This window comes from Xanthomonas sp. fls2-241-TYG-148 (genome assembly GCF_030208815.1).
GTDB classification, from domain to species: Bacteria; Pseudomonadota; Gammaproteobacteria; order Xanthomonadales; family Xanthomonadaceae; genus Xanthomonas; species Xanthomonas campestris.
On the sequence record NZ_JARVTE010000020.1, the window covers coordinates 57,672 to 108,419 of the forward strand.

General features: G+C 66.1%; 43 protein-coding genes, 2 other RNA genes and 1 pseudogene (1 of these 46 cut by a window edge). 20 read left to right on the top strand and 26 right to left on the bottom strand.

Going from position 1 to position 50,748, the window contains the following annotated elements:
* Positions 1-848 carry the 5' portion of an MFS transporter gene (locus QRM60_RS18640; RefSeq protein ID WP_042598212.1) on the bottom strand. The gene continues 361 nt to the left of window position 1, outside the view, so 848 of the gene's 1,209 nt are visible here — the first part of the coding sequence; its start codon is at positions 846-848; its stop codon lies beyond the left edge, outside the window.
* 98 nt (positions 849-946) lie between these two features.
* Between QRM60_RS18640 and QRM60_RS18645 the strand changes: the two genes are divergently transcribed.
* Positions 947-1,867, top strand: a complete 921-nt coding sequence (locus QRM60_RS18645) for a LysR family transcriptional regulator (RefSeq protein ID WP_115577355.1) — start codon at positions 947-949, stop codon at positions 1,865-1,867.
* 155 nt (positions 1,868-2,022) lie between these two features.
* Here QRM60_RS18645 and QRM60_RS18650 read toward each other — a convergent pair whose 3' ends face one another.
* Positions 2,023-2,232 (bottom strand): hypothetical protein, encoded by a 210-nt coding sequence (locus QRM60_RS18650; RefSeq protein WP_012437859.1) that lies wholly within the window; start codon positions 2,230-2,232, stop codon positions 2,023-2,025.
* Positions 2,233-2,460: 228 nt separating this feature from the next.
* On the opposite strand from QRM60_RS18650, the gene QRM60_RS18655 reads away from it, so the two are divergent.
* Positions 2,461-3,372 carry an AraC family transcriptional regulator gene (locus QRM60_RS18655; protein ID WP_012437858.1) on the top strand — a complete coding sequence of 304 codons (912 nt, stop codon included), beginning with the start codon at positions 2,461-2,463 and terminating at the stop codon, positions 3,370-3,372.
* Positions 3,373-3,583: 211 nt separating this feature from the next.
* Here QRM60_RS18655 and QRM60_RS18660 read toward each other — a convergent pair whose 3' ends face one another.
* Positions 3,584-4,057, bottom strand: a complete 474-nt coding sequence (locus QRM60_RS18660; protein WP_285446818.1) for a cupin domain-containing protein — start codon at positions 4,055-4,057, stop codon at positions 3,584-3,586.
* 181 nt (positions 4,058-4,238) lie between these two features.
* On the opposite strand from QRM60_RS18660, the pseudogene QRM60_RS18665 reads away from it, so the two are divergent.
* A pseudogene (locus tag QRM60_RS18665) lies at positions 4,239-5,137 on the top strand (LysR family transcriptional regulator).
* A 327-nt stretch (positions 5,138-5,464) separates the two neighbouring features.
* On the opposite strand, the gene QRM60_RS18670 reads toward QRM60_RS18665, so the two are convergent.
* The 5 genes from QRM60_RS18670 to QRM60_RS18690 all read right to left on the bottom strand — a co-directional run bounded on the left by QRM60_RS18670 (position 5,465) and on the right by QRM60_RS18690 (position 13,276).
* On the bottom strand, positions 5,465-6,448 hold the full coding sequence (locus QRM60_RS18670; RefSeq protein ID WP_285446819.1) for an aldo/keto reductase: 984 nt from the start codon (positions 6,446-6,448) through the stop codon (positions 5,465-5,467).
* Positions 6,449-6,719: 271 nt separating this feature from the next.
* A complete protein-coding gene (locus tag QRM60_RS18675) occupies positions 6,720-7,409 on the bottom strand; it encodes a TetR/AcrR family transcriptional regulator (RefSeq protein ID WP_042598588.1) in 690 nt (229 codons plus the stop codon).
* A gap of 25 nt (positions 7,410-7,434) precedes the next feature.
* Positions 7,435-8,925: an efflux transporter outer membrane subunit gene (locus tag QRM60_RS18680; protein WP_115556415.1), complete on the bottom strand. Its 1,491-nt coding sequence runs from the start codon at positions 8,923-8,925 to the stop codon at positions 7,435-7,437.
* A 1-nt stretch (position 8,926) separates the two neighbouring features.
* Positions 8,927-12,061 (bottom strand): efflux RND transporter permease subunit, encoded by a 3,135-nt coding sequence (locus QRM60_RS18685; RefSeq protein WP_014508367.1) that lies wholly within the window; start codon positions 12,059-12,061, stop codon positions 8,927-8,929.
* Positions 12,062-12,076: 15 nt separating this feature from the next.
* Positions 12,077-13,276, bottom strand: a complete 1,200-nt coding sequence (locus tag QRM60_RS18690) for an efflux RND transporter periplasmic adaptor subunit (protein WP_011037813.1) — start codon at positions 13,274-13,276, stop codon at positions 12,077-12,079.
* Positions 13,277-13,406: 130 nt separating this feature from the next.
* On the opposite strand from QRM60_RS18690, the gene QRM60_RS18695 reads away from it, so the two are divergent.
* Complete coding sequence (locus QRM60_RS18695; RefSeq protein WP_040940971.1) at positions 13,407-14,024, top strand: TetR/AcrR family transcriptional regulator; 618 nt, start codon at positions 13,407-13,409, stop codon at positions 14,022-14,024.
* Positions 14,025-14,820: 796 nt separating this feature from the next.
* Here the strand turns inward: QRM60_RS18695 and QRM60_RS18700 are convergent.
* From QRM60_RS18700 to creD, 8 genes are all read right to left on the bottom strand, one after another.
* Complete coding sequence (locus QRM60_RS18700) at positions 14,821-15,339, bottom strand: transcriptional repressor (protein ID WP_103700053.1); 519 nt, start codon at positions 15,337-15,339, stop codon at positions 14,821-14,823.
* 13 nt (positions 15,340-15,352) lie between these two features.
* A complete protein-coding gene (gene gltX, locus QRM60_RS18705; protein WP_285446820.1) occupies positions 15,353-16,756 on the bottom strand; it encodes a glutamate--tRNA ligase in 1,404 nt (467 codons plus the stop codon).
* A gap of 69 nt (positions 16,757-16,825) precedes the next feature.
* Positions 16,826-17,917, bottom strand: a complete 1,092-nt coding sequence (locus QRM60_RS18710; protein WP_014508369.1) for a DUF3616 domain-containing protein — start codon at positions 17,915-17,917, stop codon at positions 16,826-16,828.
* A 136-nt stretch (positions 17,918-18,053) separates the two neighbouring features.
* Positions 18,054-18,938, bottom strand: a complete 885-nt coding sequence (locus tag QRM60_RS18715; protein WP_285446821.1) for a carbon-nitrogen hydrolase family protein — start codon at positions 18,936-18,938, stop codon at positions 18,054-18,056.
* A 57-nt stretch (positions 18,939-18,995) separates the two neighbouring features.
* Positions 18,996-19,592, bottom strand: a complete 597-nt coding sequence (locus QRM60_RS18720) for a GNAT family N-acetyltransferase (RefSeq protein ID WP_285446822.1) — start codon at positions 19,590-19,592, stop codon at positions 18,996-18,998.
* 34 nt (positions 19,593-19,626) lie between these two features.
* Positions 19,627-19,959 carry a hypothetical protein gene (locus QRM60_RS18725; protein ID WP_285446823.1) on the bottom strand — a complete coding sequence of 111 codons (333 nt, stop codon included), beginning with the start codon at positions 19,957-19,959 and terminating at the stop codon, positions 19,627-19,629.
* A gap of 85 nt (positions 19,960-20,044) precedes the next feature.
* Positions 20,045-20,455 carry a hypothetical protein gene (locus tag QRM60_RS18730; RefSeq protein WP_285446824.1) on the bottom strand — a complete coding sequence of 137 codons (411 nt, stop codon included), beginning with the start codon at positions 20,453-20,455 and terminating at the stop codon, positions 20,045-20,047.
* A gap of 7 nt (positions 20,456-20,462) precedes the next feature.
* A complete protein-coding gene (creD, locus tag QRM60_RS18735) occupies positions 20,463-21,782 on the bottom strand; it encodes a cell envelope integrity protein CreD (RefSeq protein WP_011037822.1) in 1,320 nt (439 codons plus the stop codon).
* 438 nt (positions 21,783-22,220) lie between these two features.
* Between creD and QRM60_RS18740 the strand changes: the two genes are divergently transcribed.
* Positions 22,221-23,033, top strand: a complete 813-nt coding sequence (locus QRM60_RS18740) for a C1 family peptidase (protein ID WP_285446825.1) — start codon at positions 22,221-22,223, stop codon at positions 23,031-23,033.
* 127 nt (positions 23,034-23,160) lie between these two features.
* On the opposite strand, the gene creC is transcribed toward QRM60_RS18740, so the two are convergent.
* From creC to creB, 3 genes are read right to left on the bottom strand one after another with little or no spacing between them, the layout of a single operon-like run.
* Positions 23,161-24,609, bottom strand: a complete 1,449-nt coding sequence (gene creC, locus QRM60_RS18745) for a two-component system sensor histidine kinase CreC (RefSeq protein WP_285446826.1) — start codon at positions 24,607-24,609, stop codon at positions 23,161-23,163.
* A 1-nt stretch (position 24,610) separates the two neighbouring features.
* Positions 24,611-24,964, bottom strand: a complete 354-nt coding sequence (locus QRM60_RS18750) for a hypothetical protein (RefSeq protein ID WP_285446827.1) — start codon at positions 24,962-24,964, stop codon at positions 24,611-24,613.
* 2 nt (positions 24,965-24,966) lie between these two features.
* A complete protein-coding gene (gene creB, locus QRM60_RS18755) occupies positions 24,967-25,674 on the bottom strand; it encodes a two-component system response regulator CreB (protein WP_193589182.1) in 708 nt (235 codons plus the stop codon).
* A 214-nt stretch (positions 25,675-25,888) separates the two neighbouring features.
* Between creB and rlmJ the strand changes: the two genes are divergently transcribed.
* Together rlmJ and QRM60_RS18765 are read left to right on the top strand one after the other, a co-directional pair.
* Positions 25,889-26,797, top strand: coding sequence for a 23S rRNA (adenine(2030)-N(6))-methyltransferase RlmJ (rlmJ, locus tag QRM60_RS18760; protein WP_285446828.1), 909 nt, complete (start codon positions 25,889-25,891; stop codon positions 26,795-26,797).
* 166 nt (positions 26,798-26,963) lie between these two features.
* Positions 26,964-27,506: a GNAT family N-acetyltransferase gene (locus tag QRM60_RS18765; RefSeq protein ID WP_011037827.1), complete on the top strand. Its 543-nt coding sequence runs from the start codon at positions 26,964-26,966 to the stop codon at positions 27,504-27,506.
* Between the two features lie 182 nt (positions 27,507-27,688).
* On the opposite strand, the gene QRM60_RS18770 is transcribed toward QRM60_RS18765, so the two are convergent.
* A non-coding RNA gene (locus QRM60_RS18770) (sX9 sRNA) lies at positions 27,689-27,763 on the bottom strand.
* 436 nt (positions 27,764-28,199) lie between these two features.
* On the opposite strand from QRM60_RS18770, the gene mfd reads away from it, so the two are divergent.
* Entirely contained in the window at positions 28,200-31,667 is a 3,468-nt protein-coding gene (gene mfd / locus QRM60_RS18775) for a transcription-repair coupling factor (protein ID WP_040940965.1), read from the top strand.
* A 61-nt stretch (positions 31,668-31,728) separates the two neighbouring features.
* Positions 31,729-31,803, top strand: a non-coding RNA gene (locus tag QRM60_RS18780) — sX9 sRNA.
* Between the two features lie 116 nt (positions 31,804-31,919).
* Here QRM60_RS18780 and QRM60_RS18785 read toward each other — a convergent pair.
* Together QRM60_RS18785 and QRM60_RS18790 are read right to left on the bottom strand one after the other, a co-directional pair.
* Positions 31,920-32,357, bottom strand: a complete 438-nt coding sequence (locus QRM60_RS18785) for a DUF6691 family protein (RefSeq protein ID WP_115573284.1) — start codon at positions 32,355-32,357, stop codon at positions 31,920-31,922.
* Entirely contained in the window at positions 32,354-32,779 is a 426-nt protein-coding gene (locus tag QRM60_RS18790; protein ID WP_202863373.1) for a YeeE/YedE family protein, read from the bottom strand. Before QRM60_RS18790 ends, QRM60_RS18785 begins: the two co-directional genes overlap by 4 nt.
* A 393-nt stretch (positions 32,780-33,172) precedes the next feature.
* Between QRM60_RS18790 and QRM60_RS18795 the strand changes: the two genes are divergently transcribed.
* The 8 genes from QRM60_RS18795 to QRM60_RS18830 all read left to right on the top strand — a co-directional run bounded on the left by QRM60_RS18795 (position 33,173) and on the right by QRM60_RS18830 (position 42,355).
* The gene (locus tag QRM60_RS18795; RefSeq protein WP_042598175.1) at positions 33,173-33,469 is read left to right on the top strand and encodes a metalloregulator ArsR/SmtB family transcription factor; all 297 of its coding nucleotides are present in this window, start codon (positions 33,173-33,175) and stop codon (positions 33,467-33,469) included.
* A 547-nt stretch (positions 33,470-34,016) separates the two neighbouring features.
* Entirely contained in the window at positions 34,017-34,346 is a 330-nt protein-coding gene (locus QRM60_RS18800) for an STAS domain-containing protein (protein ID WP_011037829.1), read from the top strand.
* An 18-nt stretch (positions 34,347-34,364) separates the two neighbouring features.
* Positions 34,365-36,377, top strand: a complete 2,013-nt coding sequence (locus QRM60_RS18805; protein ID WP_285446829.1) for a chemotaxis protein CheA — start codon at positions 34,365-34,367, stop codon at positions 36,375-36,377.
* Positions 36,378-36,448: 71 nt separating this feature from the next.
* Positions 36,449-38,584: a methyl-accepting chemotaxis protein gene (locus QRM60_RS18810; RefSeq protein ID WP_285446830.1), complete on the top strand. Its 2,136-nt coding sequence runs from the start codon at positions 36,449-36,451 to the stop codon at positions 38,582-38,584.
* 10 nt (positions 38,585-38,594) lie between these two features.
* On the top strand, positions 38,595-39,110 hold the full coding sequence (locus QRM60_RS18815; RefSeq protein ID WP_075285510.1) for a chemotaxis protein CheW: 516 nt from the start codon (positions 38,595-38,597) through the stop codon (positions 39,108-39,110).
* 26 nt (positions 39,111-39,136) lie between these two features.
* A complete protein-coding gene (locus QRM60_RS18820; protein ID WP_285446831.1) occupies positions 39,137-40,420 on the top strand; it encodes an EAL domain-containing protein in 1,284 nt (427 codons plus the stop codon).
* A gap of 4 nt (positions 40,421-40,424) precedes the next feature.
* A complete protein-coding gene (locus QRM60_RS18825) occupies positions 40,425-41,231 on the top strand; it encodes a protein-glutamate O-methyltransferase CheR (protein WP_285446832.1) in 807 nt (268 codons plus the stop codon).
* On the top strand, positions 41,228-42,355 hold the full coding sequence (locus QRM60_RS18830) for a chemotaxis response regulator protein-glutamate methylesterase (RefSeq protein WP_012437834.1): 1,128 nt from the start codon (positions 41,228-41,230) through the stop codon (positions 42,353-42,355). Before QRM60_RS18825 ends, QRM60_RS18830 begins: the two co-directional genes overlap by 4 nt.
* 303 nt (positions 42,356-42,658) lie before the next feature.
* On the opposite strand, the gene QRM60_RS18835 is transcribed toward QRM60_RS18830, so the two are convergent.
* The 4 genes from QRM60_RS18835 to gpmA all read right to left on the bottom strand — a co-directional run bounded on the left by QRM60_RS18835 (position 42,659) and on the right by gpmA (position 47,852).
* Entirely contained in the window at positions 42,659-44,221 is a 1,563-nt protein-coding gene (locus tag QRM60_RS18835; RefSeq protein ID WP_115540677.1) for a phospholipase D family protein, read from the bottom strand.
* A gap of 153 nt (positions 44,222-44,374) precedes the next feature.
* Positions 44,375-46,474 (bottom strand): M13-type metalloendopeptidase, encoded by a 2,100-nt coding sequence (locus tag QRM60_RS18840; RefSeq protein WP_285446833.1) that lies wholly within the window; start codon positions 46,472-46,474, stop codon positions 44,375-44,377.
* Between the two features lie 163 nt (positions 46,475-46,637).
* Positions 46,638-46,955 carry a hypothetical protein gene (locus QRM60_RS18845; protein ID WP_285446835.1) on the bottom strand — a complete coding sequence of 106 codons (318 nt, stop codon included), beginning with the start codon at positions 46,953-46,955 and terminating at the stop codon, positions 46,638-46,640.
* Positions 46,956-47,102: 147 nt separating this feature from the next.
* A complete protein-coding gene (gpmA, locus tag QRM60_RS18850) occupies positions 47,103-47,852 on the bottom strand; it encodes a 2,3-diphosphoglycerate-dependent phosphoglycerate mutase (RefSeq protein WP_285446834.1) in 750 nt (249 codons plus the stop codon).
* 103 nt (positions 47,853-47,955) lie between these two features.
* Here gpmA and nfi point away from each other — a divergent pair, with 103 nt between their 5' ends.
* From nfi to QRM60_RS18865, 3 genes are all read left to right on the top strand, one after another.
* Positions 47,956-48,666: a deoxyribonuclease V gene (nfi, locus tag QRM60_RS18855; RefSeq protein WP_115557436.1), complete on the top strand. Its 711-nt coding sequence runs from the start codon at positions 47,956-47,958 to the stop codon at positions 48,664-48,666.
* Between the two features lie 365 nt (positions 48,667-49,031).
* Positions 49,032-49,922, top strand: a complete 891-nt coding sequence (locus QRM60_RS18860) for a pirin family protein (RefSeq protein WP_103700078.1) — start codon at positions 49,032-49,034, stop codon at positions 49,920-49,922.
* Positions 49,923-50,171: 249 nt separating this feature from the next.
* Entirely contained in the window at positions 50,172-50,633 is a 462-nt protein-coding gene (locus QRM60_RS18865) for a hypothetical protein (RefSeq protein WP_011037845.1), read from the top strand.
* Positions 50,634-50,748: the final 115 nt, after the last annotated feature.

Consider the following 50,748-nt stretch of genomic DNA (forward strand, 5'->3'; position numbering starts at 1 on the left):
AGTGCAGCCAACGTGCCCAACAAGGTCGCGGTCGGCCGGCGATCGGCCAGGCGCCCGCCCAGCAAGTTGCCCACGATCATGCCCACGCCAAACACCAGCAGCACCGGCGACACCGCCGCTTGCGCAAAGCCGGTCACCTGCACCAGCAGCGGCTGGATATAGGTGAACACCGCGAACACGCCGGCATAGCCAACCACCGTCATCGCCAGGGCCAGCAACACCTGGCCGCGCGCAAGCACGCGCACCTCCTGGCGCCAAGGCACCGGCGGCGCAGCCCCGGCCGCAGCAGGCACCCACAGCGCCACCGCGGCGGTAGCCAGCACGCCAATCACCGCTACCGCCCAGAAGGTGGCGCGCCAGCCCAGCTGCAGGCCCAGCCACGCACCGGCCGGCACGCCGAGCAGCGTCGCCACGGTCAGGCCGGCGAACATCAACGAGATGGCCGAGGCACGGCGTTCGGGCGCGACCAACGAGGTCGCCACCACCGCGCCAACACCGAAGAAGGTGCCGTGCGCCAGCGAGGTCAGCACCCGCGCGATCATCAGGCTGGTGTAGTCCGGCGCCAGCGCACAGGCAATATTGCCCAGTGTGAACACCAGCATCAGCGCCACCAGCACGGCCTTGCGCGGCCAGCGGGCACTGGCCAGCGTGAGTACCGGCGCGCCCACGAACACGCCCAGCGCGTAGCCGCTGATCAACAGGCCCGCCGCGGTCAGCGACACGCCCAGGTCGGCAGCCACTTGCTGCAGCAAGCCCATGATCACGAATTCGGTGGTGCCGATGCCGAACGCACCGATGGTCAGGGCCAACAGTGCGGGCGGCAGGCGGGACGTAGCAGGAGCAGACATGGCAGGAACCCGAAGAAACAGCGCACAGCCTGCGCCGGGTGATCCTCTGCAAAAACCCCTGTTATGCTGATTCACTTTCAATGCAACGTTGATAATGCATGGACCGTCTTGGCGACATCGCCCTGTTCCTGCGCGTGCTCGACCTGGGCTCGATCACCGCGGCCGCGCACAGCCTGGACCTCTCGGTGGCGGTGGCCAGCCAGCGCCTGAAGCGGCTGGAACGCGACCTTGGCGTGCGCCTGCTGCACCGAACCACCCGCCGTATGCATCCCACCGCGGAGGGCCAGCAACTGGCCGCACGCGGCCGCGTGTTGGTCGACGACCTGGACGCCCTGGCCGACGACCTGCGCGAGAGCGCACAGGATGTGGGCGGCACCTTGCGGGTCACGCTGTCGGCCTCGTTCGGGCAGCAGTACATCTCGCCGCTGCTGCCGGAATTCCAGGCGCGGCATCCGCGCCTGCGCATCAGCGCGCATCTCAGCGACGATCTGGTCGATCTGGTCAAGCAAGGCTTCGACCTGGCAATCAGAATCGGTCCGCTCGAAGATTCCGGGTTGGTGGCCAGGCGCATCGCTCCCAACCGCCGCACCCTCAGCGCCTCGCCCGCCTACCTGCAGCGCTACGGCACGCCACGCACGCCCGAAGAGCTGGCCCAGCATGCCGGCGTGCTGCTGATGGGCCGCGATGGGCGCCAGGATGTCTGGACCCTGCAAACCCCGGAAGGTGGCCAGGTGCGGGTGCGCATGCAGAGCCGTTTCGAAAGCAATTTTGGCGAACTGATGCGCGATGCGGTGATCGCCGGGCAAGGCATCGCAGTGCATTCGTACTGGCACATTGCCGAGGACCTGCGCGCCGGCCGCCTGGTCGAAGTGATGCCCGACTATCCGCCGCCCACCTCGCAGATCAGCGCGGTGATGCCGGCGCGGCAATTGCAGCCGCCCCGCGTGCGTGCGTTTGTGGACTTTCTGCTTGAACACTTCGGCGAGACCCCGCCATGGGAACTGCCAGCGGGCGCGTAAGGGCGCGTTGATCTGCCTGGAAGACACCTGCCGCGTTCGGCACCTGTGCCCCTGTTGGGCCTGCGTTCGGGCACATCACATCGGGTGGGCCATGCAGGGATGCCGCCACTGCGAGCACATCGGCAGTGCTTGCATCAATGCGCATAGACGCGCTGTCAGCGCGCGTTGCCCGCACGGTACAGGCGCTTGCGCAACCCGCGCCGCTGCACCTCGCTAAGCAAATGCCCATGCGTGTGCAACAGGCCAAGGATCTGCTGGTGCGCCAGCTGGGTGCGCCGTGCGAGCTCGGCCGTTGCCGCCAGCTCGATCGCTTTCCAGTCGGCAGGGGTTGCGGGATCTGCGGGGAGTGAACGCTTTGCGGCCATGAGGGGACGGGCACCAGGGATGCGCCGCATGATACGGGCTGCGCGTGAGCGCGCGATCAGCGCTGTGCGCCGCGTGCACTGCCGCTTGGCTGCGGTTGCGGTTGCCAGGTCCGGCAGACCGCACTACGCAGGGTAGCAATGCCCACCGCTGCTGCGCGCCTAACACCCGCTCTTGTACGATCGCGCCACCGCGGCGCGGCCGCACAGCACCCCGCACGAGGGTTCCACATGGCCTCTTCCATCGCCCATCTGATCGACGTGCTGCAACGTCATGCGCCGACCGATGGCACCTTCAGCACGGCCGTGCCCGGGCTGCGGCTGATGCGCTGCTCCGCGCCCACCTACTCCATCCCCACGGTGTACACGCCCACCCTGTGCCTGGTCGCGCAGGGGCACAAGCAGGCCATGCTCGGCACCACCGCGTATCACTATCATCCGGCGATGTATCTGGTGGCCTCTGTGGACCTGCCGATCATCGGCTCGGTGATCGAAGCGAGCCCGGCCCAGCCGTATCTGTGTTTTTGCCTGGATCTGGACGTGGCCGTGCTCAGCGACCTTGCGATCCGTTACCCGGCCCTGGCCGAGCAGGCTGGCGACGCGCCAGCGTCCGGACTGTTGCTCAATCGCAGCACGCCGGAGTTGCACGACGCCGCCTTGCGGCTGGCGCGCCTGCTCGACCAGCCCCGCGACATCGACGCGCTGGCGCCGCTGGTACTGCGCGAACTGCTGTACCGGCTGATGGCCGAGCCGGGCAATGCCATCGTGCGCCAGATGGCCATAGCCGACAGCCGCCTCAACCAGATTTCCAGGGCCATTGCCTGGCTGCGTGCGCACTACGCGGAGCGCTTCAGCATCGAGCAGATCGCAGATCTATCGGCGATGAGCCGCTCCACCTTCCACACCCATTTCAAGGCAGTCACCTCGATGACGCCGCTGGAATTTCGCTCGCACTTGCGCGTGCAGGAAGCACGCCGGCTGATGGTGGCCGAGGCGCTCAGTGCCGCCGACGCCGGCTTCCGCGTCGGCTACGAAAGCGCATCGCAGTTCAGCCGCGACTACGCCCGCATCCTCGGCACGCCACCCGCACGCGATGCACAACAATTGCGTGCCAGCCGGCAGGACGCGATCGAAGTGGCGTGACGGCGTGGGCCGCCTCGACAGCGGCCTGCAGGCGTGGTGCACGCGCGCAGTGATCACTCACCAACACGGCGTGACGCAACACTCTGGTGTGTGCGGCTGCCAGCTGAGCGCGCGCGCAGCGATCTGTCACTGACCAACGTAGCGTTACGCGGCAATCCGGTGCGTGCGGATGCCACCTGCGTGCACCCACACCAGCCGCCAAGACACCGGCTCAGTTGCCTTGATACTGCGCGTCGCTGACCTGCTCCAGCCAGGTCACCGGCGAGCCATCCACCGCCTCGGCGATGGCGATATGGCTCATCGCCACCGTCGCGTTGGCGCCATGCCAGTGCTTGACGCCCGGCGGAATCCACACGATGTCGCCCGGGCGGATCTCCTGCGCCGGCTTGCCCCACTCCTGCACGCGCCCGGCACCGGCGGTGACGATGAGCGTCTGGCCTAGCGGATGGGTGTGCCAGGCAGTGCGCGCGCCCGGCTCGAAGGTCACCGTGGCGCCGCCCACGCGCGCGGGCGCATCGGTCTGGAATGGCGCATCGATGCGCACGGTGCCGGTGAAATAGCTGGCCGGGCCGGTGGCAGAAGCGGCGCTGCCGGCTTTGGTGACCTTGATTGGCGCGTGCTCGTCGGCACCGGGGCCGGCGGCGGCCATCATCGTCAAGGACATGGCGGTGGCAAACAGGCTCATTGACGTGCTCCTCGCTACAAAGTGCAGCCACTGTAGCGCGCAGGTGCGGCGCAACTGTCCGCCTGGGGCCGCATGCTCCTAGAAACACAGCACATCAATCCGTCTTGATTGAAGCCGGGATGCGCCATCGCGCATGATGCAGCGGCATGGATTTCATGTCTGATGTGTGGTGTAGGCAAGCATGGCTCGGGAAAACCTCAATGACCTGCAGGTGTTCGTCACCGTGGCGCGCGAAGGCAGCTTCACCCGCGCCGCAGCGCAGCTGGGAGTCTCGCAATCGGCGCTGAGCCACACCGTGCGTGCGCTGGAAACCCGGCTGGGGATTCGCCTGCTCACCCGCACCACGCGCAGCGTCTCGATGACCGAGGCGGGCATGCGTTTGTTTGACACGGTGGCGCCACGGCTGGAGGAGATCGACCAGGAGCTGTCGGCACTGACTGCGTTCCGCGACAAACCTGCCGGCACTATCCGCATCACCACCGCCGGTCACGCCGCCGATGCCTATCTGTGGCCGGCATTGTCGAAGGTGCTGCCCGACTACCCCGACCTCAAGGTGGAAATCACCGTCGATTACGGCCTGGCCGACATCGTGGCCGAGCGCTACGACATCGGCATCCGGCTCGGCGACCAGGTGGCCAAGGACATGATCGCGGTGCCGATCAGCCCGCGCCAGCGCATGGCGGTGGTGGCGGCGCCCAGCTACTTCGTGCATCACACCATTCCCGCAGTGCCGGCCGAGCTGGCGCAGCATAACTGCATCGGCTTGCGCCTGCCCACGCATGGCGGCCTGCTGCAGTGGGATTTCGAAAAGACGGACGCGAGCAGAAAGTGCGCGTGGATGGGCAATGGACCTTCAACGGCAGCAGCGCCATGTTGCGCGCGGCACTGGCCGGCGCGGGCCTGGCGTTTCTGCCGGAAACCATGGTGCTGGACCACATCGCCGCCGGCCGCCTGCGCCGCGTGCTGGACGACTGGTGCGACCCGTTCGATGGCTATTACGCCTATTACCCAAGCCGGCGCCAGTCTTCCGCCGCGCTCAAGGTGGTGATCGACGCGCTGCGCCATGACTTGGTGCGGTAGCCCATCGTAGGAGCGCGCTTGCGCGCGGTGGGGCTTTATCGGTAACGCCACATCGCGCGCGAGCGCGCTCCTACGGGACCTGCAGTACTGCCGCTATGTCGCGTTGCGTTGGGAAGCATGTGTCCGTCCATCGACTACAACTGTTCGCGGCAGTGACCTGCTGTGTTCCCCATGTGGAAACGAGACAGCACCGTCCCTGACTTCACCAAGCTTGGTAGGAGCACGCTTGCGCGCGATGAAGCGCTATCGGTAACACTACATCGCGCGAAAGCGCGCTCCTACGACACACCTCTTGCAGATACCGTCACTGCGGCTATACCGCCGTGCTCACTTCCCCACCAGCTTCTGCCGCTCAGGGCTGTAGCGCTCACCGACAATCTCCACCGCATCGAGTGCCTGTTGAATACGGGCCAGCTCGTCGCTGCTCAAGACGAGCGCAGCACCGCCGATGTTTTCGTCCAGGCGATGCCGCTTGGTGGTGCCAGGAATCGGCACGATCCAGGGCTTGCGCGACAATAGCCAAGCCAGCGCCACCTGTGCCGGCGTCGCGCCCTTGTCGTCCGCAATGGCCTGCAGGCGTTGCACCAGCGCCTGATTGGCACGGCGCGCCTCCGCGGCAAAGCGCGGCACGCTGTTACGGAAGTCGCTCTGGTCGAATTGCGTGTCGGCCTGGATTGCGCCCGTCAGAAATCCCTTGCCGAGCGGACTGAACGGCACGAAGCCAATCCCCAGTTCTTCCAGCGTGGGCAGCACGCTGGCTTCCGGTTCGCGCCACCACAGCGAGTATTCGCTTTGCACCGCGGCCACCGGTTGCACCGCATGCGCGCGGCGGATGGTGTCCGCGCCGGCTTCGGACAGACCGAAATGGCCCACCTTGCCTTCGGCGATCAAATCCTTGACCGTGCCGGCCACTTCCTCGATCGGCACCGCGGGATCCACGCGATGCTGATAGAACAGATCGATACGCTCGCGCTTCAACCGCAGCAGGCTGGCCTCGGCCACTGCGCGGATACGCGCGGGCCGGCTGTCCAGGCCGGCATCGGCATGTCCATCGCGAAAACCGAACTTGGTGGCGACCACCACCTGCGCGCCGTACGGCGCAAGCGCCTCACCCAGCAGTTCCTCATTGGCGAACGGCCCGTACGCCTCGGCGGTGTCGAAAAAGGTCACTCCCTGCTCCACCGCGGCATGCAGCAGTGCCACCGCCTGTTTGCGCTCGGCGGCCGGCCCGTAGCCGTAGCTCAATCCCATGCAGCCCAGGCCAAGTGCGGAGACCCGCAGCCCGCTGCGCCCTAGTGTGCGTGTATGCATCGTGTGCTCCTGCGGCAGCGCCGCGTCGATGATGGCGCCCCACCTGGCATGGCAGCGCCGAGCGCACACGTTAGCCGCCAAGGCCGGGTGGATTGCAGTGCGCGGCGCGCACACGGTCATGAGTGCGCGTCATCAATGCCGGCCCGCGTGGCGTTCGCTTATGCCCTGCGGCAGCACCGCGTTGCTCGCCAGCGCCCACGCGGATTAGACGGCACCAAGCGCAGACGTCAGCCGGCAATACCGCGCGGAGTGCAGCGCACGGCGCGCATGCTCATGAATGTGCGTCGTCACTCTCCGCGCGCGATGCCGGCGCGCGCGGCGTTCGCCTGCCGGTCGCTGCAGGCGCCGCTGGCACCGGGCGATACGCGCGCAAGAACGCTGCCACCGCGCCATCGATGTAGCGCTGCGCTGCAGCTACATCCGGCGGCCTGCCGGGCGCTGGCACCTCGGTCGGCACCGCCGTGATCAGCCCGAAGAACTGCACCGAGGCGTCGGGCAGGTTGTCGATCGCCAAGGTGCCCTGCGCTACTTCGCGTGCCAGCAGCGCACGCATCGTGCTGTCGTAGCGTTCGAAGCACAGCGTCCACATTTCTTCGCGGATCTGGCTGGGCAGCGACGGCGGCCGCACCAGGCCGTAGGCGGCATCCTGCCGCGCCGCATTGGTCCAGACCTGCAGCAGCACACTGGCAACCGCCGCCAGGCGTTGCGCCACCGGCCCGGGCAGCGTCAGCAGACCATCCCAGCGATTGGACGCCGCATGCGCCATCGCTTCCAACGTGGTGCGGAACAGCACCTCCTTGGACGCGAAGTACGCATACACCGTCGCCTTGGACACGCCCGCGTCTTCAGCGATGCGGTCCATGCTGGTGCGCTCGAAGCCCTGCTGTGTAAACAACTGCTGCGCGGCGGCCAGGATCGCGCCGCGCTTGGCATGCGGCACGCGCCGGCCCGGCGCCGGCAAGGCCGGGCCTTGCGCCGGGGCCGTGTCAGCCACGGGGAGGCGCCGTGTCGGCGGCGGCCACGTCCGGCCCATCGGCCTGCAGCCAGCCGCCACCCATCGCCTTGTAGAACGTCACCAGGTTGGTGATGCGCGACAACTGCGTGGTGATCAAGGTCTGCTGCGCGCCATACAGCGAGCGCTGCGCATCCAGCGCCTGCAGATAGCTGTCGATCCCGCGTTCGAAGCGCGCCTGCGACAACCGGTAACTGTCTGCGGTGGCATCCACCAGGGCCTGCTGTGCCTGCAGCTGGCGGCCCAGGGTGTCGCGCTGCGCGAGCGCATCGGACACCTCGCGGAACGCCGTCTGGATCGACTTTTCGTAGCGGGCCACTTCGATGTCGCGGTTAGCCTTGGCCATGTCCAGATTGGCGCGGTTACGCCCAGCATTGAACAGCGGCAAGGTGAGCTGCGGCACGAAACTCCAGGCCCGCGTGCCGGATTCGAACAATCCGGACAAGCTGCTGCTGGACGAGCCCAGCGTGGCGGTGAGGCTGATGCTGGGAAAGAACGCCGCGCGCGCCGCGCCGATGTTGGCATTGGCCGCGCGCAGGTTGCGCTCGGCCTCCAGGATGTCCGGGCGACGCTGCAACAGCTGCGACGGCACGCCCGCCGGCACGGCGGCCAGCACATTGCCTTCCACGCTTGCGCCATCGGGCAACGCGCGTGGCAACAGACTCTCCGGCAATTGGGTGCCAACCAGCAGCACCAACGCGTTGCGGTCTTGCGCCACCTGCGCGGTGTAACGCTCCACATCCACACGCGCGCTTTCCACGGTGGTCTGTGCCTGCCGCAAGGTGAGCTGCGAGGCCACGCCCAGCTCGAAACTGCGCTGCTGCAAGCGGTAGCTGTCGCTCTGGCTGGTCAGCGTGGACTGCGCCAGCTGCAGCAGCTCCTGGTCAGCGGCCAGGGTGAGATAGGCGCTGGCCACATCGGCGACCAGACTGATGTGCGTGCTGCGGCGGGCTTCGGCAGTGGAGAGAAATTGCTGCAGCGCCTGTTCCTTGAGGCTGCGCACGCGCCCGAACAGATCCAGCTCGTACGCGCTCACGCCCACATTGGCGCTGTAGGTGCGGAACACCGGCGGCTGCCCGGGCACCGCCAGTTCGCTCGGCGTGCGCGCGTTGTTGGCAGTGCCGGTGGCATCCACGCCGGGCACCAGCGCTGCGCGCTCCACCCGGTATTGCGCGCGTGCCACTTCGATATTGAGCGCGGCCACGCGCAGGTCGCGGTTATTGTCCAGCGCCAGCTGGATCACCTGTTGCAGCGCCGGGTCGGTGAACACCTCCCGCCAGCCGATATCGGCGATGACGGGAGTTTCTGCGCTCGCTGCCGCTTCGCTGGCCGCGGTCGCCGCAGTTGCACCGGCGAACTGCGCCGGCACCGGTGCGTCGGGCCGCGCATAACGCGGCATCAGCGTGCAGCCAGACAACACGCTGGTCACCGCGAGTGCGGCAAGCGTCATTCGGATCGGTGTCATGTCAGTGCCCTGCATGTTGCGGAACGGAGGCATCAGGCTGCGCGCGGCGTTCGAACAGCCCACGCACCAGTACGAAGAACAACGGCACGAAGAAGATGGCCAGCACCGTGCCGGAGATCATGCCGCCGATCACCGCAGTGCCCAGCGCGTGCTGCGCGCCGGCGCCCGCACCACTGGTCAGCACCAGCGGCACCACACCCAGGATGAAGGCCAGCGATGTCATCAGAATCGGCCGCAAGCGCATGCGCGCCGCTTCCAACGCCGCCACCACCAGGCTCTTGCCGCCTTCGTGCAATTCCTTGGCGAACTCCACGATCAGGATCGCGTTCTTCGAGGCCAGGCCAATGGTGGTGAGCAGGCCCACCTGGAAGTACACATCGTTCATTTTCCAGGTCAGCACGGCGGCCACCAGCGTGCCGAACACGCCCAACGGCACCACCAGAATCACCGAGAACGGGATCGACCAGCTCTCATACAACGCGGCCAGACACAGGAACACGATCAGGATCGACAACCCGTACAACAACCCGGTCTGCCCGGTCGAGGCTTTTTCCTGCCGCGACAACCCGGTCCACTCAAAGCCAATGCCGGCCGGCAACTTGGCCGCGGCCGCTTCCACGATCTGCATCGCCTGGCCGCTGGACGCCGCACCTGGCAGCGCCATGCCCAGAATCTCCACCGACGGCAGGCTGTTGTAGCGCTCCAGACGTGGCGAGCCCTGTGTCCAGCGTGCGGTGGCGAAGGCGTTGAACGGCACCATCGTGCCGGCGCTGTTACGCACGAACCAGCGGTCGATGTCCTGCGGGTTCATGCGGTACGGCGCATCGGCCTGCAGCATCACTTTCTTGACCCGGCCCTTGTCGATGAAGTCGTTGACATAGGTACTGCCCCACGCGCTGGAGAAGGTGTTGTTGATGTCGGCGATCGACACCCCCATCGCTTCGGCCTTGTGCGGGTCGATCTCCAGCTTGAACTCGGGCGTGTCTTCCTGCCCGTTGGGGCGCACCGCCACCAGCCGCTTGTCCTGCGAAAGCTCGGCCAGCAGTTGGTTGCGTGCCTGCATCAGCGCGGCATGCCCCAGGTTGGCGCGGTCCTGCAGCATCAGATCGAAGCCGGTGGCGTTGCCCAGCTCCGACACGGCCGGCGGCGCCACCGCAAACACCTGCGCATCGCGCAAGGTGGCGAAGAACGCGCCTGCCTTGGCCGCCACATCGGTCACGCTCTGGCCCTTGCCGGTGCGCTCGTCCCATGGACGCAGCTTGACGAAGGCAAAGCCCACGTTCTGCCCGGTACCGGCGAAGCTGAAACCGGAAACCGCAAAGATGCCGGCCACCGAGTCCTTCTGGTCGACCAGGAAGTGATGTTCCACCTGCTTGAGCACCGCACCAGTACGTGCGTCGGTGGCACCGGGCGGCAACTGCACCAGCACGAACAAGGTGCCCTGGTCTTCGTCCGGCAAGAAGCCCACCGGCGTTTTCATGAAGCCCACCACCACCAGCGCCACGATCACCACATACGCAATCATGTAGCGCCAGCCCTTGCCGAGCATGTGCCGCACCACGCCCTGGTAACGGCCATTGCTGCGGTCGAACACCCGGTTGAACCAGCCGAAGAACCCGGTGGTGGCCATGCCATGGCCGGGCTTGAGCAAGGTGGCGCACAGCGCCGGCGTCAGCACCATCGCCACCAGCACCGACAAGGTCATCGCAGAGACAATCGTGATCGAGAACTGCCGGTAGATCACACCGGTGGAGCCGCCAAAAAACGCCATCGGCACGAACACTGCGGCCAGCACCAAGGCCACGCCCACCAGTGCGCCGGTGATCTGGTCCATCGACTTGCGCGTGGCCTCCTTGGGCGAGAGCTGCTCTTCGGCCATCACCCGCTCGACGTTTTCCACCACCACGATGGCGTCATCCACCAGCAAGCCGATCGCCAGCACCATCGCGAACATGGTCAGCGTATTGATGGTGAAGCCGAACACCGCCAGCACGCCAAAGGTACCCAGCAGTACTACCGGCACGGCGATGGTGGGAATCAGCGTGGCGCGGAAGTTCTGCAGGAACAGGTACATCACCAAAAACACCAGCACCACCGCTTCGACCAGCGTATGCACCACCTGCTCGATGGAGATACGCACGAACGGTGTGGTGTCGTAGGGCTTTTGCACCTTCATGCCGGGCGGGAAGAACTTCTCCTGCTCTTCCAGGCTCTTGTCGATGGCGCGCACGGTATCGAGCGCGTTTGCTCCGGTGGCCAGCTTGATCGCCAGGCCCGCGGCCGGCTTGCCGTTGTAGCGGCCCACCGTGTTGTAGCTCTCGCTGCCCAGCTCGATGCGCGCCACATCGCGCAGACGCACCTGCGAACCGTCGGTGCGGGTACGCAGCAAAATGTTCTCGAACTCTTCGGCTGTCTTGAGCCGCGTCTGCGCGGTGATGGTGGCATTGAGCTGCTGGTTGGCCACCGCCGGCAACGCACCAAGCTGGCCGGCCGACACCTGCGCGTTCTGCGCCTGGATCGCGGCGCGTACATCCACCGGGGTGAGGTTGAAGTTGTTGAGCTTGTCCGGATCCAGCCAGATGCGCATCGAATACTGCGAACCGAACAACGTGGTGTCGCCCACGCCCTGCACGCGGCTGATGGTTTCCTGCACGTTGGCGGCAACGTAATCGGACAGATCCGAATCGCTCATGCTGCCGTCTTCGGAGGTGAAGGCCAGCACGTTGAGGAAGTTGGTGGCCGACTTGGTGACCGTGACGCCCTGCTGCTGCACTTCTTGCGGCAACAACGCGGTGGCCAGCGACAACTTATTCTGCACCTGCACCTGCGCGGTGTCGGGGTCGGTGCCGTTTTCGAAGGTCAGCGTAATGGTCACCGCACCGCTGGATTCGCTGGTGGAGGCCATGTAGCTGAGGTTGTCCAGGCCCTTCATCTTCTGCTCGATGACCTGGGTGACGGTGTCTTCCAGGGTCTGCGCAGATGCGCCGGGATAGTTGGCGGTGATCGCCACGGCGGGCGGCGCGATGCTGGGGTATTGCGCGATGGGCAAGGTGGCGATGGACAGGATGCCGGCCAGCATCACGATGATGGCCAGCACCCAGGCGAAGATCGGGCGGTCGATGAAGAAGCGTGCCATGAGCTGGAGTCCGCCTTAGTTGGCCGCACGCGGTGCGGCTGGGGCGGAGGGGCTGCCGGCAACGGATGCCGACGTCGGTTGCCACGGCACGGTCTTGACCTGGACACCGTCGCGGGCGCGCGACAGGCCATCCACCACCAGTTGGTCACCGGTCTTCAGGCCACTGCGTACCAGCCATTGGTCACCCACCGCACGGTCGGTCTCCAGCACGCGCAGCTGCAATTTGTTGTCGGCACCGACCACGAAGGCGGTCGGCTTGCCGGCGCCATTGCGCGTCACCGCCTGTTGCGGCACCAGCACGCCCTGCGCCTTGACGCCTTCCTGCAGCACCGCGCGCACGTACATGCCCGGCAGCAGATCGGCATCCGGGTTGGGGAACACCGCACGCAGGCTGATCGAGCCGGTGTTCTGGTCCACGGTCACATCGGAGAACGCAAGCCGGCCCTGCAGCGGATAGGTGCTGCCGTCTTCCAGCACCAGGCTCACCTGCGCGGCACCGTCGCCGGCACGCGCCAGATCGCCACGGGCCATCGCCTTCTTCAGCCGCAGCACGGCGGCGCTGGGCTGGGTCACGTCCACATAGATCGGGTCCAGCTGCTGGATGGTGGTCAATGCCGTGGCCTGGTTGGCGGTGACCAGCGCGCCGGGCGTCACGCTGGAGCGGCCGATCCGGCCGGAGATCGGCGCGTCCATGCGGGCGAACGCCAGATTGATGCGCGCGGTCTCCACGCTGGCCTTGCCGGCCGCCACATCCGCTTCGGCCTGGCCGAGCGTGGCGGCGGTGTCGTCGCCTTCCTGCTGACTGATCGCCTTGATCTGCACCAGCTCCTTGTAGCGGTCGGCCTTGAGCCGTGCGGTGCGCAGGTTGGCCTGGGCCTTGGCCAGGGTGGCCTGGGCGCTGGCGTAGCTGGCGCGGTAGGTGGCCGGGTCGATCTGGTACAGGGTCTGCCCTGCCTTCACGTCGCCGCCTTCGGTGAACTGCCGCGTCTGCACGATGCCGCCCACCTGGGGCCGCACTTCGGCGATCAGGTACGGCACGGTGCGGCCGGGCAACTGGGTGGTCAGGGTGACCGGCTGCGGCCGGACGGTGATGACGCCCACCACCGGCGTGCCCTGCTGCGGGGGCGGCCCGCCCGGCGGGCTACCGCAGGCGCTGATCAGGACGGAGGCGGCAACGGCGAGGAGCGGCAGGCGAAGCGAGGGGACAGGACGCACGGGGAAGGTCTCCGGGAAAACCGCGATGGATAAATCTAAACGGTACGGTTCGGTATCCTAATAAGCTCATCCGTGGGCGTCAAGCATTTCTGCCCAGTTGGTATACTTAAGCGCCCCTAGGAGCACCGCGATGCGGGTCAGAACCGAAGAAAAGCGCGACACCATCGTTCAGGCGGCCAGCGAGGTCTTCCTCGAGCTGGGCTTCGAAGGCGCGTCGATGTCGCAGATCGCCGCCCGTGTCGGCGGCTCAAAGCGCACGCTCTACGGCTATTTCGGCTCGAAGGAAGAGCTGTTTGTGGCGGTGGCCAAGGACATGTCCGACCGCTATTTCGATCCGCTACTGGATGCACTTTCGCGGAGCAGCGGCCCCATTGCCGACGCCCTGCAGCGCTTCGGAGAGGACGTCCTCACCTTCCTGTGCGCACCGCCCAATATCACCAGTTGGCAGACCATCATCGGGGTATCCGGCAGATCAGACGTCGGCGCGCTGTTTTTCAGCGCAGGTCAAGAAGAAGGCCTGAAGCGCTTCGCCGAATACCTGCAGACACAGGTGGACTGCGGCCAGCTCCGTTGCGACGACACCATGCTTGCCGCCCAACAGTTCGCCGCCCTAGTCGAAGCCGAAACCCTGATGCCCTGCCTGTTCGGCGCACTCAAGAACCCATCGCCGGAGTATCTGCGCGACGCTACCCGGCGCGCGGTGGACCTGTTTCTGGTGGGGTATGCGTGTAAGCCGGCGGCGGCTTGAGTGTGGTTGCGGATGCGGGGAGGTGGTGTGGTGACTGACGTGCTGCGCTGATGAGCGACTTCGCAGGTTTTGGAACGCCCGACCACTGAAGTGCGCTGGGCGGAATTACCTAGTCGAGCGCATTGACGACGGGTGGGGTCCGAGTTAGAGGTGCGCACTCTTAGGTGCGTCATGCGCGCGCGTGAACGACCCGGCGTGCGGGCAACAGCGCAAACAGTTTTGACCAAACCGCGCGTGCTGGCGGTGTCTCACATGAGCTGAAAAAGGCGGAGCCGCACGCGACGATCAATGCAATGCCATGTGTGCGGCTGGCAGAGCGTCGCTGCATTGCTGACGCACTACCGGATGCGGTCGTTCGGGAACCAACGGCTGTGCGCTGCGACATTGGGACGCTACGTAGCAAGCTTGTCGCGGCCAAGGCCGCTCCTACGAGGAGCTCGCATTTCCTGCGGAAACTTCGTGTCGGCAATGATGCGGACAGAGTGAACGCGCGTTCTGCGTACGAGCACCGAAATAACATCGGGAACGCCCCATCGCGGCCTAGGCCGCTCCTACGGTGAATCGGGATTGTTTAGCGTCTTGCGCGGGCGACTGGAGCCACTAGCAGCGGCTCGATTCACGCGATCAATCCGCCGTGCTGCATTTGCGATGCACAACCGCCGACGTAAATCGGGAAAGTCCATCGCGGCCGAGGCCGCTACTACCGTGAATCGCGCTTGATTACCGTCTGCGCGGGGCGATTGACCCGAGCCGCTCGCGTGCCTGGCACCGCTAGCAGCGGCTCGATTCACACCAATCAACCCGCTACCGCGCACTTGGCGCACAGGCCGTGCACTTCCAGTGTCTGTGCCTGCGGTTGGAAGCCCAGCGCCTTGGCGCGTGCTTCCAGTTGCGAGACCACATCGCGGTCTTCCAGTTCCACCGCGCTATGGCAGCGGTCGCAGATCAGGAACGGCACCGAGTGCTGGGCGCTGTTGGGGTGATGGCAGGCGACAAAGGCATTGACCGATTCGAGCTTGTGCACGAAGCCATTGGCCATCAAAAAATCCAGCGCGCGGTACACCGTTGGCGGGGCGTCGGCGCCCACGCCCTTGCCTTCGCGCACCCAGTCCAGCAGCTCGTAGGCCTTGACCGGTTTGCCGGCATCGGCGATCAGCCGCAGTACGTTGGCGCGGATCGGGGTGAGCCGCAGGCCGCGTTCGCTGCAGGCGCGCTCCACCGCGCGTACGAAGCTGTTGGCATCGTCCACGTGGTGGTGCGGGGCCGTGCAGGCATGTTCCTGGTCGTGCGTTTGGGTGTGCGTGTGCTTGGTCATACAGGCTCCGGCGTCAGGCCGCTCCAATCTTGATGAGTGCCGCATCGATGCGTTTCAAGGCACCCTCGCGGCCGGCCAGGTACACCGTCTGCGAAATGTCCGGGCTGACCTGGGTGCCGGTGATGGCCACCCGCAGCGGCTGGGCGACTTTGCCCATGCCCAGTTCCAGCGCCGCGGCAGCGGCATGCAGCGCCGCCGACACGTTCTCCACGCTCCATTCGCTCAGCGCAGCGAGCATCTCGCGCGCCTTGCCCAGCGGCACTTCCGCGCCCAACTTCAGGTGCTTGATCACCGCCGCTTCGTCGTAGGTTTCCAAAGGCTGGTACCAGACCACGGCTTTTTCGGCCATTTCCTTCAGGGTCTGCACGCGCTCGCGCAGCGCCACCACCACATCGGCGGCGGCCGGGCCGGCAGCGATGTCCAGGCCCAGCTTGGCCAGCTGATATTCCAGCTGCGGCGCGATGCTGGCCGGGTCGTCGGTCTTCAAGTAATGCTGGTTGACCCAGCCGAGCTTGGCCATGTCCAGGCGCGCGGCCTTGGAATTGACGTCCTTGACGTCGAACAGGTCCAGCAATTCCTGCTGGCTGAACAGCTCCTGGTCGCCATGCGACCAGCCCAGACGGGCCAGGTAATTGATCAACGCATGCGGCAGGTAGCCGGCGTCCTTGTACTGCATGACATCGGCCGCGCCAGTGCGCTTGGAGAGCTTGGCGCCGTGCTCGTCCAGGATCATCGGCATGTGCGCGAACTTGGGCACCGGCGCGCCCAATGCTTCATAGATGTTGATCTGGCGCGGGGTGTTGTTGATGTGGTCGTCGCCGCGGATCACCTCGGTGATGCCCATGTCCCAATCGTCCACCACCACCGCGAAGTTGTAGGTGGGATAGCCATCCGGGCGGAAGATCACCATGTCGTCGAGCTCGCTGTTGGCGATCTCGATGCGGCCCTTGATCAGGTCGTCGAACACCACCGTGCCCGCGAGCGGGTTCTTGAAGCGGATCACCCGGTTCGGGTCGTCGCGATACGGCAGCTCCTGCTCGCGCGCGGCGCCGTTGTAGCGCGGTTTTTCCTGCTTGGCCATCGCGGCCTCGCGCATCGCGTCGAGCTCCTCACGGGTCTCGTAGGCGTAATAGGCCTTGCCCTGCGCCAGCAGCTGCTCGGCCACCTCCTGGTAACGGGCGATGCGCTGGGTCTGGTAGATCGGGCCTTCGTCGTAGCCCAGGCCCAGCCACTCCATGGCTTCCAGGATGGCGTCGATGGCGGCCTGGGTGCTGCGCTCACGGTCGGTGTCTTCGATGCGCAGCACGAACTGCCCGCCGCGGTGACGTGCCTCCAGCCAGCAATACAGGGCGGTGCGTGCGCCGCCGATGTGCAGGTAACCGGTGGGGCTGGGGGCAAAACGGGTGCGGCAGGTCATGGAGCGCTCGGCGGAACGGGAGTGGCCCGATTTTACCTTGCGCAGCCGTGCCCTGCCCGGCCCGCCCGCTCAGGTGTTGCGCAACAGGTCGCCGTAGACCACGCAATCGCCGCCGCTGCGCTTGGCGCCGGGGGCGTCGTAGAGCACCAGCCAGCTTGGCGTGTTGCCGGCCAACTGGCGCGGCAGGTTGCAGATGGCTTCGGCGCGGTCGCTGTCTTCGCCGTGCGGCAGCACCACCGACTTGAGCAGCTCGCGCTGGAAGCGCACCGGCGCCTGGTTGGCGGCCAGCACGCTGCGCGCATCCGGCCACTTGAACAAGCGGATCTCGCCATTGAGCACCATGGTGGGCCCGGCCAGCAGATACAGGTCGTCACCGGAATAGTGCAGGTCACGCACGCCCAGCCCGCCCAGTTGCAGGAAGTGCTTGCGCAGCAGCGTGCCCTCTTCATCCAGCGGGACAAGGCGCAGATGATCGCCATGCGCTTCCACCTGGATCTCCAGCAGCGCCGACCACCCACGCAACACCGGGCCACGCAGGCCCAGCAGCAGGCGCTGGCCATCCACCACGATGCCTTCGATGTCGAAGCCGTTGTCCTTGCCGGGAATCTTCAAGAACGGGCCGAAATGCGGGTCGTCTTCCAGCAGCGCGGTGAGCTGGTTGTGCTTGGCGTCGCCCTTGAGCCGCAGCGCGCGGCGGCCGTCGGCAGCTTCGCGCACCAGCGTGGGGGTGCCATCGGCAGCGCGCTCGATCGGCAGGCAGGCCAGCAGGCGGCGGTTGGCATCGAGCTTTAGCTTGGTCAGCCGCTTGGCGTTTTCGGCATCGTCGCGACCAGGCTTCGCGTTCTTGCGCTTGAGCCCATGCGAGCCGATCACCCACAAGAAGCCATCGGAGAGCGCCAGGCCTTCCAGGTCGGCTTCCTCGGCTGCTTCGCCGGGCAGATCTAGCAACTCCGCCAACGGAAAGCTCTGGCCTTCGCCAAAGCGCAGCGTCTCGCGCTGCAGCGGGGCGAGCGTGCGCAGGCGGTCCACCGCACAGGCTTCATCGCCGGCCACCCACAGCCAATCGTCGGTGAAGGCAGCGCCGGAAAGATTGCTGTGCACCAGCGCGCCAGGCGCAAATTCCAGGCGGACGCTATGCGGGATCAAGGTTTTCTTGGACATGGGTGACCTGGTCGGTGGCGGGCGGGAGTTGCCAGGCGGCTGACTCCCACGGGCGCGTGACCGTTGGCGCGGCGCGCATGGGAAGCGCTACGCATCCACCGGCCGGCAGCGCCCGGAGGCTATCGGTCGTCTTGGATCAATCGAACCCAACCAGCTTCGCACGCGTCACGTGAGCAGCCAATTGACTGGGCCAATCGCGGTCATTGGCCACCTGCGCCTGCGCACGGCTGGCCGCGAACGCGTCAAAATCCAGCTCCGCATACGCCCACACCTGCGCGCCCTGGGTCTGCGCCAGCACGCCATCGGCCGGAAAGCCAACATCCATCGGCGCGAACACCGCAGCCTCGCCGGTATTGACGTCCAACGCCGGGCTCCACGGCGCCTCACCGGCGGTGACCGACTGCGCAACGAACACGCGGTTTTCCAGCGCACGCGCCAGGCACCCCACGCGCACGCGCATCGCACCGGCGGCGGTGTCGGTGCAGCTGGGCACGATCAGCAAGCGCGCACCGGCCTCGTACTGCGCGCGCACCGGCAACGGGAATTCGCTGTCGTAGCAGATGGCGATCGCCGCACGCACGCCATCCAGCTCGAACACCTTCAGCGCATCGCCCGGGTCGATCACGCCGGTGGCCTTTTCGAACCCGGTGAGCTGCAACTTGTCCTGCCAGCCATGCGTGCCGTCGGGGGTGAACCAATCGCTGCGGTTGCGGTAACGGCCGGTGCCAATCTCCAGCAGGAAACTGCCGGCGATCAGATGCACCGCATGCTGCCGGGCCAGCCCGGCGAACAGCGCCATCCACCGCGGGCGCAGCCCCTGGATCGCTGCCAGCGACTCCGGCAAACCAGCCGAAATCTGTGTGCCGAAGGTGGCGCCCAGCTCCAACGACAGATATTCCGGCAGCACCAGCACGCGTGCACCGGCCGCCGCGGCCTCGCCCACCAACGCCGTCTGGCGTGCGGCGAAGGCAGCGAAATCGGCCGGTTTGTCGATCGGGTATTTGGCAACGGCAATCTTCATCGGGTGAGCTTCCTGCCATGCGTACGTGGTGGGTGATGCGGAGGTGGCGCAGCAGCCTTACGCCTGCAGCGCGCGCGTCCACACCTCCAAACTGTGGTCGATCTCCCCGTGTTGCAACTCCGCCCACTCCAGCCGCACCTGCATGCCGGGCTGCGACGCATAGCCGCGCTTGCGCCAGAACGCATCGTTGGGCCGGTAATCGGCTGGGCGGCGCGTGTCGTGCGGGTCGCGCTGGACCGAGCAGAACGCGGTCAGGGCAAACCGCCCAAGCGCACGCGCGTGTGCTTCGCGCTGGTCGAAAAAGGCGTGCCCGATGCCCTGCCCGCGATAGTCCGGCAGCAACACCGATTCGCCGAAATAAAACACGCTGGCCGGGTCGATGCCCGCCGCGCGGAACGGCGCGTGGAAGGCGGCGCTATCGTCCAGCAAAGGCAGGCCGGTGGAGGCGCCGATCACCACATCGCCATCGCGCGCCAGCACGAACACGCTGTCTGGCGAGGCCGCATAGGCGGCGAGGTAGTCGCGCTCGTAGGCGGGGCCGCCGTCGTAGAGATACGGCCAGGCGCGGAAGACCACACTGCGCAGCCGCGCCAGGTCGTCCAGAAACGGCGTGATGGCGCTGCCGCGCAGTGCCGTGATGGTGGGAGTAGGCATGGGTGCATTCTAGCCATGGCTGCGGCGCGTGCGCTCAGCCGGCCGTGCCGGCTCCACGCGCGGCCTGCCACGCCAGCATGCGCCGGCCCAACAGCCCCAGGGGCGCTGCCAGGAGGCACGCGGCGTCCGCCGCCAACTGCAGGCAAATCGTCGCTTCCACCGCCACTGCCGACGCGAACGCATCCTGCCCGGCGCCGGGCTGCAGCATCAAGGTGCCGAACAACAACACCGGCAAGAGCACGCAGACGCAGGCGACGCACCCACCGAACACCCGCCAGCTGGAGCTGGCCACCAACGCCAGCGTCAGCACCGCAACCACAAAGATCACTACGGCCGCCCAGATCACCGCAGGCGTCCTGTGACGCATGTTCCGCTGCACTGCAGTCGGGCGACACGGTGCGCTGCCTGCTGCAGCCGTGCGTAACAGACAACTCGCCTGCAAACCGCGCCGCTCATCGCAGCCAGCTCCGCGTGCAGGCCGCAGCGGCGGACTGCTGCCACAGCAACCAAACGGCCGCATCTTCCACCGCCAGCAGCACGCCGAGTAATGCATCGCTACTGCGGGCCCAGTAGCTGCCGTTGCTCAGCCGCTGCCATGGCAGGTACTGGCGCAGTGGCGGCCGTGGCGCAGCGCACTGCAGCTGCTGTAGTGCGTTGGCGCCATCGCGGCGCACATCCTCGGCCGTGCGTGCGTGCAGCGCCATGCCGATCCATCCACGCCGCCCCGCTGCAGGCAGCGGCAAGGCGGACAGCGGTGAGCATTCCCACTGGTGGGGTGACGCTGCGGATAGCAGCGCCACCGTTTCGATCCCGGCGGGCAGCAACCGCTGCGCCCGCCGGTGTAACTGAGAGCGCATCAGCATGCCGACCTCAGCGCAGGCTGTTGCCAAGTTCGTACCAATCGAGCTTGCGGGTTACCCACATGATGCAGGCCAGGATGCCGAACAGCAGCAACGATCCCATCAGCAACGCGTTGTCTTCGGAGATCAGCAAGCTGTAAAGCACCCCGTACAGCGCGGTGAGCATCACCGAAAATCCGCCGGCCCGCGCCCAGCTGCGCAACACACCAGACAGGTACACGCACTGCAGCCCGATACACGCCACCGCCGAGACCAGGTACGCCTGCCAGAAGGCGATGCGCTCGGACAGGCTGAGCAGCAGCAGGAAAAAAATCGCCAGCGCCAGGCCCACCAGCAGGTATTGCACCGGGTGGATCGGCAGCCGCTTGATCAGCTCGAACAACACAAACGCCACGAAGGTCAGCACCACGAACAGGATGCCGTACTTGCTGGCGCGATCGGCCTGGGTATACACGTCCACCGGGTCGACCAGCCGCACTTCCAGCATGTCCAGCGCGCTCGCATCCGACTGCAACTGCGTCTGCGCGCCGGTGGCCAGCGCTGACAGCGACCAGGTGGCGTCGAAGCCCTTCGGCCCGATGCTCGGCGCATTCGGCAGGAACTGCCCGCCGAAGGACGGGTGCTGCCAGCCCGAGCGCAGCGCGATGTCGTTGGTGTCGCCGATCGGCGCGATCGCCAGCCGGCGCGTGCCATCCAGCACGAACTGCATGTCCACCACATTGCCGTCCTGCAGCGTCCCGGCAGTTGCATCGCTCACCGGCTTGAGCGCGGCATGGATGCCCGAGGTCCGCCCGGCCAGCGTGCCTGCACCGCCTTCCAGCGTCAGCGCCCGGCCATCCACGCGCAGGCTGGGCGTGCCCACCAATCCACGTACATCGGAAATGCCCACCGTCAGATACGGTTGGCCATACACGCGGGTGGGCGCGGCGGCGTACTCGAACGGGTCGTATTCGGCGTGCAGCGTTGCCTTCCACGAATACACCTGCACGCGGTAGATCCCCACCTCGCGCACCGAAGGCACCATCTCGCCGCTGATCTTGAGCGTGCGCGGCGTCTGCAGCAGCGCCCCCTCCTGCGCGCGCCACACCTTGCGCTGGTTGCCCTGCTCGTCCGGCTCGTTCACCTGCACCTGCTCGGTGTAGGGCAGCACACGCACCGGCGCGATGAATTGCTGCTCGCCGGCCTTGCTTTTGGACACCCGCTCCACCGCCTCGTCGCGGTAGCGCGCGCGGTCCTGCACCGCGCCGCGGATCAACAACAACGGGATCAGCAACAGCAGGATCAACCCACCAACGGTGGCGAAGCGCAACAGCAGTTTCAGGGATTTCATCGACCATCCTCAGTCTGGGAGGTGGTCAGGGTGAGCGCGCTCGGTGTCCAGGGTTTGAGGCGAATTTGAAGCGAATGTGAAGTGGGTGGCCCGCACGGCCAACGAGTGCCACTGTGACGTGCTGTGGAAATACAGGTTTCACTCGGGAAAAGTGCAACGCAGGCCCATCAAGGGCTTCTGTTTCATCGACGGCACTTCGCATCACTGCCACGCACTTCGGCGCCAGGCGCAACGATGCGCAGGCAGTTGCGTACGACAGGACCATCGTTTCGTTTTCCGTCATGTTTTGAACACGGCTTTCCGGTTCCGTCGTTCTTCGCCGTCTTTCTTCCATCTTCCGCGCGCCGTCGTGGCGCCGTTCTACACGCCTGGCCGCTTGGCTGGCCGTGGTTTCAGCCGTGCGCCCGACTGCATCCCTCTTGCCTGGAGTCTGCCTTCATGAACACGCAACGTTCGCTGACGCTCTGCCTGCTCGCTTCTCTGAGCCTGTCCTCCGCTGCTGCACAGGCGGCAATGCATGGAATGGGTTTGAAACCGTCGGCGTTGATGCAGCCGGTGACCCCGCTGTTCGGCACCGCAAGTACCGCCAAGCCGCTCCCCGCCACAGTGGACCTGACCGCCTGGGCGATCACGCCAGGCGACCAGGGTCAGGTGGGGTCCTGTGCCTCGTGGGCAACCGCCCACACCCTCACCGGCTGGTATGCCAATGCCGCCAAACAGGCGCAGACCCGCTTTGCGCCGATGTATCTCTATAGCCAGGTCAACGGTGGCGTCGATGGCGGCTCCACCCTGGAAGCCCCACTGGACGTGGCTTTGGCCCAGGGCATCGACACCGCGCAGCATTATTCATGGGGCGATTACAACTGGAAGAACCCGCCTACCGCTGCCGACCGCGCCAACGCCGCCAAGCACCCCACGCCGTACCGCAAGTACACCGTGCTGTATGCCGGCGACGGAAATGGCGGGCGGGCATTGGTCGAACAGATCAAGCTTGCGCTGGCCGCGTCCACGCCGGTGGCCATCGGCTTCTATGTCCGGCAAGGCTTCGAAGACCTCACCCCATCGAATCAGGTCGACTACGACATCAAGACGCCGATTCTGGGCGGCCACGCGGTGATCGCACTGGGGTACGACAGCGAAGGCTTGATCGTTGAAAACAGCTGGGGAACCGAGTGGGGCAACAAGGGCTTTGGCAAGCTGTCCTGGTCGGTCGTGGCAAAGGACGTGATCGGAGCTGACGTAGTGCACTGACCACGGCGATTGCGCGCGATAAGGCGTCGCTGACACGGATGCGGCATGTGCTCCGGCACCTGCCGCATCCACGCGGCCGCCAGCCGCCGCAGTTCGCCAGCAGGTCGCACATGGCCTGCAACGGGATTTACGCGATGGGCAATCGCAAGGTGGCGATCGCACCGCCACCGTCGCGATTGCGCAGGCGCACGTCACCGCCGTGCAGGCGGGCCACCTCACGCACGAATGGCAAGCCCAGGCCGGAACTGCGTTGCCCGGTCTGCGGGCGCGCCAGCGAATAGAACCGCTCGAACACGCGTTCGATCGCATAATCGGGCACGCCACTGCCGCGGTCTTCGACCAACAGCTGCACCTGGCCGTCCTCCAGCTGCGTGCGCAGCTGCACGGTGCCGCCGTCCGGCGAGAAGGCGATGGCGTTTTCCAGCAGGTTGATCACGGCCTGCCGCAGCAGGAAGGCATCGCCGAGCACGGCCTGATCGCTGGCGGCCATGCTTGCCGCATCGAGCTCCACCAGCACGCCGGCGCCAGCGGCGCGCAGCAATACCGCGTCCACCGCAGCGTGCAACACGCCAGGCACGGCCACGCGCGCACGGGTCTGCAGCCAGCCGTGTTGTTCGACCTCGGCCAGGGCGAGCAGCTTGTCGATGGTTTCGGTCAGGCGCTGCTCCTGGGCGCGGATGCTGGCCACGAAATGCTGGCGGTCGGACTCCGGCAATGGCTCGGTCAACAGCTCCGAGGCGCCACGAATGGCCGCCAGCGGGCTTTTCATCTCGTGCGTCAGCGATTGCACGTAGTGCTCGACGTAGGCCTTGCCCTCCAGCTTGCGGCGCATGGTTTCCAGCGCCTGGCCCAGGTCGCCGATTTCATCGCCGCGCGGCTTGGGCGGCGGCACCGGGATGCCCGCACTCACCGCCTGCGCGTAGCGATTCAACCGGCCGATGCCGCGCATCAGCCACCAGGTCATGCCGATGCCGATCAATGCGGAAATGCCGATCAACCAGGCGCCCCGTTGCAGGATGTTGCGCTGGCTGGCTTCGATGAAGGGGTCGATGCTGCGATTGGGCTGCGCCAGTGTGAGCACGCCGATCAGTGTGCCCGGTGCGTCCGGCGCATAGATCGGTGCGGCCACATGCATCACCGTGGCGCCGGGAGTGCCATCCAACTCTGGACTGGAGCGCGCGCCGTATTCGCCGCGCAGGGTGCGGTAGACATCGTTCCAGCGCGAGTTGTCGCGGCCGACGTCGCGGCCCAGCGAATCGAACACCACCACACCACGCGCATCGGTCACGGTGACGCGGTAATCCACGTTGTTCTTGCGGAAGCGCCACACCCAGGCCTTGGGGTCGCGCTGCTGGGCCTGTGCCAGGTGGCGCGCAAAGCGGCCGTTGGCGATCTGCCCGGCTGCAAGCTCGGGGCTGGCCATCTCGGCCAGCACGTTGGCCGCATCCACCAGCGTGGATTCCATCGCCTGGCGCACGCCCGGCTTGACCTCGTTGACGAACACCCGCATCACGAAGAACGCGGCCAGCCCGACGATCAGAAAAAAACCGAGAAACAGCTTGAGGCCGAGCCGCATGTCAGCACCGAATCCCGTTGGCCGTGCACGCAGGTGTGTGGTCGTTGGTCGAACACCGCGTGGTCAAGTAGCCGTCAACAGCCGACGCATTTGGCATGGATGCGGCCTGCGCCAGTTGCGTCTGTGCCAGGAGCGACGAACGCAAGGTGGGCGTGCATAGGGATTGCGCGATTGCGGCACTGCGGAGGCACGCAACGTCGATCTCCTCCGCACGCGCCTGATGATGGCCGACGCAAGCCAGCGCGAACACCTCGCGCCCACCCGCCAGGCCGTTCACTTCTGTCAGCCCACGCCGACCACGCAAACCAGCACGTTCGACCACCCCAACCGCCGGCTGCTGAAACACGGCATCCATCCTCAGACCTCCAGCGCGTAGCCAAGGCCACGGTGGGTGCGGATCGGGTCGGCCGGCACGCCGGCCTGGCGCAGCTTGGCGCGCAACGTCTTGATGTGGGTATCCACGGTGCGGTCGGCGCTGTCGGCGCTGGCATCCCAGCCGCGGTCCATCAGCTGGGTGCGGCTGAGGATGGCGCCGGGCCGCTGCAGCAGCGCGGCCAGCAGCGCGTATTCGTAGCGCGTCAGCGGCAACAGCGTCTCGCCGTAGCGGATGCGGCTGCCGTCGCGATCAATCGCGAACGCGCCGTGCGGCTGCCAGCCCGGTTCGGCCTGAGCCACGGCCACGCTGCGCCGGCGCAGCCGTGCGCGCACCCGCGCCACCAGCTCGCGCGGCGAAAACGGCTTGGCCATGTAGTCGTCGGCACCGAGTTCCAGACCCAGCACGCGGTCGATCTCGTCGTTGCGTGCGGTCAGGAAGATCACCGGCACCTCGCTGAAACTGCGCAGCGTGCGGCAGACCTCGAAGCCGTTGATATCCGGCAGGCCCACGTCCAGCACCACCAGGTCGGCGGGATCGTTGCGCAGCCGCTCCAGCGCCTCGCGCCCCAACAGGCAGTGCTCGGGCGCGTAGCCCTCGCTGCGCAGGGCGTACAGCACGGTGTCGGCAATGGCGGTTTCGTCCTCGACGACAAGGACACGGGCGGGGGTTTCGGACATGGCGCGCAGCATAGCCGCATGCCGGCGCGGCCAATAGCACACCGGCCACCGTGCACGGCCGCCGCGGGCCATCATCGACCACACCACGCTGGCTGCACCTTGCGAGGCCGAGGCGTTGCAGACGCGCTCCCCCCGGTGCCCGGCCGCCTTGCTGCGCCCCACCCGGCGTAAACCGCCACCGCACCTGGCACAGCGCAAACCACCGCGCACCCTCTACACTGCCGCGATGAACTATCGCCACGCCTTCCATGCCGGCAACCACGCCGACGTGCTCAAGCACATCGCCTTGCTGGCGCTGATCGACACACTCAAGCGCAAGGACACCCCGTTCTTCGTGCTGGACACCCACGCAGGCCGTGGCCGCTACCAGCTCGGTGGCGAAGAGAGCCGCAAGACCAACGAAGCCGATGCCGGCGTCATGCGGTTGATGGCCGAAGCCACGCTGCCGGAGGTGGTGGAACGCTATCTGCGCGCGGTGCAGGCCGACAACGCCGCCGTCGCACGCCCGGCCGTGCCCGGCCAGAAAGCGGCCCGTCCCACTGCCGGTATCCAGATCAATCACTACCCCGGCTCGCCGCTGCTGGCGGCGCAGGCGCTGCGCGCGCAGGACCGCATGGCGTTCTGCGAACTGCAGCCCGACGAAGCCCAGGCGCTGAAGACCCTGTTCGCCAACGACAGCCGCGTGCGTGTGCATGCCGGCGATGGCTATGCGGCGATCCGCGCCTTCCTGCCGCCGCGGGCCGGCGAGGTCAAGATCGGCCGCGGACTGGTCCTGATCGACCCACCCTATGAATCACAGGGTGCCGAATACCCGCAGGTGATCGCCAGCGTGCGCGAAGCGCTGGCGCGTTGGCCGCAGGCGATCTGCATGGTGTGGTACCCGATCAAGCTGCGCCGCAGCCTGCAGCCGTTCATGCGCAAGGCCGCCGCGCTGCCAGCCAAGTCGGTGCTGATGGCCGAACTGCAGGTGCATCCGGACGATTCACCGCTGCGCCTGACCGGCAGCGGCCTGTTGATCGTCAATGCCCCCTGGCAGTTCGACCAGGTGCTGGCCCCGGCGCTGCCCGCGCTCAAGGCGCACCTTGGCGAAGTCGGTGCCTCGACCCGGCTGGAGTGGCTGCGTCAGGAGGGCTAGGCCCCGTTGATGCCCGGCGTCACGACTGGCTCACGGCATCGCTCGGTAGAGTGCCGTGGGAAGCACTGCCACCCCCGCATACGGCCCCCAGCGGCGCACCGGAATCATTCACGGTTGTGCGCTGGGCTGGTGCCAGAATCTTCCGATCTTCAAGGAACACCCGGTCATGGCCATCCGCAATCGCATGCCTCCCTGGCATGAAAATTTCAGTCTGCCCAATGGCCGCACGCTCCTGCTCCGCCCGATCCGTCCCGAGGACGGCCCGCCGCTGCAGGGAGCCTTCAGCCTGTTGGGCCCGGAAGAGATCCGCGCCCGTTTCGTGCGCTCCTCGGCCGAAATCACCCCCGAAATGGTGCAACGCCTTACCCACCCCAACCCCAAGAGCGAGATCGTGTTGGTGGCGGCCGAGCAGTTGCCGCCCGGCGAAGCGCTGGTGGGCGCCGTCGCACGTGCCGCGCTGGTGCCGGGCACCCGTCAGGCCGAATACACCATCCTGGTCAGCAGCTTTGTGGCCGGCCAGGGGCTGGGCCGCCAACTGATGCGCAAACTGGTGAAATGGGCGCGCCGCAAGTACCTCGATTGCCTGTACGGCGATGTGCTGCAAAGCAACCTGCCGATGCTGCAGCTGGCCGAATCGCTGGGCTTCAAACCGCAGCCCCACCCGGATTCCCCGGAACTGGTGCGCATGGTGCTGGAGCTCGATGCTTGAGGGGCGGGGATTGGGGATTCGGGAGTTGGGATTTGTTTTGAAGCGGTGGCTGTGCGTGTTGGGTGTTCGCATGGCATGCCCTGTATTGCGGGACAGCACGTGAGTTCCCCCGCCGGCCTGAGCGCCGCCCAAGGTTTCGCAAAGGCGCCGCCACAAGCCGCCAATAACAGGTGACTTAGAGCGGCTAACAAAAAGTCGCAAGCAGTCGTCGGGTGGGTGCGGACGGCGCGGAGGAACCGGAATGTACGTGGGTACATGCCGATTCCGAGCACCGGCCGCGCCCGCCCGGCGGCTGCGCAGTCGTTTTGATAGCTGCTCTTAGCCTGGCATCCCCAAAAAGCCGCCTGTACACCGTCAGGCGCGGTGTCCTCGCCGCTTGCGGGACCATGTGGCGGCATGGATGCCGCCACTGAGCTTCCATGGACGGATTTACGGCGTGTCCCGCAAGCGGTGAGGGCACCGCGCCCTCGACCAACTAGGCTGTTGACTGCCAAGACGAGCAATCCCGCCTACCTGGAAGCGCAGTAGAGAATGCGGATAGGCCAGTCGCAGCCCGCCTAACTCTGGAACGTCGCAGCAAGGGCCCTTGCCCGCCCTCCCCATCGCACGACGCCGAAGCCCGGCAGGCCAGGCCGGCCGCTTTCACGCCAGATGGACCGGCCCCTGGCGGCGCTCTGATAAAATCGCCGGCTGATGCCGTCGCCTACCTTCCCTTCTCCGCCGCTGCCCAAGTCCGGCCAGCTCCGCGCCTACTGGCGCGCTCCGTCGTCTCCGACTGCCCTGGCCTGGTCGATCGCACGCGCTGCCGAAGCGCATGCCGGCCCGGTGCTGGTGATTGCCCGCGACAACCAGAGCGCGCATCAGATCGAAGCCGATCTGCACGCCCTGCTGGGTGACGCGTCCACGCTGCCAGTGGTGCCGTTTCCCGATTGGGAAACCCTGCCCTACGACCAGTTCAGCCCGCACCCGGAAATCATCAGCCAGCGCCTGGCGGCCCTGCATCGCCTGCCCGGTCTGACCCGTGGCGTGGTGATCGTGCCGGTGCAGACCTTGCTGCAGCAGCTGGCGCCGCTGAGCTACATCGTCGGTGGCAGCTTTGATCTCACCGTTGGCCAGCGCCTGGATCTGGACGCGGAAAAACGCCGCCTGGAAAGCGCCGGCTACCGCAACGTGCCGCAGGTGATGGATCCGGGCGATTTCGCAGTGCGCGGCGGCCTGCTGGACGTGTTTCCGATGGGCGCCGACACCCCGTTGCGCATCGAACTGCTGGACGAGGATATCGATTCCATCCGCGCCTTCGACCCGGAATCGCAGCGCTCGCTGGACAAGGTGGACGCGGTCAAGATGCTGCCCGGCCGCGAAGTGCCGATGGACGATGCCAGCGTGGAGCGTGTGCTCGCCTGCCTGCGCGAACGCTTCGACGTGGATACGCGGCGCAGCGCGCTGTATCAGGATCTGAAGTCCGGCATCGCACCGTCGGGCGTCGAGTATTACCTGCCGATGTTCTTCAGCAAGACCGCCACGCTGTTCGATTATCTGGACACGCGCGCGCTGCCGCTGATCGCCACCGGCGTCTCCAATGCGGCCGATGCCTTCTGGCTGCAGGCGCAAAACCGCTATGAGCAGCGCCGCCACGATGTGGAACGCCCGCTATTGCCGCCCGATGAGCTGTACCAGTCACCGGATGCCTTGCGCGAGCGGCTCAACAAGCTGGCGCGCATCGAAGTGTGGCCGGCCGACCATCCGCGTATCGACGAGGCCGCGCCGCTGGGCGACCAGCCGTTGCCGCCGCTACCGGTCGCCGCCAAGGATGCGCCCGCCGGGCAGGCCCTGGCCTCGTTCCTGGGCCATTACCCCGGCCGGGTGCTGGTGGCCGCCGATTCGGCCGGCCGCCGCGAAGCCTTGATGGAAGTGCTGGCCGCCGCGCAGTTGAAGCCGGACGTCGTGGCGGACCTGCCCGCGTTTCTGGCCGCGACCAAACTGCGCTTCGGCATCACTGTGGCGCCGCTGGAAGACGGCTTTGCATTGGACACGCCGCAGATTGCGGTGCTGACCGAGCGCCAGTTGTTCCCGGAACGGGCCAACCAACCGCGCCGCACGCGCCGCGTGGGCCGTGAACCGGAAGCGATCATCCGCGACCTGGGCGAGCTCTCTGAAGGCGCGCCGATCGTGCATGAAGACCACGGCGTGGGCCGCTACCGCGGCCTCATCGTGCTCGACGCCGGCGGCATGCCTGGCGAGTTTCTGGAAATCGAATACGCCAAGGGCGACCGGCTGTATGTGCCGGTAGCGCAGCTGCACTTGATCAGCCGCTACTCCGGTGCCTCGGCCGACACAGCGCCGCTGCATTCGCTGGGTGGCGAGCAGTGGACCAAGGCCAAGCGCAAGGCCGCGGAAAAGGTGCGCGATGTCGCCGCCGAGCTGCTCGAAATTCAGGCGCGCCGCCGCGCGCGCGCAGGCCTGGCGCTGCAGGTGGACCGCGCGATGTACGAACCGTTCGCGGCGGGCTTTCCGTTCGAGGAAACCACCGACCAGTTGGCCGCAATCGATGCCACCCTGCGCGATCTGGGCAGCAGCCAGCCGATGGACCGCGTGGTCTGCGGCGACGTGGGCTTCGGCAAGACCGAAGTCGCGGTGCGCGCCGCGTTCGCCGCGGCCAGTGCCGGCAAGCAGGTCGCCGTGCTGGTGCCGACCACGCTGCTGGCCGAACAGCATTACCGCAACTTCCGCGACCGCTTCGCCGACTACCCGATGAAGGTGGAAGTGCTGTCGCGCTTCAAGAGCACCAAGGAGATCAAGGCCGAGCTGGAAAAAGTCGCCAGCGGCGATATCGACGTCATCATCGGCACGCACCGGCTGCTGCAGCCGGACGTGAAGTTCAAGGATCTCGGCCTGGTCGTGGTGGACGAAGAACAGCGCTTCGGCGTGCGCCAGAAGGAAGCGCTCAAGGCGATGCGCGCCAACGTGCATTTGCTCACGCTTACCGCCACGCCGATCCCGCGCACGCTCAACATGGCCATGGCCGGGCTGCGCGATCTGTCCATCATCGCCACCCCGCCGCCGAACCGGCTGGCGGTGCAGACCTTCATCACCGCCTGGGACAACACCCTGCTGCGCGAGGCGTTCCAGCGCGAACTCAGCCGCGGCGGCCAGCTGTATTTCCTGCACAACGATGTGGAAAGCATCGTGCGCATGCAGCGCGACCTGTCCGAGCTGGTGCCGGAAGCGCGCATCGGCATCGCGCATGGGCAGATGCCCGAGCGCGAGCTGGAACGGGTGATGCTGGATTTCCAGAAGCAGCGCTTCAACGTGCTGCTGTCGACCACGATCATCGAATCGGGCATCGACATTCCCAACGCCAACACCATCATCATCAACCGCGCAGACCGCTTTGGTCTTGCGCAGTTGCATCAGCTGCGCGGCCGCGTGGGGCGTTCGCACCACCGCGCCTATGCGTATCTGGTGGTGCCGGACCGCCGCTCCATGACCTCCGATGCGGAAAAGCGCCTGGAAGCCATTGCCTCCATGGACGAGCTGGGCGCCGGCTTCACCCTGGCCACGCATGATCTGGAGATTCGTGGTGCCGGCGAGCTGCTGGGCGAGGACCAGAGCGGGCAGATGGCCGAGGTGGGCTTCAGCCTGTACACCGAACTGCTGGAACGCGCGGTGCGCAGCATCCGCCAGGGCAAGCTGCCCGACCTGGATGCCGGCGAAGAAGTCCGCGGCGCCGAGGTGGAACTGCACGTGGCCTCGCTGATTCCCGAGGACTACCTGCCCGATGTACACACGCGCCTGACCCTGTACAAGCGCATTTCCAGTGCCCGCGACAGCGATGCCTTGCGCGAGTTGCAGGTGGAAATGATCGACCGCTTCGGCCTGCTGCCAGACCCGGTCAAGCACCTGTTCGCGATCGCCGAGCTCAAGTTGCAGGCCAATGCCTTGGGTGTGCGCAAGCTGGATCTTGGCGAGAATGGCGGCCGCCTGGTGTTCGAGGCCAAACCGTCGATCGACCCGATGACCGTGATCCAGATGATCCAGAAGCAGCCGAAGATCTACACCATGGACGGCCCGGACAAACTGCGCATCAAGCTGCCGTTGCCCGAGGCTGCCGACCGCTTCAATGCGGCGCGTGGGCTGCTGACGGCCCTGGCGCCGCGCTAAGAGCAGCTATCAAAACGACTGCGCAGCCGCCAGGCGGGCGCGGCCAGTGCTCGGAATCGGCATGTACCCCCGTACACTCCGGTTCCTCCGCGCCGTCCGCACCCACCTGACGGCTGCTCGCTACGTTTTGTTAGCCGCTCTAAGTGGTTATACGGAGCAGTGCGTCCCGCCGGGGCGCACTGCACAGGCACGCTGCAGCGCGTGGTGTTTTGAAGGTACTGCACGACGCACTGTGCAACGCGCCGACGGTAATCAGCGATCTACCTTGGCCTGTTTTGGCGCATTGAACGCCCAGTGCAAGGCACTGCCCGCCAGCATCGCAGGCACAAACCACAACGCCTCCACTGAGCCGACACCCAGGCCGGCCAGCGCCGGGCCGGGGCAATAGCCTGCAATCCCCCAGCCGATGCCGAACAGGGCAGCGCCGCCCAGCAGTGGCCGATCGATTCCGCGCAATCCAGAGAGTTGAAAGGCCTGCGCGAAAGCCGGCCGCTGGCGACGCATGACCGCTGCAAACAGCACTGCGCTGGTGATCATCGCGCCACCGAGCACATACAGCAGGCCCGGATCGAAATCACCGGCCACATCCAGAAAGCCGATCACCTTGCGTGCATCGGTCATGCCCGACATCGCAAGGCCCACACCAAACAGCGCGCCCGACGCTAGGCTCGCAAGCAGGAACCGTTTCATGCCGCGCTCCAGAGATGCCGCATGACGTAGGTGGTGATCATGGCAGTGGCCATGAAGGTCGCCACCGCGGCCAGCGAGCGACGCGAGCCACGCGCAAGCCCGCACACGCCATGCCCACTGGTGCAGCCATTGCCCATGCGCGTGCCAAAGCCCACAAGCACACCGGCCACCACCAACGCGCTGCGCGAATAGTCGCTGCGCGGCTGCGGCGCAGACGGCACCCATGTCATGTACAGGCTGGCAGCCACGATCAACCCGGTAACAAACAGCAACCGCCAGGCCACATCGCCCGCAACGGGAAACAGCACACCGTTGACGATGCCGCTGATGCCGGCGGTGCGCCCGTTGAGCCACAGCAGCAAGGTCGCCGCCAGGCCGATCAGGACGCCACCGGTCAAGGAGATCGCCCAAGGCGCCATCAAGCGGCACCCCACTGGTTCAACGGCAAGCGCAGAGAGCGGTTGCCGGTGTGATCTGGCGGGGTAGTGCGCTGCCATGCAAAGGGAGCGGCATCGACGTAGGTGCCTGCAGGCGACCTACCGATGCGCTGGAGGTCCTTGTATAGGTGGCAGCGTCGCGCACAGGCGCGACAAGCGCCACATAGGCAACGACACGGCCGTCGATCAGTCGGCGATCGCGGGATGCTGCTGCGGTGCACTGTGGCGTGATCTGAGCAGGCATTGGCTGGTTGCGCTTTATTTTAGATATCTCTAAATTAGGTTTGCCTCATCCAGATGTCAACGGCTTCACAGGTTCGCCCCATGCCATCGCCCTCCAAAAAGTCAGTCAAGCGTACATTGCCGTCGGCGGAACACATGGCAGCGCTCGCCACGCAAGCCAGCGGCCTGCTCAAGGCCCTCGCCCACCCCGCCCGGCTGTTGGTGCTGTGCCAGTTGGTGGAAGGCGAGCGATCGGTGGGCGAGCTGCAACCACTAACCGGGTTGAGCATGTCCGCACTGTCGCAACATCTTGCAGTGCTGCGTGAGATGGCACTGGTGATCACGCGACGCGAGGCGCAGACCATCCATTACGCTTTGGTGCCGGGGCCGGCGGTGGGTGTGCTCGATGCGCTGTACGCGGCTTATTGCGCGCCGCGTAAGCCAGGCGCTTAGCGTTGCGCTACTGATCGGCAGAGGCACTGCGTGCGCAGCGTCCGCCACCTACAGCGGTCGAGCAGCTGCAGCATCAGCTGCGCCAGGATCGGCTTGTCGTGGCGCATCCCCACACCGCAGGAAACGGGCGCAACCGTGCTACGGCGCTGCGTGCAGCTTATCTAACGCGCATCAAGTGCGCCGTTAGCGTACTCCACCAGTAATGCGCGTGATTCACGGTAATGCAGCGTGCAACGTCGTCGCAGCTACAACGCGTGCAAACACGTCGGCACCAACAGTGACTCCATTGCAGCGCTCGCTTAAGAGCAACCTCAGCCGATACGCAGCACAAATCACGTCATCGCAAACCTGAGCGGTTAACGCTCACGCAGTGATGCGCATCGCAAATCAGTCGCTTGGCTGAATTCGGCCTAAATATTTCTGTCACGCGCCGATACCTGCATAGACCGACACGACTTGGGCCTACTTGGTAGCGCGTGAAGCCGATGTCGAGGTGAGAACTTCTCCGCGTCATGCCACGCACGTGTCATCGCTTCACGAGGCCGCAATGGACATCTTTTCGTTGGATCTACCCGCCCCGCTCACGCTTGCCCTCGAAGGCGAGATGACCATCCGTCGCGCTGCCGAGCTCAAGCCATTGCTGCAGCCGGCACTGGCGCATCCGGGTGGCGTGCGTTTGGACCTGGCTGCGGTCAGCGAGATCGACACCACTGGCCTGCAGCTGCTGCTGGCCACCAAGCAGGCGGTGCAGGCTGACGGACGCCCGTTTGTGTTGACCGATTCGAGCCGCGCCGTGGTCGATGTGATCGAACTGCTGGGCCTGCTGGAAGCGCTGTACCCCCACGCCGCCACCGGTCTGGGCGAACGCATTCATTAACACGGACAGGTGACGCGCATGGACATGAATCAGCTGATGCAGACCTTCCTGGCCGAGAGCCGGGATCTGCTCGAAGACATGGAACGTCACCTGTTACAGGCCGAGCGTGGCGAGTCCTCGCCGGATGCGGTGAACGCGATCTTCCGTGCGGCGCACACCATCAAGGGCTCCGGCGGTCTGTTCGATCTGCCGCAGCTGGTGGGCTTCACCCATGTGGTGGAAAGCGTGCTGGATCTGGTGCGCGAAGAATCGGTGGCGCTGCAGTCGGAACTGATCGCCTTGCTGCTGGTGTGCTGCGACCACATCCATGCACTGGTGGAAACGGCCGCCGACCCCAGCCATGCCGATCCCGCTGCATTGGCCGCCGAAGCCGAGCCCCTGCTGGCGCAGTTGCAGACCTATCTGCAAGGCAGCGTTTGCGGCGCAACTGTCAGCGACGCGCAGCGCAGCACGCCGGAAAAACAAAGCGGTTACTGGCGCGTCAACCTAGCCTTGTTTGCCGATGCGCTGCGTTTTGGCAACTCGCCATTGAAGTTGATCCGCAACCTGCGCGGGCTCGGTTCCGTCGAGTCGATCAGCACCGACTACAGCAAATTGCCCACGTTCGAGGAGTTCGACCCGGAAGCCAATTACCTTGGATTCCAGATCCTGCTGCGCAGCGATGCCGACCGCGCGGCGATCGAAGACGTGTTCGAATTCGTGCGCGAAGACTGCGACCTGGAGATCGTCGCGGTGCCCGCGCCACTGGACACCACGCTCAGCGCCGCGACCGCAGCAGCCACTGCGGAACCGGTGCACACACCGGCGCCAGCCATTGCCGTGGTGCCGACACCGCGCGCCGCTGCATCGACTGCCGAGACTGCGCCGCGTTCCAACGAGGCGCGCTCCATCCGCGTGGACGCCGACAAGCTCGATCGCATGATCGACCTGGTGGGCGAGTTGATCATCGCGGTGGCCAGCACCGGCACCAATGCACAGCGCACCGGCGATGCGCAGCTGCTCGAATCCACCTCGATCCTGGCGGGCCTGGTGGAAGAGGTGCGCGAAAGTGCACTGCAGCTGCGCATGGTCAAGATCGGCGGTACCTTCAGCCGTTTCCAGCGCGTGGTACACGATGTGGCGCGCGAACTGGGCAAGGACATCGCGCTGGTGGTCGCCGGCGAAGACACCGAGTTGGACAAGTCGGTGGTGGAAAAGATCGGCGACCCGCTCACCCACCTGGTGCGCAATGCGATGGACCACGGCATCGAGCCGGCGGACGTGCGCGTGGCCAACGGCAAGCCGGCCCGTGGCACCGTGGGCCTGAATGCCTTCCACGATTCCGGCAGCATCGTCATCCAGATCACCGATGACGGTGGCGGGCTGAATCGCGACAAGATACTGGCCAAAGCGCTGGAACGCGGCCTGGTCGAACCCGGCCGCCAGCTCAGCGATCGCGAAGTGTTCGCGATGATCTTCGAGCCCGGTTTTTCCACTGCCGAAAAAGTCACCAACCTGTCCGGCCGCGGTGTGGGCATGGATGTGGTCAAGCGCAACATCACCGCGCTGCGCGGCTGCGTGGACATCGACAGCACCGCCGGCGTGGGCACCACCATTTCGGTACGGCTGCCGCTGACGCTGGCGATCATCAACGGCTTCCAGGTGGGCATTGGCAAGTCGGTGTTCGTGGTGCCGCTGGATGTGGTGGAAGAGTGCGTGGAGTTCACGCCCGACTACACCAGCGACTACATCGACCTGCGCGGCAGCGTGCTGCCGTACGTGCGCCTGCGGGACTTGTTCGCGCTGGGCGGCAAGCGGCCGGCCCGCGAAAGCATCGTGGTCATCCGCCAGGGCGCGCAGCGGTTCGGGCTGGTCGTGGACACCTTGTTGGGCGAATGGCAGACCGTGATCAAGCCATTGTCCAAGGTGTTTGCGCAGGTCAAGGGCATCAGTGGTTCGAGCATTCTCGGCAGCGGCGAGGTCGCGCTGATTCTCGATGTGCCCAGTCTGATCCAGCAATTGCATCCGGGCCAGGACGCGCTGGCCGCCTGACCGTTCAAACCGTCGCTCGTCTTCCCACGCCGCCGTTCTACGTCGTTCCCTGACTCCAGGAAGCTGCCACCATGTCGCACCGTCTCCCGATCGCCACCCAACTGTGGTTCACCGCCGCTTTCGCCATTGCACTGCCGGTTGTGGTGGTGGTTGCTGGCTTCGCACTCACGCTGTCGCATGCTGCACTGCTGGCGGCGAGCGTGCTGGTCGCACTCGCCAGCGGTGTGCTGCTGGCCTGGTCGATCCGCACCGCTACCGGCTCGGTGGAGATCGCCACCACCACACTGGACGCCTTCGCCCGCGGCAACTTCGATGTCGCCCTGCCGCAGGTGCGCGACGAGCAGGCCTGTGAAGTGCTGCGCGGCCTGCGCAAGGTGCAGAGCGGCATCCGCCACGTCAACGACGAAATCAACCGTGTCTCGCACGAACACGACGCTGGCGAGATCGATGCGCGCATCGATGTGGCACGGTTCGATGGTGACTTCCGCGCCATGGGCGACGGCATCAACCGCATGGTCGCCAGCCATATCGCGGTGAAAAAGCAGGCCATGGCCTGCGTGGCCGAATTCGCCCGCGGCAATTTTTCCGCCGAGCTGGAACGCCTGCCCGGCAAGAAGGCCTTCATCAACGAGGTCGTGGACCAGATCCGCGGCAACCTCACCGGCCTGGTCGCCGAAGTCAACCGCATGGCGGTCGAACACGATGCCGGCGATATCGACGTCGTGATCGACACGCAGCGCTTCACCGGCGATTTCCGTCGCATGGCCGAAGGCATCAATGCGATGGTGGCAGGACATATCGCGGTCAAGAAGCAGGCCATCGCCTGCGTGGCCGAGTTCGGCCGCGGCAACTTCACCGCACAACTGCCGCAGCTGCCGGGCAAGAAGCGCTTCATCAACGAGACCATCGATCAGGTGCGCGGCAACCTCACCGGCTTGATCCGCGAGATCAACCACATGTCGGCCGAGCACGAAGCCGGCGATATCGACGTGGTGATCGATACCGCACGCTTCGACGGTGACTTCCGCAGCATGGCCACCGGCATCAACGAGATGGTCGGTGCGCATATCGCGGTCAAGAAGCTGGCAATGGGCGTGGTGGCAGAGTTCGGCCGCGGCAACTTCGACGCGCCGCTGGCGCAGCTGCCCGGCAAGAAGGCCTTCATCAACGACACCGTGGAGCGCGCGCGCGGCAACCTGCGCAGCATCTCCGAGGTGATCCAGGTGATGGGCGCGATGGCCGAGGGAGACCTCACCCACACCGTGGAAGGCCGCTATGAGGGCGCATTCGCCGACATGCAGCGCTACGTCAACACCACCATGAGCCGCCTCACCGAGATCGTCGATGAGGTCAACCGCAACGCCGAGAACCTGGCCAGCGCGTCGGAACAAGTCAGTGCCACCGCGCAGGCGCTGGCCCAGGCCGCCAGCGAACAGGCGGCCGGCGTGGAAGAAACCAGCGCCTCGCTGGAGCAGATGACTGCTTCCATTGCACAGAACACCGAAAACGCCCGCGTCACCGACAGCATGGCCGCCAAGGCCGCCAGCGAGGCGGCCGACGGTGGCGACACCGTGCGCGCCACGGTGGTGGCGATGAAGGACATCGCCAAGAAGATCGGCATCATCGACGACATCGCCTACCAGACCAATCTGCTGGCACTCAATGCCGCGATCGAAGCCGCACGTGCCGGCGAGCACGGCAAGGGCTTCGCGGTGGTGGCGGCCGAAGTGCGCAAGCTGGCCGAGCGCAGCCAGATCGCCGCGCAGGAAATCGGCGAAGTGGCCGGGTCCAGCGTGGAACTGGCCGAAAGCGCTGGCCGCGTGCTGGGCGAGATGGTGCCTTCGATCCGCCGCACCTCCGATCTGGTGCAGGAGATCGCGGCAGCGTCCGAAGAACAGACCGCCGGTGTCAGCCAGATCAACACCGCGGTGGGCCAGTTGAACCAGACCACCCAATCCGCCGCGGCCAATGCCGAAGAACTGGCCGCCACCTCGGAAGAAATGAGCGCGCAGGCCGAGCAATTGCAGCAGCTGATGGGCTTCTTCCGGCTGGGTAACGGCGGGCGTGGCAATGTGCCGGCGGCCAAGCCGGTGCAGCGTCGGGTTGCGCCTGCCGCCAGCCTGCCGCTGCGCCGCGCCAACGTACGTCCGATCAGCGCGGCGGTCGCCGCCGATGTGATCGACGAATCCCAGTTCGCCAGCTTCTGAGGAATCGACGATGCAACAGCGCAGCGTAGAGACCGGTGGCGCGCCCGCCATGCCCGCGCCCCAGCAATACCTCACCTTCCTGCTGGGCGGTGAGATGTTCGGCCTGGGCATCCTGGGCATCAAGGAAATCATTGAATACCGTCTCCCGACTGAAGTGCCGATGATGCCGCCGGCGCTGCGCGGTGTGATCAACCTGCGTGGTGCGGTGGTGCCGGTGATGGACGTGCAACTGCGCTTTGGCCGCAGTGCGAGCGCCATCACCAAACGCAGCTGCATCGTGATTGTGGAGATCGCACGCGCCGGTGAGCAGCAGGTGTTGGGCTTGCTGGTGGACGCGGTCAGCGAAGTGGTGGAGATCGCGCCCGCCGACATTGCCGATGCGCCCAGCTTCGGCGCCGGAATCCATCGCGATTTCATCCACGGCATGGCCAAGCGCGACGAGCGCTTCGTGATCCTGCTGGATGCCGACGCCGTGCTGGCCAACGACGCACCGGCGCAGCTGCCCGACGCCGCGCTGGCGGCCTGACTCTTTCCGTGCACGCCAGGACTCTCATGCACTCTCCACTTCTTTCCTGCAACTGCGCATTGGCCGGCCCGGTCCTGGTGGTCGACGACAGCGTGGTCCAGCGCGAACACGCCATGGCGCTGTGCCGCCAATTGGGCGCCAGCGTGGTGGACGGTGCCGGCGACGGCCATGCCGCGCTCGACTGGCTGAGCCGCGCCAGCGCACCATCGCTGCTGTTGATCGACCTGGAAATGCCGGGAATGGACGGCGTGCAGCTGCTCGATGCGCTGGCACGCGGCCAGCACAGCGTGCCGGTGGTGGTGGTCTCGCAACGCGGCGGCGCGCTGATCGATGCGGTGATGCAACTCAGCCGCAGCGCCGGTGTGCGCGTGCTCGCCGGCCTGGAAAAACCGCTGCGCCTGCAGGACCTGGCCACCACGCTGGACTGCATTCCCGAACCGCTCGCCGAGACCACCACCGCGCTGTCCACGCCGCTCTCGCCGCTGCTCTCCAGTGGCGGTGCGGCGGCCTCGCGGCTGGATCGCGCCATGCGGCGCGGCGAAATCCGCGTGGCCTACCAGCCCAAGCTGGACCTGCGCGACGGCCGCCTGCGCGGCGTTGAGGCCCTGGCGCGCTGGCGCCGCCCGCAAGGCGACATGATCGGCCCGGACCGCTTCATTCCCTTGGCCGAGCGCGAAGGTTTGATCCACGCACTCACCCAGCAGGTGATCGACAAGGCGGTTGCGCAACTGGTCGACTGGCGCGCCGAAGGCCTGCAACTCACGCTGGCCTTGAACCTGTCGCCCAATCTGCTGGGCGAGCAGGATTTTCTCGAACACCTGTGCGCCAAGCTGGCCGACAACGGCCTGGCACCGGCCGACCTGGTGCTGGAACTCACCGAAAGCGCCATCGTGGAGCCGGCCAATGCGCTGAGCATGCTGGCGCGGCTGCGCCTGCATGGGTTCGGCCTGTCCATCGACGATTACGGCACCGGCTTTTCCTCGTTGCAGCGGCTGGCCAGCATCCCGTTTACCGAGCTCAAACTCGACCGCAGCTTCGTGCATGCCGCGCACCGCAGCCGCAGCCAGCGCACCGTGCTGGAATCCACGCTGGAGCTGGCCCACCGGTTGGAACTCACTGCCGTGGCCGAGGGCGTGGAAACCCCGGACGACTGGCGCCTGCTGCGCGAGCTCGGCTGCGACCTGGCCCAGGGCTACCTGATGGCCTCCCCGATGCCGGGCCCGATGTTGTCGGAGTGGTGGCGCGAACACGCCAGCCGCATCGCCCGTCTCTGCAGCAGCGAGCTTCCCACTGATGCCGACCTTGTCTGAGCCCATGAGCACGTCGACCGCGATCACCGAACAGGAATTCGGGCGCTTTCAGCGCTTCATTTTCGAAGCCGCCGGCATCAGCATTTCTTCGGGCAAGAAGGCCATGTTGTGCGGACGGCTGGGCAAGCGCCTGCGCGAGCATCAGTTCGACAACTACACCCAATACCTGCAGTTGCTGGAAAGCCGGCAGGACCGCGACGAGATCCAGACCGCGATCAACCTGCTCACCACCAACGAAACCTATTTCTTCCGCGAGCCCAAGCACTTCGACCTGCTGCGCCGCCTGGCTAGCGACCACCGTGGCGGGCTGCCGCTGCGCTGCTGGAGCGCGGCCAGTTCCACCGGCGAAGAGGCCTACAGCATGGCGATGGTGCTCGACGACGCGCTGCAAGGCCGTGCGTTCGAAGTGGTCGGCACCGACATCAGCAGCCGCGTGGTGGCCAAGGCCCGCACCGGCCACTACGCCCTGCAGCGCATCGACGGCATTCCACAGGCGTATCTCAAGCGCTACTGCCTGCGCGGCCAAGGCGAGTACGCCGGCACCTTGCTGGTGGAGCGCCGCCTGCGTGACCGGGTCAAGTTCGTGCATGCCAATCTCAACGCCGCCTTGCCCATGCTGGGCAGCTTCGATGTGATCTTCCTGCGCAACGTGATGATTTATTTCAATGGCCAGACCAAGCGCGAAGTGATCCTGCGCGTGCTGGCCAACCTCAAACCGGGCGGGCACTTCTGCATCGGCCATTCGGAAAGCCTGAGCGAGCTCGACATCGATCTCATCCAGGTGGCACCGTCGATCTTCCGTAAAGCCTGAGCCAGGGATCCACCGTGTCCACAGCGTTCAACCGCCCCATCCCGCAGTCCCAGACCATCAAGGCGATGGTGGTCGATGATTCGGCGGTGGTACGCCAGGTGCTGGTGGGCGTGCTCAACGAAGCGCCCGGCATCGAGGTCATCGCCACCGCTGCCGACCCGTTGCTGGCCATCGAAAAAATGCGCCAGCAGTGGCCGGACGTGATCGTGCTGGATGTGGAAATGCCGCGCATGGATGGCATCACCTTCCTGCGCAAGATCATGAGCGAGCGCCCCACCCCGGTGGTGATCTGCTCCACGCTCACTGAAAAAGGCGCGCGCGTCACCATGGATGCGCTGGCCGCCGGCGCAGTTGCCGTGGTCACCAAACCGCGGCTGGGACTCAAGCAGTTCCTCACCGACTCGGCCGACGAGCTGGTGGCCACCGTGCGCAGCGCCGCGCGCGCCAACGTCAAACGCCTGGCCGCACGCGTCACTGCCGCGCCGCTGGAAGCCGAGGTCAAACACACCGCCGATGTGATCCTGCCTGCGCAAACCGGCCGTGCGTTGGCGCAGACCACCGAGCGAATCGTGGCCATCGGCACCTCCACCGGCGGCACCCAGGCGCTGGAAGAAGTGCTAACCGCCTTGCCGCGCGTGTGCCCGGGTATCGTGATCGTGCAGCACATGCCGGAGAAGTTCACCGCCGCGTTTGCGGCACGCCTCAACGGCCTGTGCCAGATCGCAGTGAAAGAAGCCGCCAACAACGACCGCGTGATGCCGGGGCGTGCGTTGATCGCACCCGGCGGCAAGCATCTGCTGCTGCGCCGCAGTGGCGCGCAATATTTTGTCGAAGTACTCGAAGGCCCGCCGGTGAACCGGCATCGCCCCTCGGTCGATGTGCTGTTCCGATCGGCTGCGCGCGCGGCCGGCAGCAATGCGCTGGGCATCATCATGACCGGCATGGGCGACGACGGTGCCGCCGGGCTGCTGGAAATGCGCCAGGCCGGCGCACGCACGATCGCGCAGGACGAGCACACCAGCATCGTGTTCGGCATGCCCAAGGAAGCGATCAAACGCGGCGGTGCCGACCGCATCCTGCCGCTTGGCGCGATGGCGCGGGAGATCGTGACGCAGCTGCAGTAGCGATGCATCGGCCTGAGACAGGCAGCGGTGAAAGCTGGCGGTTGCGCCAAGTGCTTCGCGCAACGTCGTGGTCGGCTCGTCGATCGCGTCATTACTGTGCCGGCTTTACCGCACATCACATCGCGTCACGCATGCGCGTAGCCAGCGAGAGACGCAATCAGTGCCGGCTGATCGTCCGTCAACGTACGCACTTAATTGCGATCGCTACGCACCAGCCAATACGACGTCGTAAATGCCCAGCAGGCACGCAGCAAAGTGCCCGCAGCCCTGCCCCACAGCCAACCCGGCTACTTCTCGCCGCAGTTACAACTGCGAATCCAGCGGCAGCCAGCCCAACACCTTGGCCGCGCCGCGACGCCACACACTGGCGGCCGGTTCGCGCGTCCACACCGCCGGTGGCTGCGCGGCATCGTCGTGCCAGCGCAATCCGCCCTGCTCCAGCGTCACCCGGTAGCTCACCGGCGCGCTCACCTTGTGGTTGTACAGCCGCTCCAGCTCCGCGGTCACGGTGCGGTCTTCGAACAGCAGGCCCATTTCGGTGTTGAGATTCATCGAGCGCGGGTCCAGGTTGAACGAGCCGATGAAACCGGCGCTGTCGTCCACCACAAAGGCCTTGGTGTGCAGGCTCGCGCCACTGGAACCGAACAGGCTGCCATCCGGGCGCCCCATCGGCTTGAGCTCGTGCAGGCGCACGCCTTGTTGCAGCAGCGGAATGCGGTAGTCCGCATAGCCGCTGTGCACCGCCACGACATCGTTGGCGGCCAGCGAATTGGTCAATACGCTGACGCGTACGTCGCGCTTGCGCAGGCCGCCGATCCAGCGCATGCCGTCGTCGCCTGGCACGAAGTAAGGCGAGATCAATTTCAGTTCGCGGCGTGCGTTGGCCATCTCACCGATCAGGATCGGCGTCATCCAGTCCGGCTGCGGTGGCGCACCTTCGGCCTTCTCCGGCGGGTCGGCCACGATGCGCGCCTGCTGCACCCAATGCACCGGGCGATTGCCCTGCATCAAGGCATGCACGCTTGGCGATTGGCGCAGGCGCTCCACGTACGGGTGCGCGCCCACCGACGCCATCCCCGCGTCCAGGCTGCCGCGCAGTTGCTCCAGCGCCTGCGGCTTGGCGGTGACCAGCGCCGCCAGCGGCAATGCATTGGGGCTGTTCCAGTAGGCATCGAACACCTGCTCGGACTCACGCACCGTCGGGCCGATCAAGGCCGCGTCCATATCCATGAAGTTGGTGTCGCGTGCGGCGTCGAAATATTCGTCGCCCACATTGCGCCCACCCACCACAGCGATGCGGCCATCGGCAATCCACGCCTTGTTGTGCATGCGTCGGTTGATGCTGAACATGCGCAGCACCATTTCCACGCCGCGCATCAGCGTGCCCTCGCGCGCACGGGTGGGATTGAACAGGCGGATCTCGATCAGCGGATGGCTGTCCAACGCGGCCAGCACCGAGTCGCTGCCATGGATGTTCATGTCGTCCAGCAACAGGCGCACGCGCACGCCACGGTCGGCCGCACGCAGCAATTCGTTGTGCAACAGGTTGCCGGTGAAGTCGGCATGCCAGATGTAGTACTGCAGATCCAGGCTGCGGCCGGCCGCACGCGCGGTCAATGCGCGCACCGCAAACGCATCGATGTTGTCGGACAGGATCACCATGCCAGTCTTGCCGGCGTGCGCCTGCTGCAATGGAGCGACCACCTGGTCGATCGGCGTTGCCTGCGCCGCCACCGGCAAGGCATGGCTGGCAGGGCCGCGCTCGCGATCGGCAAAGCGGCCGTAGCCATACAGCGACAGCACGCTGCCCAGCGCCAGCACGAGCACGCCGATGCCCACCCACTTGAAGATCTTGCGTTTGGTCACTGCCGGTTCCGCGTTGAAGTGCGCGGCAGTCTAGAGGCTCTGCGAGCAGGCGGGTGTGCAGACGCAGTGCATCGCAGCGGGCTCATCCTTGCGCGCATGCCGCGCGGAACGCGTGCAGGCGACTGTCGCCGCCTGCACGCTGGTCCATCACGCTTACCAGATCGCCACGCGGTCCTTGTCGCCGCGCACCATCGCATCGCCCGGCTTGCACTGGAACGCCTGTGCGAACGCCGGCATGTTGGACGGCGCGCCGTTGGCGCGGAAGTTGGCCGGCGCATGCGGGTCGGTGTTGAGGCGCACGCGCAGCTCGCCATCGGTGAAATTACGGCGCCACACCGTGGCCCAGTTCATGAAGAAGCGCTGGTCCTGGCTATGGCCGTCGATCTCCTTGTTGGCGGCCGGCTGTTCCTGTAACGCCATCTGCAGCGCGTCGTAGGCCACGGTGAGGCCGCCCAGGTCACCGATGTTTTCGCCCAGGGTCAGCTTGCCTTTGACGTGCACGCCGGGAATCGCCTCGTAGCCATCGAACTGCGCCACCAGCTGATCGGTGCGCTGGGTGAACAGCTTGCGGTCGGCGTCGGTCCACCACGTGTCGAAGTTGCCCTTGGCATCGAACTGGCTGCCGGAATCGTCATAGCCATGCATCATCTCGTGCCCGATCACCGCACCGATGCCGCCGTAATTGAGCGCCGGGTCGGCCTTGGGATCGAAGAACGGCGGCTGCAGAATCGCCGCCGGGAACACGATCTCGTTGCGGGTGGCGTTGTAGTACGCGTTGACCGTCTGCGGCGTCATATGCCACTCGCGCTTGTCCACCGGCTTGCCGATCTTGTCGAGCATGTAGCGGTAATTGAACGCCTGCGCGGCCTGCATATTGGCCAGGAACCCGTCGCCCCGCGTTTCCAGCCCGCTCCAATCACGCCACTGGTCCGGATAGCCGATCTTGGGCGTGAAGCTGGCCCACTTTTCCAGTGCACGCTGCTTGGTCTCCGCGCTCATCCAGTCCAGCTTCTCCAGCCGCGCCTTCAGCGCATTGGAGAGGTTCTGCACCAGCTGCTGCATCTGCGCTTTTGACTCGGCCGGGAATGCCGATTGCACGTAGAGCTGGCCCAGTGCCTCGCCCATGGCCTCGTTGACCGCGTTCAAGGTGCGCTTCCAGCGCGGCAACATGTCCTGCTGCCCGCGCAGCGTCTTGGCATAGAAATCGAAGTTGGCCTGCTCGAACGGCTTGGCCAGATACGGCGCTGCCTCATCGATGCTGTGGAAGCGCAGATATGCCTTCCAGGTATCCACCGGCGTGTTGACGAGCATGCCGTCCAGCGCGCGGAAATACTCCGGCTGGCTCAGCGAGAAGGTGCCGGCCGGCACCTTCAGTGCACTGAAGAATGCCTGCCAATCGAAGTGCGGCGTGATCGCGTTGGCGCCCGCCACATCGACCGGGTTGTAGCGCTTGGCCGGGTCACGCAGCTCAATGCGCGAGAGCGAGGCGTTGGCCAGCTGCGTCTCGAATGCCATCACGGCTTTGGCCTGTTCGGCCGCCTGCGCTGCCGGAATGCCGGACAGCTCCAGCACGCGGGCGATATAGGCCACGTACTGTTCGCGGATCTTTGCCTGGGCCGGATCGGTGTAATAGCCCTTCTCCGGCAGGCCCAGACCGCCCTGCCCCGCGTACGCAATCATCTGCTCGGAATTCTTGTAGTCGGCATTGGCGCCGAACGAGAACAAAAAGCCCTGGCCCTTGGCATAGCTGTCGCGCAACCAGGCGGCAATCGCCGGCGCATCGCTAAGCGCATCAATCGCTTTTAGCTGCGGCTGCAGCGGGGTGATGCCGGCCTTGTCGATGGCCGCCTCGTCCGAGCCGGTCCGCCACAGGTCGGCGATCTTGGCATCCACCGAACCTGCGGACAGATTACCGCGCGCCAGTTGTTCCACCAGCGCGTGCTGGATGGTCAACGAGCGCTCGGCCAGCACTTCGAAACTGCCCCAGCTGGTGCGATCGGACGGCACCGGGTTGGCCTTGAGCCACTTGGCGTTGACGAACCCGTTGAGGTCCTGGCATGCGGCAATGGCCGGATCCAGATCGCCGCTGCCGAAGGCCACGATCGGCGCATCCAGCTTGGACACATCCACGCGCGGCGGCGCTGCAGGTGCGGCGGCGGCCGGCTTGCTGGTGTCGTCGGAGGCACCGCACGCGGACAGCGTCACGGCGATGGCCACCGCCAGGGACAGCGGGGCAAACTTGCTGAGGATCATTGAATTCTCCAGGACAGGGGCCGCAGCGTGCGCGCGGCCGAAAAGAGTAGGTAATCGGCGCACTGCACTGATCTCCCAAAAGTCACACAACAGGCGAACGCCCTAACGTCCACCACCGCGCGCATCCAGCCGCTGCGGCATCGCACTCCAACGCGCCGCTGCGCTAGGAGTGTTTGTAGAACGGCTTCAACAGCAGGTACACCGGGAAGGCGAGCACCATCAACACCAGCGCCGCATCGTGACTGGACGTTGCCTCCGCCCAGGACTCCATCTGCCGCGACGGACCAAACAGGCCAAAGGCCACCAGCAGCACACCGGCCAGGCACACCAGCAAGGCCAGCCATGTGGCTTCTGCAGAGACACTGCCGCCTGCCAGCACGGCAAACGCACCGCTGACTCCTGCCATCAGCACGCCCAATGTCGCCAGATAACTGCGGCAGTACAGGGCGCTCATCTGCTGCGTTTTACGTTTGCCGGACATCATGTCTCGCAATGAAAGAAGCACCATTGGCAGAGCGCGCCAACAGGCACGCCGCTGCATCACGGCCAACGCCGCCACGCCTCATGCATGGCGGCAGCACCGGCCAATCCGGCAGCGGGCGTGCTGCGTGCACGCCCGCTGCGCGGCTTACTTGGCCTTGCCCTGGTTGGCCACGGCTTCGGCGGCGCGCTTGGCCGCTTCCGGGTCGCCCAGGTAGCGGTAGCTCTGCACCTGCAGGTTGTCGTCCAGCTCGAACAACAGCGGGATGCCGGTGGGAATGTTGAGTTCCAGGATCTGCTCGTTGGAGATGTCGTTGAGGTACTTGTACAGCGCGCGCAACGAGTTGCCGTGCGCGGTGACCAGCACCGTCTGGCCGGCCTTCAACTGCGGGGCGATCGCGTCGTGCCAGTACGGCAACACGCGCACCAGCGTGGTTGCCAGCGACTCCGTGCCCGGCAATGCATTGCGGTCCAGCGTGGCATAGCGGCGGTCATGCCCGGGATGGCCCGGATCGGCGACGTCCATGGCCGGCGGCGGGATGTCGTAGGAACGGCGCCAGATCTTGACCTGTTCCTCGCCGTGCTTGGCCGCGGTTTCTGCCTTGTCCAGGCCCTGCAGGCCACCGTAGTGACGCTCGTTGAGGCGCCAGCTCTTGTGTACCGGCAGCCAGTCATGGTCGAGCTCCTTCAGCGCGCCCTGCAGCGTGTGGATGGCGCGCTTGAGCACCGAGGTGTACGCCACATCGAACTGCAGCCCTTCGTCCTTCATCAGCTTGCCGGCCGCGGCGGCTTCCTGGCGGCCCTGCTCGGTGAGATCCACGTCCACCCAGCCGGTGAAACGGTTGTCCAGGTTCCATTGGCTCTGGCCATGGCGCAGCAGTACGAGTTTGCGGGTCACTACGGTTCTCCGATTGGGGGCCGATCAACCGCTGATTGTAGCGGCAGCCGATGCCTGCCTGGCGTGCACGGCATCGCCACGGCGTGCGCGCGATGCTGCGGCCATGCAGACATCCATCGACCCCGTGTTCGCCGGTTGGGACGGCAGCGTCGTCCAGGCGCGACAGTTGCAGCAGCAACTGGCCCAGCGCGTGGCGCTGAGCGATGAAGTTTCCGCCGCGCCTGCGCTACTAGCCGGCTTCGATGTGGGCTTCGAAGACGATGGCCAGACCACGCGCGCGGCGGCCGTGCTGCTGGATGCGCAGACGCTGCTGCCGCTGGAAACCCACGTCGCGCGCGTGCCGACCTCGATGCCGTATGTGCCCGGCCTGCTGAGTTTTCGCGAGCTGCCCGCGTTGCTGCGGGCGCTTGCGCTGCTGTCGCGTACGCCGGATTTGGTGTTCATCGATGGCCAGGGCATCGCGCATCCGCGCAGGTTCGGCATCGCCGCGCACTTTGGCGTGGTCACCGGCCTGCCCAGCATCGGCGTGGCCAAGCAACGCCTGGCCGGAACCTTCATCGAGCCCGGTGGGGAGCGCGGCGACCACAGCCCCATCCTGCTGGCCGGTGCGCAGATCGGCTGGGCACTGCGCAGCAAGCCGCGCTGCAATCCGTTGATCGTCTCGCCCGGTCATCGCGTGTCGATGCAGGGCGCACTCGACTGGACCCTGCGCACGCTGCGCGCCTATCGCCTGCCAGAACCGACGCGTCTGGCCGACCGGCTGGCTTCACGGCGTGGCGAAATCGAGCTGCAGACGCAGCCGACGTTGCTATAGCCCGAGTGCTGCGGGGCAAGCGTGCAATTGCGGGCATCGATGCATGGTTCGTTGGATGTGGCTTGTCAGTTCTCGCGTGTAGGTTCTGACTTCTAGCTTGTCGCGCGTAGCCCACAGCCGCGGCTGTCTTGCGGCTTGGACAGCGCCGACCAGATCGACATGCAGATGCTTGTAGTTTTGGTGCCTGGATGTGCGGCATTCACCAACGTGGCCACCTGCCGTAGCAGCACGCCACCAGCCACCAGCTCGTCGCCATCACCTCATCACGTGCCGCACGCACAGAACATTCCATCTTGCGTTGCAGCGCGCCCACGCCGTGGGCTGCATGGCAAGCTGCCGCTCTGCCCACTGCACGAGCCGCTGCCATGACCACGCTGATCGCTCCCCGTGTCCACGATATTGGCGGCCTGCAGGTGCGCCGCGCCGTGCCGACCCTGCAGGCGCGCAGCGTTGGCCCCTTCGTGTTCGTCGACCACATGGGCCCGGCAGTGCTGGAGCCCGATCACGGCATCGATGTCCGCCCGCATCCGCATATCGGCCTGGCCACCGTCACCTTCCTGTGGTCGGGCGAGATCGGCCACCGCGACACGCTCGGCTCGGATCAGGTGATCCGCCCCGGTGACGTCAACTGGATGACCGCCGGCCGCGGCATCGCCCATTCCGAACGCACGCCGGGCCCCGAACGCGCACGCGAGCACGCCCTGCACGGCATGCAGACCTGGATCGCGTTGCCGCGCTCGGCCGAAGAAACCGCGCCCGCCTTCCATCACCACGCCGCCACCAGCCTGCCGCAACAGCGCCGCAACGGCGTGTGGCTGCGGGTGATCGCCGGCCGCGCCTATGGCGAGGAATCGCCGGTGCAGGTGTTCAGCGGCACGCTCAACGTGGCGCTGGATCTGGACGCCGATGCCGAGATCGATCTGGACACCAGCCACGCCGAGCGCGCGCTCTACATCCTGGAAGGCGAGGCGCAACTGGATGGCGCCGACGTGCCGGCGCGGCATCTGATCGTGCCCTCTGCCGGCACGCGCGGCAGGCTGCGCGCCAAGACCCCCCTCAAGGCGATGCTGCTCGGCGGCGAGCCGCTGGATGGGCCGCGCCACCTGTGGTGGAACTTCGTCTCCAGCTCACAAGAGCGCATCGAACAGGCCAAGGACGATTGGCAGGCCGGCCGCTTCGGCACCATCCCCGGCGACGATCAGGAATTCATTCCGCTACCGGAAACGCCGGCGCCCAAACCCGTCAATTACCCCTGAAACCATGCGCGGATTCGCACTGGCGGACACAACCGTGCCAGGTCTCGGAAGGGGAGTGCCACGCCACACAAGCGATGCCAGACGCAACTGCGACCCATCTTGAGCACGCCCACAAAACTGTGGTAGTGATACCTGCGTAGTCGGAGCGCGTTGCGTGGACGGCACGCTCAAGCGGGGAGCTTGAGACGGTGCAGCGGCACGAAAGACGACAGCGCCCCGCATTGTCATCCATCGCCGGGGAACACTTGAATGAAGTCCGCATCCTGCCTAGTCGGCCTGTCATTGCTGTTGGCCGCCGTGACCGCCCATGCCCAGTCCGCGCCTGTCTGTCCGCCATTGCCGCCGGCCTCCGGCCTGCAATGGACCCAGCTCGCCGGTGCCGATTACTTGGTCTGTAAAGCCACCACCGCCGATGGCCGCCAGGTGGTGGGCGTGATGCTGACCACCCGCGACCCGGCCATGGCGCTGGCGCGTGACCGCCGCGCGGAAAAAGGCCAGATCCAGGAAGAGGAGTTCTACTGGTACAAGCTCGATCTGGGTGGCCGCGAGGTCCCGGGCATGGAATCACGCCGCGTCACCGTGGTGGAGCTGGGCAAGAAGCGCTATGCGCAGCTGTGGATCGACGGCGCCAGCACCGAAGAACTGGCCTCGATGCAGTCGCTGGTGCAGAACATGGACCTGCAGCCGGCCAGCCTGGCACTGCAGCGCTAAACAACGCCCGCAGATGGCATGACCGGCAGCAGCCGGTCATGCCACATCGCTTCGCACTACGACTTAGAGCAGCTATCAAAACGACTGCGCAGCCGCCAGGCGGGCGCGGCCGGTG

Excerpts from the sequence above, each read along its gene's own strand:
- QRM60_RS18645 (WP_115577355.1), top strand. The coding sequence starts at position 947 with ATGGACCGTCTTGGCGACATCGCCCTGTTCCTGCGCGTGCTCGACCTG.
- QRM60_RS18650 (WP_012437859.1), bottom strand. The coding sequence starts at position 2,232 with ATGGCCGCAAAGCGTTCACTCCCCGCAGATCCCGCAACCCCTGCCGAC.
- QRM60_RS18655 (WP_012437858.1), top strand. The coding sequence starts at position 2,461 with ATGGCCTCTTCCATCGCCCATCTGATCGACGTGCTGCAACGTCATGCG.
- QRM60_RS18660 (WP_285446818.1), bottom strand. The coding sequence starts at position 4,057 with ATGAGCCTGTTTGCCACCGCCATGTCCTTGACGATGATGGCCGCCGCC.
- QRM60_RS18670 (WP_285446819.1), bottom strand. The coding sequence starts at position 6,448 with ATGCATACACGCACACTAGGGCGCAGCGGGCTGCGGGTCTCCGCACTT.
- QRM60_RS18680 (WP_115556415.1), bottom strand. The coding sequence starts at position 8,925 with ATGACACCGATCCGAATGACGCTTGCCGCACTCGCGGTGACCAGCGTG.
- QRM60_RS18685 (WP_014508367.1), bottom strand. The coding sequence starts at position 12,061 with ATGGCACGCTTCTTCATCGACCGCCCGATCTTCGCCTGGGTGCTGGCC.
- QRM60_RS18695 (WP_040940971.1), top strand. The coding sequence starts at position 13,407 with ATGCGGGTCAGAACCGAAGAAAAGCGCGACACCATCGTTCAGGCGGCC.
- QRM60_RS18700 (WP_103700053.1), bottom strand. The coding sequence starts at position 15,339 with ATGACCAAGCACACGCACACCCAAACGCACGACCAGGAACATGCCTGC.
- gltX (WP_285446820.1), bottom strand. The coding sequence starts at position 16,756 with ATGACCTGCCGCACCCGTTTTGCCCCCAGCCCCACCGGTTACCTGCAC.
- QRM60_RS18710 (WP_014508369.1), bottom strand. The coding sequence starts at position 17,917 with ATGTCCAAGAAAACCTTGATCCCGCATAGCGTCCGCCTGGAATTTGCG.
- QRM60_RS18715 (WP_285446821.1), bottom strand. The coding sequence starts at position 18,938 with ATGAAGATTGCCGTTGCCAAATACCCGATCGACAAACCGGCCGATTTC.
- QRM60_RS18720 (WP_285446822.1), bottom strand. The coding sequence starts at position 19,592 with ATGCCTACTCCCACCATCACGGCACTGCGCGGCAGCGCCATCACGCCG.
- QRM60_RS18725 (WP_285446823.1), bottom strand. The coding sequence starts at position 19,959 with ATGCGTCACAGGACGCCTGCGGTGATCTGGGCGGCCGTAGTGATCTTT.
- QRM60_RS18730 (WP_285446824.1), bottom strand. The coding sequence starts at position 20,455 with ATGCTGATGCGCTCTCAGTTACACCGGCGGGCGCAGCGGTTGCTGCCC.
- creD (WP_011037822.1), bottom strand. The coding sequence starts at position 21,782 with ATGAAATCCCTGAAACTGCTGTTGCGCTTCGCCACCGTTGGTGGGTTG.
- QRM60_RS18740 (WP_285446825.1), top strand. The coding sequence starts at position 22,221 with ATGAACACGCAACGTTCGCTGACGCTCTGCCTGCTCGCTTCTCTGAGC.
- creC (WP_285446826.1), bottom strand. The coding sequence starts at position 24,609 with ATGCGGCTCGGCCTCAAGCTGTTTCTCGGTTTTTTTCTGATCGTCGGG.
- QRM60_RS18750 (WP_285446827.1), bottom strand. The coding sequence starts at position 24,964 with ATGGATGCCGTGTTTCAGCAGCCGGCGGTTGGGGTGGTCGAACGTGCT.
- creB (WP_193589182.1), bottom strand. The coding sequence starts at position 25,674 with ATGCTGCGCGCCATGTCCGAAACCCCCGCCCGTGTCCTTGTCGTCGAG.
- rlmJ (WP_285446828.1), top strand. The coding sequence starts at position 25,889 with ATGAACTATCGCCACGCCTTCCATGCCGGCAACCACGCCGACGTGCTC.
- QRM60_RS18765 (WP_011037827.1), top strand. The coding sequence starts at position 26,964 with ATGGCCATCCGCAATCGCATGCCTCCCTGGCATGAAAATTTCAGTCTG.
- mfd (WP_040940965.1), top strand. The coding sequence starts at position 28,200 with ATGCCGTCGCCTACCTTCCCTTCTCCGCCGCTGCCCAAGTCCGGCCAG.
- QRM60_RS18785 (WP_115573284.1), bottom strand. The coding sequence starts at position 32,357 with ATGAAACGGTTCCTGCTTGCGAGCCTAGCGTCGGGCGCGCTGTTTGGT.
- QRM60_RS18795 (WP_042598175.1), top strand. The coding sequence starts at position 33,173 with ATGGCAGCGCTCGCCACGCAAGCCAGCGGCCTGCTCAAGGCCCTCGCC.
- QRM60_RS18800 (WP_011037829.1), top strand. The coding sequence starts at position 34,017 with ATGGACATCTTTTCGTTGGATCTACCCGCCCCGCTCACGCTTGCCCTC.
- QRM60_RS18805 (WP_285446829.1), top strand. The coding sequence starts at position 34,365 with ATGGACATGAATCAGCTGATGCAGACCTTCCTGGCCGAGAGCCGGGAT.
- QRM60_RS18810 (WP_285446830.1), top strand. The coding sequence starts at position 36,449 with ATGTCGCACCGTCTCCCGATCGCCACCCAACTGTGGTTCACCGCCGCT.
- QRM60_RS18815 (WP_075285510.1), top strand. The coding sequence starts at position 38,595 with ATGCAACAGCGCAGCGTAGAGACCGGTGGCGCGCCCGCCATGCCCGCG.
- QRM60_RS18820 (WP_285446831.1), top strand. The coding sequence starts at position 39,137 with ATGCACTCTCCACTTCTTTCCTGCAACTGCGCATTGGCCGGCCCGGTC.
- QRM60_RS18825 (WP_285446832.1), top strand. The coding sequence starts at position 40,425 with ATGAGCACGTCGACCGCGATCACCGAACAGGAATTCGGGCGCTTTCAG.
- QRM60_RS18840 (WP_285446833.1), bottom strand. The coding sequence starts at position 46,474 with ATGATCCTCAGCAAGTTTGCCCCGCTGTCCCTGGCGGTGGCCATCGCC.
- QRM60_RS18845 (WP_285446835.1), bottom strand. The coding sequence starts at position 46,955 with ATGTCCGGCAAACGTAAAACGCAGCAGATGAGCGCCCTGTACTGCCGC.
- nfi (WP_115557436.1), top strand. The coding sequence starts at position 47,956 with ATGCAGACATCCATCGACCCCGTGTTCGCCGGTTGGGACGGCAGCGTC.
- QRM60_RS18860 (WP_103700078.1), top strand. The coding sequence starts at position 49,032 with ATGACCACGCTGATCGCTCCCCGTGTCCACGATATTGGCGGCCTGCAG.
- QRM60_RS18865 (WP_011037845.1), top strand. The coding sequence starts at position 50,172 with ATGAAGTCCGCATCCTGCCTAGTCGGCCTGTCATTGCTGTTGGCCGCC.